Raw genomic sequence first — 56,321 nt, 5'->3', positions numbered from 1 at the left:
CCCACCGCCGCCCCGAGCCGCCGTACCACGCGGGTCCGGCGGCCGCCGGGCTCGGCGCGACCGCGATGTGCGACGTCAGCGACGGACTGATCGCCGACCTCGGGCACATCGCGGAGGCCAGCAAGGTCCGGATCGACATCCGCTCCGGCGCGATCGACATCCCCACCCAGATGAACGACATCGGGCAGGCGGTCGGGGTGGACCCGATCCAGTGGGTGCTGACCGGGGGAGAGGACCACGCGATCGTGGCCACCTTCCCGCCCGACACCAAACTGCCGGCCCGCTGGAAGGTCATCGGCGAGGTCCTCAACCCCTCGGCGCTGCCCCAGGTGACCGTGGACGGGGCGCCCTGGACCGCCACGGGCGGCTGGGACCACTTCGGGGACCCGGAGTGAGGCCCGCCGGGCAGGCGCCGCCGCGCGTCCTCACGGTGGCCGGCTCGGACTCCGGCGGCGGAGCGGGCATCCAGGCCGACCTGAAGACGATGCTGGCGCTGGGCGTGCACGGGATGAGCGTGATCACCGCCGTGACCGCGCAGAACTCCCTCGGCGTGCAGGGCGCCTGGGAACTGCCGGTGGAGGCGGTGCGGGCGCAGTACCGCAGCGTGGTGGACGACATCGGCGTACAGGCCGTGAAGACCGGGATGCTGGCCTCGGCGGAACTGGTCGAGGCGGTCGCGGAGTTGATCTCCGGCACGGACGCGCCCGTGGTGGTGGACCCGGTGGGCGTCTCCAAGCACGGCGACCCCCTGCTCGCCGCCTCCGCCCTGGACTCGGTGCGCACCCGGCTGCTCCCGGTGGCGACCGTGGCCACCCCGAACCTGGACGAAGTGGCCCAACTCACAGGATTCCGGGTCACTTCGGAGGCCGATCTGCGCCCGGCGGCCGAGGCCGTACTGGCCTACGGGCCCGAGTGGGTGCTGATCAAGGGCGGTCATCTCACGGGTGAGGCCGTGGATCTGCTCACGGACGGCGACCGCGAGTTCCGGCTGCGCGCACCGCGCCACGACAACCGGCACACCCACGGCACTGGCTGCACCCTCGCCTCCGCCATCGCCTCGGAGCTGGCGAAGGGTCTCGCCGTACCGGAGGCCGTCACGGCGGCCAAGGAGTACGTCACCGGGGCGATCGCCCACGGCTTCGCACTCGGCGCCGGGATCGGGCCCGTGGACCACGGCTGGCGCTTCTGACGCTCAACGGGCAACGCGAAGAGCCGGCCCACCCGAAGGTGGACCGGCTCTTCACAGCAACCGACAGTGGCCGCGCGCTTAGCTGTGCGTCAGCGCGAGACCTTGCCGGCCTTGATGCACGAGGTGCAAGCGTTCACGCGCTTCGGCGTCCCGCCGACCACGGTACGGACGCGCTGGATGTTCGGGTTCCAGCGACGGGGCGTACGGCGGTGCGAGTGCGAGATGTTGTTGCCGAAGCCCGGCCCCTTGCCGCAGACGTCGCAGTTGGCAGCCACGGGTCACTCCAAAGACTTCAGATGCACTTACGGTGGATCCCGGCATGCCGGGATCCAGATCAGGAGATCTGAGATCTTGAGTGGCGGTGCCAGGGGGAATGGCCCGATCGGGATCGGGCAACCGGAGCAGCATACAACGACTGCTTCGGTACAACGAAACTACCATGGCGGCCCGGCACCCCGTGCCCGGCCCTCCTGCGGTGGACACCGTCCCACGGTCTACGCTGCGTCCCACGTCCAGCCACAGGGAGGCGCAGGTGGCGCAGGTGCCGCAGACATTCCTCGATGCTCTCGCGGTGCGCTCCTGGTGCGGTCTGGCGCTGCGGGCGCTGGGTCTCGCGCGCGAGGAGATCGACGCGATCAACGTCTATCCGGTCGCCGACGGGGACACCGGCACCAACCTCTATCTGACCGTGGAGTCGGCCGCTGCCGCCGTGGAGGCGGTGTTCGCCGGGTACGAGACGGGCGGCGCGGCCGGGGCGGCCCGGGGAGCCCAGGTAGCCCAGGGACCCTCTCTCGCCGACGCCCTGCGCGCGATGGCCCACGGCGCGCTGATCGGCGCCCGCGGCAACTCCGGCACGATCCTCGCCCAGCTGCTGCGCGGCATGGCCCAGGTGCTCGCCGCCCGCGAGACGGGTGACGCGCTTCACACCGACGGCAACGGCCTGCGCCTGGCCCTGCGCCGGGCCGCCGACGCCGCCCGCGAGGCCGTCGCCCACCCCGTCGAGGGCACGGTGCTGACCGTCGCCTCGGCCGCCGCCGACGCGGCCGACGGAGCCGAGGGCGACTGCGGGACGGTCGCGCTGGCCGCCTACGAGGGAGCACGGGCCGCTCTGGCCGCCACCCCGAGGCAGCTGGCCGTGCTCGGCCGCGCCGGAGTCGTGGACGCGGGCGGACGCGGCCTGGTGACGGTGCTGGCGGCACTGGTGGAGGCGCTCACGGGAGAGGCGGTGCCGGAGGAGACCTACGCCGGGTCCGCCGAGACCGACGCCCGCACCTGCGCCGAGACCCCCGAGCACGCCGGGGAGGGCGGCCCCGCCTACGAGGTGATCTACCTGCTGGAGGCCGACGACACGGCCGTGGCCCGGCTCCGGGAACGGCTCGACGCCCTCGGTGACTCCCTCGTCGTGGTGGGCGGCGACGGGCTGTGGAACGTCCATGTGCACGTCGACGACGCCGGAGCCGCCGTGGAGGCGGGCATCGAGGCCGGGCGGCCGTACCGCGTCCGGATCACCCACTTCGCCGCCGATGACGTCCACACGGGCGGGGAACGGCCGCCGCGCGAGCGGGCGCAGCGGGCCGTCGTCGCCGTGGTGCCCGGCGAGGGGCTGGCCGGGCTGTACGCCGAGGCGGGCGCCACCACCGTCCTCGCCCGCCCCGGTGAGCCGCCCGCCAGCGGGGAGCTGGCCCAGGCACTCAGGCGCGCGCACGCCCGCGAGGTCGTCCTGCTACCCAACGACGCCGAACTGCGCCACACGGCAGCGGTGGCCGCCGAGCAGGCCCGCGCCGAGGGCGTCCGGGTCGCGCTGATCCCGACCCGCTCGGCGGTCCAGGGCATCGCCGCTCTCGCCGTGCATGCGCCGGAGCGGCGCTTCGACGAGGACGTGGTCCAGATGACCTCGGCGGCGGGCGCCACCCGGTACGCCGAGGTCCTCGTCGCCGAGCGCCAGTCGTGGACGACGGCCGGGATCTGCCAGGCCGGGGACGTGCTGGGGCTGATCGACGGCGACGTGGCCGTGATCGGCCCGGATCTCACCGGCACCGCCGAGACCGTGCTCGACCGCATGCTCCAGGCGGGCGGCGAACTGGTCACCCTGGTCGTCGGCGACGAGGCCCCCGAGACGGTCGCCGACCGCCTCGAAGCCCGCGTCCGCGAGTCCTACCTCGCCGTCGACACCGTGGTCTACCGGGGCGGCCGACAGGGTTCACTGCTGCTCATCGGCGTGGAGTGAGCGGCCGGACTCAGCCGTCCCCGTCCCCGTTTCCGTCCTCGTCCAGCAGGCGGGCCGCCGCCTCACGCCGGACGCGGACGGTGTCGTCCGAGTCGTCGGCGCCCTCGTAGGCGGCGAGCACGGCACGCGCGCGTGCCCGCGCCTCGGCCGTCCGGCCCAGCCCGCTCTCCAGCGCGGCGGCGGCCAGTTCGGCGCCGGTGCGGCCGTGCAGACCGTCCGCGCCGAGCGTGGCGAACAGCGCGGCCGACCGCTCCATCTCCGCCACCGCCTCCCCGCCGGGCTCCTTTGCCACGGTGGCCAGCAGTTCGCCGAACTGGCGGTGCGTGTGCGCGAGTTCCGTGGTCAGCCGGGCCCGCTCCAGCGGGTCGTCCGCCTCCGCCAGCGCCTCCCCGCACACCTCCACCGCCCGCGCCATCAGCGCCCGCGCGCCCGGCGCCCCCGCCTCCAGCCGGGGTGCCAGCCAGGCGCGGGCCCGCAGCGCGCGCACGGTGAAGTACGGGTTGCCCAGCGCCTCCCACAGCTCGCCCGCCCGCACATAGGCGCGGTCCGCCTCCGCCGGGAGTTCTGCCTCGGCCAGGGACTCGCCGGCCAGGTGCGCCAGCGTCGCGTGGTCCTGCTGCTCCGGCCAGTGCTCGGCGATGCCGGCCGCCAGCAGCCGGTGCTCGGCCGCCGCCCGGTGCTCACCCAGCTCGCTCAGACAGTCCCCGAGCCACCAGCGGGTCTGCACCAGCGCGCCGTCCCCGTGGACCTCGGCCGACAGCTCGGCGAGCGCCGACTCCAGCACCTCGGCCGCCTCCGTCCAGCGCCCCTGGCGCAGCAGCAGCCCGCCCAGCAGATGCCGGGCCCAGGCGCCGAAGGTGCCGCTCTCGCCCGCCTCGTCCGCCCAGTGCGCGGCCTGGAGCGCGTGCCCGGCCGCCTCCTCGGTGCCGCCCCGCGCCCCGATCAGCTCGGCCAGCTGAAGGTGCAGCTGGGCCCGCCCGGCCGGCTCCAGGTACGCCCCGCCGTGCTCCAGCGCCGACCGCAGCGCCCGCTCGGCCTCGGCCGGTTCCCCGAGGTGCTGGGACAGCGCCCCCACGCGCGCCTCGTACTCCACGGCGAACCAGGGCAGCCCCGCGCCCGTGTACTCGGCCGCGGCCCGCCGGAACAGGTCGGCCGCGCGGGACAGGTCCCCGCCCAGTTCGGCCAGCTCGGCCAGCATGGCCCGCGCCTCGGCCCCGCGCGCCACCAGCCGTACGTCGTCCCCGGTACGGCCGCCGACGAACGCCAGCACCTCCCGCGCGGCCCGCTCCGCCTCCTCGGCCGGGGCACCCTCGTGGGCCCGCCGCATGAGCACACGGGCCCGGCTGATCAGTACTCCCGCCGTCTGCCGGGGACCGGTCGCCTCCTCCGCGTACAGCGCGAGCACCTCGTCGTACAGGGCGTCGACCGTCTTCAGTGCCGCGTCCGTCTCGCCGGTCAGGGCGCGTACGTACGCTCCGCGCGCGCGGGCCGCCAGCGCCTCGCCGGGGTCGTCCGCCTCCGCGTACAGGGCGGCCGCCTCCTCGAAGACGGGGATGCCGTCCGGGCCCAGGGACATCGCCTCGTTGTCGGCCAGCTCGGCACGCGCGCGTGCGTCGAGTCCGGCGCCGTCGGCGGCCCGCGCGAGGGCCGCCCACGCCTGCGGGGCGTCCGGCTGGAGTGTCTCCGAGAGCCGCCGCGCCCGCGCCAGCAGCTCGGGCACCCCCGACTCCTCGGGGCCCTCCTCGGCCACAGGGGGCGGTGCCGGGGCCGTCCGCACGCCCAGCGGCAGGCGCTCCACCAGCGGCTCCGCCGCCATGCGGGCGCGGGTCCGGTCACCGATGTACGAGGTGCCGTTGCGCTCGTCGAACCGCGCGGCCAGCTCCAGCGCCTCCGTGCGCGCGTACGCGGCCAGCTCCCGCGCCGTCCACGTCCGCCCGGTCGGACCCGGCACCTGCCGGGCGCCCTGACCGAGCCTGGTCAGCCGGTCCATCAGCAGGGCCACCACGGCCAGGAACTCCAGCAGGCTGCGCGGATGCCCCGTGTCCGTGAAGTACGCGGGCCGCTCCGCCAGCAGCTCCAGACCCCGTGCCTCGTTCCCGGTCAGCGCGCAGAACTCCACATGGTCGGCGTAGGCGTCCCGCATGCTCTCCATCGGCCGCACCAGCCTCAGCCCCCGCAGATGACGGGCGCGCGCCTCCTCCACCCGGCCCAGCCGCAGCAGCGGCGCCAGCGAGCGGGCCAGCACCCCGTGCGGCTCGTGCGCACAGGCGAACTCGCCCTCCACCACCGGCCGCCACAGCTCAAGACCCTCCGCGTCCCGGCCCGACTCCACCTGCCAGCCGCCCTGGCCGTGCAGCTCACAGGCGTGGCAGTCGGCCATGTCGTCACGGTCGGCGGCCAGCCACGCCGTATACGCCCGCTCGGCCCGCGCCCGGTCCCCGATGTGCGAGGCGATACTGAACTCGGCGGCGCGCACGGCCCGTTCGGAGTACCCGGCGACCCGGTAGCGGCGCTCCATCTCGCCGAGCCAGTTCTCCACCGACGCGAGCGGGACGTGCGGCCGGCCCAGCATGCCCGCCGTCATCCACTTGAACGTCCAGTGCAGCGCGTGCGCCTCGTACCCGTCGAAGTCCTCCGGCCGCTCGTCCCACATCCGCAGCAGCCGCGCGAACGGCACGAACACCCGGTCCTTCTCCGAGCTGTAGTTGTAGACCCGCACCTGATGGCCGAGCGCCTCGATCACCGCGAGCGGGATGTCCAGCTTCTCGGCCTCGGTGAGGAGTTCCTCCGCACGCGCGTTGCGCGCCGGACCCTCCGGCCGCTCCGAGTTCTCCGCCAGCGCCCGCCGCAGCGCCTCGAAGTCCGTGATCCCGCTCATCGCCCCTCGCCCTCCCCGAGCGTCGCCCACTGAAGCAGCCCGGCGAACGCCCGGTTCACCAACGCCGAATCGGCCGGCCGCAGCGAGCGGCGCGCCAGCAGCAGCGCCTGCCCGTACAGCGCCTCGGCCGCCGTGCCGGTCAGCTCCGGGTCGGTCAGTGAACCCACCCGCCGCACCAGCGGGTTGAGATGGTTCAGCACCAGCCGGGCGCGCGGGGCGGTACCGCGCAGCGAGCCCAGGATGCCCGCCCACAGCTCGTCCGCCCGCTCCTCCGCGTCCGCCCGAGCCTGCTCGTGCCGCGCCGACCGGTCGTCCAGATGCAGCGCGGGCACCGACACCGGATGGAAGGCCCGCAGCACCACGTCGCAGCCCAGCGGATCGAGCCGGGCGCGCGCGGCCGTCAGGAAGCCGGACAGTGCCAGCTCCGCCGCCGGGTCCACCGCGTCCAGATGCGCCGTCACCGTGTCCGCGTCCAGCTCCGCGACCACCGCGCCCGGCCGCACCGACGGCAGCGCCTCCACCAGCTCGGTGTCGTAGGTGTAACCCCCGTTGACCACCCCGACGCCCTGCGCGGCGGCGATCGGCGCGACCTGCCGGAACTCCTCGACGCTCCGGATGAAGTGCACCACCGGGTGCCGCCGCGCGAACTCCTCCAGCGACAGCTGCCCGTCACTGGTCTCGAACGGCAGCCACGGCAGCATGACCCGCAGCATCTCGCGATCGTGCCGGGCCAGCGCCCGCACCCCGAGATGGTGCACGGCCAGGAACGCCGCCAGCCGCTCCGGGTCGCCCGCCGCGAGCCCCGTCAGCCAGTCCCGCACCCGCTCGCCCAGCGCCTCGCGGACGGCGGCCAGCGTCTCGTCCTCGTACAGCGCCTCGCGCGACGCCGTCGGCCGCAGCGTGTCCGTGTCCAGCACACAGCGCACGAAGAACGCCCAGTCGGGCAGCAGCTGTTCGGCCCGCTCGGTGAGCAGCATGCCCTTCAGATGCACCCGGTGCGTGGCCCGCTGCGCCGGGCTCACCGCCGCGGGGAGTACGTACGCCACCCCGCGCACCCCGGCCAGCGGCACGTCCAGCGTGATCGAGTCCAGCGGGGTGAAGCCGAACAGCTCCCGGCAGTGCGCCTCCAGCGCCGCCCGCCGCTCCGCCGGGCTGGGCCAGGGGCGGTCCCAGGGCGCCGGGAGATCCGTGACCGGCTCGTCGTCCACCCGCACGTCGTACGGCAGCAGCGCGCCGAAGTCCCGCGCCAGCGAGCGCACCCGCGCCGGCGCCAGCCACTCGCCCGCACCCGCCCGCGCCACCAGATGCACGGTCGTGCCCGGCTCCGGCCGCGCCGAATCCGGCAGCGTGCGCACGGTGTACGAGCCGTTGTCGGCGGCCGTCCACTCCACCGGCGGCGCACCGGGTGTACGGGCGCTGCGGCTGACCACGCGGATGCGCTCGGCGACCACGAAGCAGGCCAGCAGGCCGATGCCGAACCGGCCGAGGAACCCGGAGCGGGTCTCCTCAAGGCCCTCCGCCCGCTTGGAGCTGCGGCCGATGGTCGCCAGCAGGCTGTGCACGTCCGACTCGGTGAGCCCGATGCCGCTGTCCTCCACCCGCAGCCCGCCCCGCCCGTCCGGGTACAGCCGCACCCGCGCCGGGGCGCCGGGCTCCTCGGCCCGCCGGGCGGTGACGGCGTCCACGGCGTTCTGGAGCAGCTCGCGCAGGTAGACCTTGGGGCTGGAGTACAGATGCTGGGAGAGCAGGTCCACCAGACCACGCAGGTCGACCTGGAAGGTGTGAGGCGGCTGGGAGGGCTGAGAAGCCGGGGATGACTGGGAGGTCTGGGAGTCCATCGTCACGGCGCCGGTGGGGGGAGCTTCGCGCGGCGCGGGGTCGGGCGGTTCCGTGCCGTGGGGGCGGTGACCGCGGGGGATGGCCGGAGCGCGTCATCCTAGGCCCGAAGGCCCGAGCTGACCAGGGATTTCGGGGATCTGCCCGGGATCGTGCGGAGTCACCTGTACGGCGATGTCGGTGCCGTGGTGTGCAATGGATCTCGTGCCCGCACTGCGAGAACCCCTGAAGAAGGTGCTCGGTCCCGCCACCGCGAAGGTGATGGCCGAGAACCTCGGCCTGCACACCGTCGGCGACCTCCTGCACCACTACCCCCGCAGATACGAGGAGCGTGGCCAGCTCACCCACCTCGCCGACCTCCCCATGGACGAGCACGCCACCGTGGTCGCCCAGGTCGCCGACGCCCGGCTGCACACCTTCGCCTCCTCCCGCGCCCCGCGCGGCAAGGGCCAGCGGCTCGAGGTCACCATCACCGACGGCAGCGGCCGCCTCCAGCTGGTCTTCTTCGGCAACGGCGTGCACAAGCCCCACAAGGAACTGCTGCCGGGCACCCGCGCGATGTTCTCCGGCAAGGTCTCCGTCTTCAACCATCGCCTCCAACTCGCGCACCCGGCGTACGAATTGCTGGACAAGGACGCCGAGGACGGCGACGAGGCCGTGGAGAGCTGGGCGGGCTCCCTCATCCCGATCTACCCCGCCACCGCCAAGCTGGAGTCCTGGAAGATCGGCAAGGCGGTGCAGACCGTACTGCCCAGCGTCCAGGAGGCCGTCGACCCGCTGCCCGAGTCGCTGCGCGAGGGCCGCGGCCTGGTCGAGCTGCCCGAGGCCCTGGTCAAGATCCACCGCCCCGGCACCAAGGCCGACATCGCCGACGCCCGCGCCCGCCTCAAGTGGGACGAGGCGTTCGTCCTCCAAGTGGCGCTGGCCCGCCGCCGCTACGCCGACACCCAGCTCCCCGCCGTCCCCCGCCGTCCCCTCACCGACGGCCTCCTCACCACCTTCGACGCCCGCCTCCCCTTCACCCTCACCGACGGCCAGCGCACGGTCTCCCGCGAAATCTTCGACGACCTCGCCACCGACCACCCGATGCACCGCCTGCTCCAGGGGGAAGTGGGATCGGGCAAGACACTGGTCGCGCTGCGCGCCATGCTCGCCGTCGTCGACGCCGGGGGACAGGCGGCCATGCTCGCGCCGACCGAGGTGCTCGCCCAGCAGCATCACCGGTCGATCACCGAGATGATGGGGGAGCTGGCCGAGGGGGGCATGCTGGGCGGGTCCGAGCACGGGACCAAGGTCGTGCTGCTGACCGGGTCCATGGGGGCCGCCGCCCGCCGGCAGGCCCTGCTCGACATCGTCACCGGTGAGGCGGGGATCGTCATCGGCACCCACGCCCTCATCGAGGACAAGGTCCAGTTCCACGACCTCGGCCTGGTCGTCGTGGACGAACAGCACCGCTTCGGAGTCGAGCAGCGCGACGCCCTGCGCGGCAAGGGCAAACAGCCCCCGCACCTGCTCGTCATGACGGCCACCCCGATCCCGCGCACGGTGGCGATGACGGTCTTCGGCGACCTGGAGACCTCGGTCCTGGACCAGCTCCCGGCCGGCCGCTCCCCGATCGCCACCCATGTCGTCCCGGCCGCCGACAAGCCCCACTTCCTCGCCCGCGCCTGGGAACGCGTCCGAGAGGAGGTCGAGGGCGGCCACCAGGCGTACGTCGTCTGCCCGCGCATCGGCGACGAGGACGAGAGCGCCGCCGAGAAGAAGGCCGCCGAGGGCGACAAACGCCCGCCGCTGGCCGTCCTCGACATCGCCGACCAGCTGAGCCGGGGCCCGCTCCAGGGCCTCAAGGTCGAGGTGCTGCACGGCAGGATGCACCCCGACGACAAGGACGCCGTGATGCGCCGCTTCGCCGCCGGCGAGACGGACGTACTCGTCGCCACCACCGTCATCGAGGTCGGCGTCAACGTCCCCAACGCCACCGCGATGGTCATCATGGACGCCGACCGCTTCGGCGTCTCCCAGCTCCACCAGCTGCGCGGCCGCGTCGGCCGTGGCTCGGCCCCCGGTCTCTGTCTGCTGGTCAGCGAGATGCCCGAGGCGAGCCCCGCCCGCCAGCGCCTGAACGCGGTCGCCTCCACCCTCGACGGCTTCGAGCTCTCCCGCATCGACCTCGAACAGCGCCGCGAGGGCGACGTCCTCGGCCAGGCCCAGTCCGGCGCCCGCACCAGCCTCCGCGTCCTGGAGGTCATCGAGGACGAGGAGATCATCGCCGAGGCGAGAGAGGAAGCGGCAGCGGTGGTGGCAGCGGACCCGGACCTGGAGCACCTACCGGGCCTACGCACAGCCCTGGAAGCCCTCTTGGACGAGGAAAGAGAGCAGTACCTGGAAAAGGGCTGAAGCGTCCTTCCCTGCAGGGGCGCGGGGAACTGCGCGATCAACCACGACGGCCCCGCACCCGCCAACGCACCACAAGCCCCCCACCACCTGCGAAAATAAAAGAACGCACCCGCAGAAGAAGGACCCTCACATGACCCGCGTGATCGCCGGCACGGCAGGCGGACGGCGCCTCTCGGTGCCGCCCGGCACAGGAACCCGGCCAACCTCCGACCGCGCACGCGAAGCCCTCTTCTCCACCTGGCAGTCCCTCCTCGGCACCCCCCTGAACGGCGAACGGGTCCTCGACCTCTACGCGGGCTCCGGCGCCGTCGGCCTGGAGGCCCTGTCCCGGGGCGCGGGCCACGCCCTCCTCGTCGAGGCCGACGCCCGCGCCGCGAGGACCGTCCGCGACAACGTCCGCAGCCTGGGCCTCCCCGGCGCCGAGGTCAGGACGGGCAAAGCGGAGCAAGTCATCCGTACCGCACCCCCCGCCGAGCCCTACGACCTCGTCTTCCTCGACCCCCCGTACGCCGTCTCCGACGACGATCTCCGGGAGATCCTCCTCACACTCCGTGCCGGGGGCTGGCTGACCGGCGAAGCGCTCGTCACCGTGGAGCGCAGCACCAGAGGCGGCGAATTCCACTGGCCGGAGGGGTTCGAGCCGATCCGGTCCCGCCGTTACGGCGAGGGAACGTTTTGGTACGGTCGCGCCGCCTCAACGTGCGAAGACGCACGATGACCGGACCCGAGAGCGAGGGATCTCAAGTGCGCCGCGCCGTCTGTCCTGGATCGTTCGACCCGATCACCAACGGACATCTCGACATCATCGCCCGCGCCTCCCGCCTGTACGACGAGGTGTTCGTCGCGGTGATGATCAACACCTCCAAGAAGGGCCTGTTCGACGTCGACGAGCGGATCGGCCTGATCCGCGAGGTCACCGCCGAGTACGCCAACGTGCGTGTCGAGGCCCACCACGGCCTCCTCGTCGACTTCTGCAAGCAGCGCGACATCCCCGCCATCGTCAAGGGCCTGCGCGCGGTGAGCGACTTCGACTACGAACTCCAGATGGCCCAGATGAACAACGGCCTCACCGGGGTCGAGACGCTGTTCGTGCCCACCAACCCCACCTACAGCTTCCTCTCCTCCTCCCTGGTCAAGGAGGTCGCGGCCTGGGGCGGCGACGTCTCCCATCTGGTGCCGCCGCAGGTGCTCGCGGCGCTCGGCGACCGGCTCCGGAAGGACTGAGCCCCACGGGGAGGTGACAACCCGTCACCCGGTGTCGGGCGGCCGCCCCATGGCCGTACAGTCGTCCCGTCCGTCTCCAACACAGCTGTAGAGAGTGGCGAGCCAGGTGGACGTCCAGAACAAGCTCGACGAGATCGTCTCCGCGGTCTCCGGTGCCCGGTCCATGCCCATGTCGGCCTCCTGCGTGGTCAACCGCGCCGAACTGCTCGCGCTGCTCGAAGAGGTCCGCCAGGCACTGCCCGGCTCCCTCGAACAGGCGCAGGAGCTGATCGGCGGCCGCGAGCAGATGGTCGAGCAGGCCCGCGCCGAGGCCGAGCGGATCATCGAGACCGCGCACGTCGAGCGCGGCAGCCTGATCGCCGGCACCGAGGTCGCCCGCCACTCGCAGGCCGAGGCGGACCGCATCCTCGCCGAGGCCCGCGCCGAGGCCGAGCAGGTCCGCGCCGACGCCGACGACTACGTCGACTCCAAGCTCGCCAACTTCGAGGTCGTCCTCACCAAGACCCTCGGCTCGGTCGGCCGCGGCCGGGAGAAGCTGCTCGGCACCGGCCCCGGCCTGGACGAGCACGGCTACGAGGACGAGGACGCTCCCGAGCGCAGCCAGGACCCGGAGACCCTGCGCCATGACGCGGACGCCTACGTCGACGTCAAGCTCGGTGCCTTCGAGGCGGTGCTCGCCAAGACCCTGGAGGCCGTCCACCGCGGCCGGCAGAAGCTGCACGGCCGGATCGCCACCGACGACCTCAGCGCCCTCGCGGACGACACCACGACCTTCCAGCACTCCAGCGACGCCGACTACCTGGCCGACCTCGCCGCCCTCGCCGACACCCCGCCCGCTCCGGCCCAGCGCGCCCCGGCCCCCGCCCCGGCTCCGGCTCCGGCCCAGGAACCGGTGTACGAGCCACAGGAGGCGTACGGCTATCAGCAGCCCGACGCCTACCCGGCGGCCTACCCCCCGCAGCCCGGCTACGCCCCGCAGGAGGCGTACGGCTACCAGCAGGACCCCTACGCCGCCCCCAACGGCTACGCCCCGCAGGCCGAGGGCGCCTTCCACGGCTACGACCCCCAGCAGCCCGGCTACGACCCGAACCAGGCGCAGGGCCGGCAGCAGCCCCAGCAGCCCCAGCAGGACTACGCCCTGGACGAGGCCAGCCTCTTCGACACCAGCATGATCAGCGCGGAGCAGCTGCGCGCCTACGAGCAGGGCCGCGGGCTGTAGCCGTCGCCGCAGTCGCGCGGGGACCCGATTGGGCCCTGAGCGAAAGGTCCAGTATCCTGGCTGTTCGGTCGCGTGTATCCCCGCGATCACCGCTGCCCGGAACACCAACGGGTGGCGTCCCTTCTAGCCCGGACCGAAAGCAGGAATGGCTTCCAACGCACGACTCGACCATCGCAACCCTCTCGTGATCGACACGCACGAGCTGGGCCGGCGGCCTGGTGCGTTGCAGCGCCTGACCCGTGAGGTCGACGCCCCCCGGGACCTCGGTATCGAGGGCGTCGTGGGAGTGCCGGAAGGCGCCCCGCTGGAGCTGGACCTCCGCCTTGAGTCGGTCATGGAAGGGGTGCTTGTCACAGGCACCGCCCGTGCACAGGCCAAGGGGGAGTGCGTAAGGTGTCTGGAGCCGGTCGGGCTGGAGCTCGAAGCGGCCTTCCAGGAAATGTTCTCGTACCCTGACGCCGACGACCGTGGCCGCGTGAGCGCGGAACCGGGCGACGACGCCGAGGACGACGAGGACAGGCAGTACATCGAGGACGGTCTGATCGACCTCGAACCTCTGCTGCGGGATGCGGTGGTGCTCGCACTGCCGATGCAGCCGGTGTGCCAGGACGACTGTCAGGGACTGTGCTCCGAATGCGGAGCGCGGCTCACGGACGACCCGGACCACCACCACGACGCCGTCGACATCCGTTGGGCGGCATTGCAGGGACTCGCCGACACCATGTCGGACGGCGAGAAGGACGAGATGAGCGGCGACGTGCCTCGATCCGCACGTGCCGACGAGAAGCAGGAGAAGTAGCCGTGGCTGTTCCGAAGCGGAAGATGTCGCGCAGCAACACGCGCCACCGCCGGTCGCAGTGGAAGGCTGCGGTCCCCACCCTGGTTGCGTGCGAGCGCTGCCACGAGCCCAAGCAGCAGCACATTGCGTGCCCGTCTTGCGGCACCTACAACAAGCGCCAGGTCCTCGAAGTCTGAGCGGGCTGGTGAGAGGCGCTGTGTCCACTGCCAAGAAGGCGGAAGACGCCGGAATGAACAGCTCTCGCCGACGTGCGAGTGCCCCGGCGGACAATATGGCCTCGTCCCACACGCTTCTGGAAGGGCGGCTCGGCTACCACGTCGAGTCCGCCCTTCTGGTGCGTGCGCTGACCCACCGTTCCTACGCATACGAGAACGGCGGTCTGCCGACGAACGAGCGGCTGGAGTTCCTCGGGGACTCCGTGCTCGGTCTCGTCGTCACGGACACGCTGTACCGCATCCACCCCGACCTGCCCGAAGGCCAGCTGGCCAAGTTGCGGGCCGCGGTGGTCAACTCGCGTGCGCTGGCGGAGGTCGGCCGTGGCCTCGACCTGGGTTCCTTCATCCGGCTCGGCCGTGGTGAAGAGGGCACGGGCGGCCGGGACAAGGCATCCATCCTCGCCGACACCCTGGAAGCGGTGATCGGCGCGGTCTATCTCGATCAGGGCCTCGACGCGGCGTCCGAGCTGGTTCACCGGCTCTTCGACCCGCTGATCGACAGGTCCTCCAACCTCGGAGCCGGCCTGGACTGGAAGACCAGTCTCCAGGAGCTGACCGCGATCGAGGGGCTCGGCGTGCCCGAGTACCTGGTCACGGAGACCGGTCCTGACCACGAGAAGACTTTCACTGCTGCTGCCCGCGTCGGGGGCGTCTCGTACGGCACCGGCACCGGCCGCAGCAAGAAGGAGGCGGAGCAGCAGGCCGCCGAGTCCGCCTGGCGGGCCATCAAGGCCGCCGCGGACGAGCGGGCCAAGGCGGCCGACGAGGCCGGCGAGGCCGAGGCCGTCAAGGACGACGAACCGTCGTCCGCCACCGCCTGACCGAACATATCGACCGAGCGCCCGCCCCCGTCCGACGGGGGCGGGCGCTCGGCTCTTCCACACGGTTTCCCACAGGGGGTTGTCGATGCCCGAGTTGCCCGAGGTCGAGGTCGTCCGGCGGGGGCTGGAGCGGTGGGTCGGCGGGCGTACCGTCGCCGAGGCCGAGGTGCTGCATCCGCGTGCCGTGCGACGGCACCTGGCGGGGGCCGACGACTTCGCGCACCGGCTGAAGGGACACCGGTTCGGCACGCCCAGCCGACGCGGCAAGTATCTGTGGCTGCCGCTCGAGGACACCGGGCAGTCCGTCCTCGCCCACCTCGGCATGAGTGGCCAGCTGCTCGTGCAGCCGCACGCGGCGCCGGACGAGAAGCATCTGCGGGTCCGGGTCCGGTTCGCCGACGAGCTGGACACCGAGCTGCGCTTCGTGGACCAGCGCACCTTCGGCGGTCTCTCGCTGCACGACAACACCGCCGAGGGCCTGCCCGACGTGATCGCGCACATCGCCCGCGATCCGCTGGACCCGGTCTTCGACGACGAGGTGTTCCACCAGGCGCTGCGGCGCAAGCGGACCACCATCAAGCGCGCCCTGCTGGACCAGTCGCTGATCAGCGGAGTCGGCAACATCTACGCGGACGAGGCGCTGTGGCGCTCCCGCGTCCACTACGAACGCCCCACGGCCACCTTCACCCGCCCGGTCACCGCCGAACTCCTCGGCCACGTAAGGGACGTGATGAACGCGGCCCTCGAAGTCGGCGGCACCAGCTTCGACAGCCTCTACGTCAACGTCAACGGCGAGTCCGGTTACTTCGACCGCTCCCTGGACGCCTACGGCCGCGAGGGCCTGCCGTGCCGCCGCTGCGGTACGCCGATGCTGCGGCGTCCCTGGATGAACAGGTCCAGCTACTTCTGCCCGAAGTGTCAGCGGGCGCCGCGCGTCTCGTCGTAGCGGGCGCGGGCGGCGAGGACCTCGTCCATGGCGCCCTCCACGCAGTCGATGAGCGCGAGCAGCCGCTCGGCGACCTGACGGCCGAGCGGGGTGAGTTCGTAGTCCACGCGGGGCGGGTTGACCGGCTGGGCCTCGCGGTGCAGCAGGCCGTCCCGCTCCAGGGCCTGGAGCGTCTGGGACAGCATCTTCTCGCTCACCCCGTCCACCCGGCGGCGCAGCTCGTTGAACCGCAGCGAGCCCTCGTACAGCGCGCTCAGCGCCAGGCCGCCCCAGCGACCGGTGACATGCTCCAGCGTGCCGCGCGAGGGACAGGCCCTGGCGAACACATCGAAGTCGAACTCCTCGCCCGCCCGCTCCTGAATGCTCCCGCTCATGCCCCCAGCGTAGGCGAGCAGGAAGCTAACCGCCAGGTTGCACTAACCGGGGGTTAGTGCCTATCGGTGCGGGTCAGTAGCCGAAGAAGGGAAGGGCCGGGCTTCTGACCTGCGGCCGTGTAGCCGATCAACGCTGTGACCTGTGACTTGGCTGTCGGTGGTTGTCAGCGTTGGTGGTCGCTGAGCACCCTCCGACGGCCCCGCCACGGCCCGAACGGCGTCAGCTATCGACGAGCGCGCTCGCCGCCATCGTTCCTGTCAGTCCCCGCTGAGTCCCGCAGGAACGGGCGGCTACGCCGGTGGGCTCAACCGCTGTCACCGCTGGCTGGTATCAATGGGCCGCATGAATCTTGAGCAGGCAGATCCTGATGACCTCGCGGTGCTTCGTGCGGCCGTCGCTGTCGACGATGGCGGTCAGTCCGCGCTGGGCTGGGAAGCGGTGCGTGCCTTCGAAGCGGAGCATCGCATAGTTCTGCCGGAGCCATATCGGACCTTCGTTGCGGAGATCACCGACGGCTCGTACTCCGGGCCGCCGGACCACGGGTTGGTGGGCCTGGCAGAGCTGCCCGATGACTGGGGGGATGACCGGCCCGAACGTGACCTGAGCCAGCCCTTCCCCCTTACCTCACAGTGGCTGTGGGAAGAGGACGACTCAGAGCCGTCCGACGAAACTGACATGATCATGGACGGGGTCTTCGATCATGGGTCTATCGTCCTCGGAACGGACGGGTGCGGCATGTACTGGCACCTCGTCGTCACTGGCCCGCATCGTGGACACGTTTGGTTGATCACCGGTGAAGGCGCCACTCCGTTCGGAGCCGAGTTCGGGTTCACCACGGCTGAGCCGGGATTCGCTGGGTGGGTCGAGCACTGGGCTGCCAACAAGCCTTGGTTTGACGCGGCGTGACAGGTGCACAAGAACGTCCGGGCCGAGCTGCCGGATCGCTATCGGGCAATGGTCAACCTGGCTGCCGGGTGCGGCCTGCGACAGGGGGAGATCTTCGGTCTGGCCGGGGAGGACGTCGACTTCCTCGGCGGCGTGCTGCACGTCGTCCGGCAGGTCAAGCTACTGCGGCTGTGCCGACCCGTGTTCGCTCCGCCCAAGGGCGGCAAGGAGCGAGACGTTCCCCTGCCTGAGGCAGTGGCGTTCGCGCTGGCACGTCACCTCAAGAGCCACCACGACCCTGGCTTCACGCTGCGGACGTACACGCACCTCATGCCGTCGAGCGATAGCCGGACTCGGGCCGCCGTGGACCGGATGTTCGCTGACGCGGAACGGGAGGTGACGGCCCGGAGACGGCCCAGGACGGTGCTTAGGTGTCTGACCTGCGGCTTTCTCAGTAGCCGAAGTCCTGGGTCCACCAGGGGCCGCCGGGGGCCAGGTGGACGCCGACGCCGAGGGTCTTGAAGTCGCAGTTGAGGATGTTGGCGCGGTGGCCGGGGCTGTTCATCCAGGCTTCCATCACCGCTGCCGCGTCGGACTGGCCGCGGGCTATGTTCTCGCCGCCGAGACCCGTCACGGCGGCCTTCGCCGCGCGGTCCCACGGGGTGGCGCCGTCGGGGTCGGTGTGGTCGAAGAAGCCACGCGCGGCCATGTCGCCGCTGAACGCCTCGGCCAGCTCCGTGAGCGCCGAATTCGCCGCCACCGGGGTGCAACCGACCTTCGCCCGCTCCACGTTGACCAGCTTCAGCACCTCGGCCTCGGCGGCAGCCTGCGCCGACACGGTGACCGGCGCGGAGGTCTCGGGCGCCTTCGGCGCGGGAGCCGGGGCCTTGGTCTGCGACTCGCTGGGCTTCGGGTCGGGCGCGGGGTCGGCGGCCGGCTCGGACGGGGCCGGCTTCGGGGCCGGGGCCTGGGAGGTCGGGGCCGACGCCGGGGCGGACGGGGCCGGAGCCGCCGGCGTAGTGGTCTTCTGGTTGCCCGCAGACGGGGCACCGGGGGTGCTCGGGGTGTCCGCGCTGCCGGTGGAACCGCCCTGCTCGCTGGCCGCGTTGCCGGGGGCGCCCACCGCCTGCACCGTCTCACCGGGGCCGGAGCTGGTGCCGCCGATCCGGTAGTTCTGGAGGCCGGGCACCGCGCCCGTGGCCACGGCCGCCGTGCCGAGGGCGACGGCGGCGGAGACGCCCAGCAGACCCGTGCGCACCGGGGTGGCGGCCTTCCTGGCGCGCCGGTGGCCGCGCTGCTTCGCACCGACCGTGGCGGCGAAGTCGGCCTCCAGGGCCCTGCGCTCGTCGTCGGTGGCGTACAGATAGTCCGCGCTGCGGGCGGTGGTGGTGGTCCCGGCGTACGCCTGCGGCCGCTGGTACGACGCCGCACCCCTGGGTTCGTACGACTCCGGCCCCGCGCTCCCCGTGCCGGATCGTCGATGGCGTCCCATGCCCTGCCCCATTCCTCGTTCTCGCGATCGGCCGACGCCGGGTTGCGGCGGATACCCCCCGGCCGATCCAACTCACTCGATCGAGTGAGTTTCAGATGAGAGTCATTGGACCGGGACGGTACCGCATGCCACTGGGGCAGGGTGTGCCCCGCGGGACATCCGGCGGTTAGGTTGCAGCCATGAGTGAGGAAGTACGGCTGGTGGCCTGGGTGCGCGGACGGGTCCAGGGAGTGGGTTTCCGCTGGTTCACGCGTGCCAGGGCGCTGGAGATCGGCGGCCTGAGTGGTTTTGCTCTCAATCTGGGCGACGGACGGGTCCAAGTGGTCGCCGAGGGGCCCCGCGAGGGCTGCGAGGGGCTGCTCGACTGGCTCCAGGGCGCCGACACGCCCGGCCGGGTCGACGGTGTCACCGAGATCTGGGACACACCGCGCGGCGGATACGACGGCTTCGCCATCCGCTGATCCGGCATCGCCCAGGACCCCTTTTCGCCCCCGCGCGCGACTGCTCCGCGGGGGTGCCCGGAGCGGAAACAGGCTGGTGGTTGCCAAGAACGGCTCAGCGTGGCAGGCTCCCGAGGTAGAGCTGATCGTCCCGCCCCGAGGGCCCCGCAGGAGCAGCAGCGCCGCCGTCCACCGGCCGCGCGCCGCGGGTGCGCCCCCCAATACGGGGTGTGATCGTGTTGACCGTCAAACTTTTTGGTGAGACGCTGAAAGCTCCGCGCATCTTGGCTGTTTGGCATGGCGAACGGCAGTGCAACACCAGCGTGTGCCAGGCATGCCGGGTGCGAATCCCTCACGACCCAACCGCATCGGTCGGTCACTCAGTGTGGAGGACCATCCATCATGGCAAAGGCGCTTCTCGGTTACGTCGGCGGCTCCGACCCGCGACTCCTCGCCGAGATGCGACGGCTGCAGCAGCGTGTACAGGATCTGGAGTCCGAGCTCACTCGGATCCAGACGGAGAACGACGCGCTGACGGCTGCCGCCTCTCAGGACAGGATCATGGAGAGCATCGACGCACACCAGGCGGAGCCTGCGCTCACCTGATCGCCGCGTCGTCAGTAGTCGCAGCGGTCGGGCCCGCCCGTAACAACCGCTTCAGTGGCAATCGCTTCAAGTAGACCGGACGGCGGAAGCCCGTCCGTCCGAGTCCTCAGGGACGCTTCGGCGTCCCTCAGTTCTTTCCCCCGCGCATCCTTTCAGCCTCTTCAACAAATGGTGTGCCCTCCGTGTACATGGGCGAAACCGTGGGGTTGCGAGTGTTCGTGGAGTGAGATACCACCTGCCCGGTAAAGTCCGGCTGTGTGCATCTCAAGGCCCTGACCCTCCGCGGCTTCAAGTCGTTCGCCTCGGCGACCACGCTCCGCTTCGAGCCGGGCATCACCTGCGTCGTCGGTCCGAACGGCTCCGGCAAGTCCAACGTCGTGGACGCGCTCAGCTGGGTCATGGGCGAGCAGGGCGCCAAGTCGCTGCGCGGCGGCAAGATGGAGGACGTCATCTTCGCCGGCACCACCGGCCGTCCGCCGCTGGGCCGCGCCGAGGTGTCCCTCACCATCGACAACTCCGACCGCGCGCTGCCCATCGAGTACGCCGAGGTCACCATCACGCGGACCATGTTCCGCAACGGCGGCAGCGAGTACCAGATCAACGGCGACACCTGCCGCCTGCTGGACATCCAGGAACTGTTGTCCGACTCCGGCATCGGCCGCGAGATGCACGTCATCGTCGGCCAGGGACAGCTCGATTCCGTGCTGCACGCCGACCCCATGGGCCGCCGCGCCTTCATCGAGGAGGCGGCGGGCGTCCTCAAGCACCGCAAGCGCAAGGAGAAGGCGCTGCGGAAACTCGACGCGATGAAGGCCAACCTCGCGCGCGTGCAGGACCTCACCGACGAACTCCGCCGCCAGCTCAAGCCGCTGGGCCGCCAGGCCGCCGTAGCCCGCCGCGCCGCCGTCATCCAGGCCGACCTGCGCGACGCCCGTCTGCGCCTGCTCGCCGACGACCTCGTACGGCTCCGCGAGGCGCTCGGCGCCGAGATCGCCGACGAGGCCGCCCTGAAGGAACGCAAGGACACGGCCGCGTGCGAACTGCGCCAGGCCCTCCAGCGCGAGGCCCACATCGAGGACGAGGCGCGGCGCCTCGCCCCACGCCTCCAGCGCGCCCAGCAGACCTTCTACGAGCTGTCCCAGCTGGCCGAACGGGTGCGCGGCACCGTCTCGCTGGCCGAGGCCCGCGTCCGCAGCGCCACCTCCGCACCCCCTGAGGAACGGCGCGGCCGTGACCCCGAGGACCTGGAACGCGAGGCCGCCCGCGTCCGGGAACAGGAGGCCGAGCTGGAAGCCGCCCTGGAAGCGGCCCGGCACGCCCTGGACGACACGTTGGCCCACCGCGCCGAACTCGAACGCGCGCTCACCGCCGAGGAACGGCGCCTGAAGGACGTCGCGCGGGCCATCGCCGACCGCCGCGAGGGCCTGGCCCGGCTGTCCGGGAAGGTGGGCGCCGCCCGCTCCCGCGCCGCCTCCGCCCAGGCCGAGATCGACCGGCTGGCCGCCGGCCGCGACGAGGCCCAGGAGCGAGCGGTCCACGCCCAGGAGGAGTACGAGACGCTGAAGGCCGAGGTCGACGGCCTCGACGCGGACGACGCCGATCTCGCCGAACGGCACGAATCGGCCAGGCTGCGGCTCACCGAGGCGGAGGCCGCGCTCGGCGCCGCCCGCGAGGCCGTCACCGGAGCCGAACGCGAACGGGCCGCCCTGCGCGCCCGCCACGACGCCCTCGCCCTGGGCCTGCGCCGCAAGGACGGCACCGGCGCCCTGCTGGCGGCCCGCCACCGCCTCACCGGCGTCCTCGGCCCCGCCGCCGAACTCCTCACCGTCACCCCCGGCCACGAGACCGCCCTCGCCACCGCCTTCGGCACCGCCGCGAACGCCCTGGCCGTCACCACCCCCACAGCGGCGGCCGAAGCGATCCGCCACCTCCACAAGGAGGAGGCGGGGCGGGCGTCGCTGCTGCTGTCGGGAGGACCGGAGGAGGCGGATTCCACCGGAGGTGGGGGAGCGGCGCGTTCCGCGGCCGTTCCGCCCCCCGGAGGGCACCCCTTCGCCGCCGACCTCGTACGCGGGCCCGCCGAGCTGATGCCCGCCGTGCGGCGGTTGCTGCGGGGGATCGTCGTGGTGGGGACGTTGGAGGAGGCGGAGGCGCTGGTCTACGCGCGGCCCGAGCTGGTCGCGGTGACCGGGGAGGGGGATCTGCTCGGGGCGCACTTCGCGGAAGGGGGCTCGGCCGGGGCGCCCAGTCTGCTGGAGGTACGGGCCGCCGTGGACGAGGCCGCCGCCGAGCTGGCGGAGCTGGCCGTGCGGTGCGAGGAGCTGGCGCGGGCGCAGGAGACGGCGGCCGGGGTGCGGGCCGGGGCCGCCGCGCTCGTGGAGGAAGTGGGGGAGCGGTGGCGGGCCGCCGACCGGGAGAAGTCGGCGGTGGCCCAGCAGCTCGGCCGGCTCGCCGGGCAGGCGCGAGGCGCCGCGGGCGAGGCCGAGCGGTCGGCCGCGGCCACGGCCCGCGCCCAGGAGGCGCTGGAGCGGGCCGTGGCCGAGGCGGAGGAGCTGGCCGAGCGGCTGGCCACCGCCGAGGAGATGCCGGCCGAGGAGGAGCCCGACACCTCTGTACGCGACCGGCTCTCCGCCGACGGTGCCAACGCGCGGCAGACCGAGATGGAGGCCCGCCTCCAGGTCCGTACGCACGAGGAACGGGTCAAGGGGCTCGCCGGGCGGGCCGACTCGCTGGACCGGGCCGCCCATGCGGAGCGCGAGGCACGCGCGCGTGCGGAGCGGCGGCGGGCCCGGCTGCGCCACGAGGCGGCCGTCGCCGGGGCGGTCGCGGACGGCGCCCGGCAGCTGCTGGCGCACATCGAGGTGTCCCTCGGCCGCTCCCGGCGGGAGCGCGACGCCGCCGAGACCGCCAAGGCGGCCCGCGAACGGGAGTTGGCCGACGCGCGCGGCACGGGGCGTGAACTCAAGTCGGAACTCGACAAGTTGACGGACTCGGTGCACAAGGGCGAGGTGCTCGGCGCGGAGAAGCGGCTGCGGATCGAGCAGTTGGAGGCCAGGGCGCTGGACGAACTCGGGGTCGAGCCCGAGGGTCTCGTGGCCGAGTACGGCCCGCTCCAGCCGGTGCCGCCCTCGCTCCCGGCGGACGGCGAGGAGCTGCCGGAGGACCCCGATCACCCCCGTAACCAGCCCCGTCCCTTCGACCGGGCCGGGCAGGAGAAGCGGCTGAAGGCGGCCGAGCGTGCCTACCAGCAGCTCGGCAAGGTCAATCCGCTCGCGCTGGAGGAGTTTGCGGCGCTGGAAGAGCGGCACAAGTTCCTCAGTGAGCAACTGGAGGACCTGAAGAAGACGCGGGCCGATCTGCTGAAGGTGGTGAAGGAGGTCGATGAGCGGGTGCAGCAGGTCTTCGCCGAGGCGTTCCGGGACACCGCCCGCGAGTTCGAGGGCGTCTTCGCCCGGCTCTTCCCCGGTGGTGAGGGGCGGCTGGTGCTGACCGACCCGGACGACATGCTGGCCACCGGGGTGGACGTGGAGGCACGTCCGCCGGGGAAGAAGGTGAAGCGGCTGAGCCTGCTGTCCGGCGGCGAGCGGTCGCTGACGGCCGTCGCGCTGCTGGTGTCGATCTTCAAGGCCCGGCCCAGCCCCTTCTACGTCATGGACGAGGTCGAGGCGGCGCTGGACGACACCAACCTCCAGCGGCTGATCGGGATCATGCGGGAGCTCCAGGAGAGCTCGCAGCTGCTCGTGATCACGCACCAGAAGCGCACGATGGAGGTCGCCGACGCGCTGTACGGCGTCTCGATGCAGGGCGACGGTGTGTCGAAGGTCATCTCCCAGCGGCTCCGCTAGCGAGACTTCCAAGATCAAATAGGCATGCGTTTACTTCTTGAACAACTTCCGGGTCTGCGTATCTCTTAAGTCACAGTCGCCTGGGTATTGACTTCGAAACTTGAAGGCATATTCTCTGCAACGTTGCTTTTACCTTCAGGTGTAAGTGGCGCCAAGTTGTGCGCCACTAGAACCTGGAAGGGCTCGCCCCCACCCGGCAGCGTTGCCGTGGCCCGAGGAGTTACACGTGACCAGCACAGCGCAGGCACCCCAGCCAGGAGCCGGGACGGCTCACCCCGAACATCTCGGGCACGTCATCTTCATCGCGGCCGCGGCCGCGATGGGCGGCTTCCTCTTCGGCTACGACAGCTCCGTGATCAACGGCGCCGTCGAGGCCATCCGGGACCGTTACGACGTGGGCTCCGCCGTCCTCGCCCAGGTCATCGCCATCGCGCTGATCGGCTGCGCCATCGGTGCCGCCACCGCCGGCCGCATAGCCGACCGGATCGGCCGTATCCGCTGCATGCAGATCGCCGCCGTGCTGTTCACCATCAGCGCCGTCGGTTCCGCGCTGCCCTTCGCGCTGTGGGACCTCGCCTTCTGGCGCATCATCGGCGGTTTCGCCATCGGCATGGCCTCGGTCATCGGCCCGGCCTACATCGCCGAGGTGTCCCCGCCCGCGTACCGCGGCCGGCTCGGCTCCTTCCAGCAGGCCGCGATCGTCATCGGCATCGCCGTCTCCCAGCTCGTCAACTGGGGCCTGCTCAACGCCGCCGGCGGCGACCAGCGCGGCAAGCTGATGGGCCTCGAGGTCTGGCAGGTCATGCTGGGCGTCATGGTCATCCCGGCCGTCCTCTACGGCCTGCTCTCCTTCGCCATCCCCGAGTCCCCGCGCTTCCTGCTCTCCATCGGCAAGCGTGAGCGCGCCCGCCAGATCCTGGCCGAGGTCGAGGGCAACGGTGTCGACCTCGACGCCCGTGTGAACGAGATCGAGCACGCCATGAAGAGCGAGCACAAGTCCTCGTTCAAGGACCTGCTCGGTGGCAGCTTCTTCTTCAAGCCGATCGTCTGGGTCGGCATCGGCCTCTCGGTCTTCCAGCAGTTCGTCGGCATCAACGTCGCGTTCTACTACTCCTCGACGCTGTGGCAGTCGGTCGGTGTCGACCCGACGGACTCCTTCCTGTACTCCTTCACGACGTCGATCATCAACATCGTCGGCACCGTGATCGCCATGATTTTCGTGGACCGGATCGGCCGTAAGCCGCTGGCCCTCATCGGCTCGGTCGGCATGGTCATCGGCCTCGCGCTGGAAGCCTGGGCGTTCTCGTACCACCTGGTCGACGGCAAGCTGCCCGCCACGCAGGGCTGGGTCGCCCTCGTCGCCGCGCACATCTTCGTCCTCTTCTTCGCGCTCTCCTGGGGCGTGGTGGTCTGGGTCTTCCTCGGCGAGATGTTCCCGAACCGCATCCGCGCCGCCGCCCTCGGTGTGGCCGCCTGCGCGCAGTGGATCGCCAACTGGGCCATCACCGCGAGCTTCCCGTCGCTGGCCGACTGGAACCTCTCCGGCACGTACGTGATCTACACGATCTTCGCCGCGCTCTCCATCCCCTTCGTCCTGAAGTTCGTCAAGGAGACGAAGGGCAAGACGCTGGAAGAGATGGGCTGACCGCCCCTTCGGACCCGAGGAGAAGGGCCAAGTCCCCGCTGCCCCTCTCCTCGCACCTCCACCGCCCCCGCTCCGGCCACTGCCTGGAGCGGGGGCGGTGTTGTTCGTGGTCCGCGGCGGCGCGAGGGAGCGCTTGGACCATGCCGTCCGCCGTACATGTCGGCGCGACCGGTGACAGTGACCGCTGGCTCCGGGGTGACGCCCCGGTCCTCGGGCCGGGCCGCGGACAGCATGAAGACGGCGGTGTCCGGGACGTCACGGACCGCCGGACGTCAGTCGGTGTCGGTCGCGGCCAGCACGGCCAGGTGCCGATGCCCTGGTGCAAGGGCGGCCAGACCGATGTCCCAGGCCACTTGCTCGAACCACTTCGTATCGGCGCCGAAGACGTGCCAGGTGCAGTCCCGCACACGTGCTTCGGCTTCGCCGGCTGTAGCGCCTTCCGGGCTTCCGGCCAGCGCGGCCATGGACTGCCAGGCCGCCAGGCGGCCGTAGGCGCCGTAGGAGCCCGAGTTGTACGCACCTCCCGTGGACGCTGCCGCGAAGAGCACCCGCCATACCTGGGCCGGCGCACGGACAGCGACCGACAGATCCGTCGTCTTTCCTGCTCCGCGCAGACACTCCAGCCCCAGCGCCAGGAGCGCGTTCGGGACCGATCCGGCGTCCAGTGGCGCCGCGAAGTCGAAGAGCCGCGCCTCGATGCGACCGTTGGACTCTTCGGCCCAGTTCGCCACGGCCTTGGCCATCGCCGCGGCGGCGGACCATGTCGTCGTCTCCTCCACCGGCGGAACAGGCGCGTCGGCGATCACTGTCAGTTCGCGGCTCTCCAACGGTCCGTACGGCATCGAGTGACTACTGCCATGGGCGTGGTAGCTCGGCAAGTCCGCACAACTCTCCACGTCGGAGAGGCGCAGTGGCAGCCGGCCCAGAGGGTGATGACTCCAGTGCGGCGACGTCGCCCACTCCGCGATCCCCGGCGTCTCCTCGACGACCACGCCCCTGAGCACCAGCTCGTGGACCAGGCAGGCCCGAAGCTCCTCCGAAGCCCGGCCGGTGAACGCCACGGTCAGGTCCGCCGCCTCATGGCTGGAGGCCAGCAACGAGGCCGTGTAGCGATCCAGTCCTGTGCCCGCGACCTCGGCCGAGCAGACCAGCCGCAGCGCCTGGACGGCATGGTCGGGACCAGGTGTGGTGGCCAGCAGCCGAAGCAGATGATCGAAGACACTTCTGTACTGCCACACCTGCCTCGACGAGCCATACGTCCTGGCGAGAGCGATGCCGAGATCCGCGGGGAAGGCAGCGTCTCCCCGCGCGAGCCGCTCGTCGGCCACCGCCCACACGCCGGTGACGTCCTTCAGGCTCGGCAGTTCCGCCACGATCTTCTCTATCCGCTCAGTCACGACCCGGAGCCTACGCATCCGACGGCCCCGCCTCCTCTCACTTTCGCCCGCGAAAACAAGGCCCACGCCCCGCATGCCGAAGGCCCCCTCCGCTGCAGAGGGGGCCTTCGGATTGGTGATCGGGCTCAGACCGTTGCCGGGATCTGGTCCTCGGCCGGGGTCGGGGCGGGGGTCGGCCGCGGGACCGGGGGCTTGGGGAGGGCCAGATACAGCGCGGCCGAGATGACGATCGCCGCGACCCAGCCCAGGCCGTACTCGCCGATGACGTTGTTCTTCGCCAGCGGGCCGGTGAACCAGTCGGAGGTGGTGAAGAGGAGGCCGGAGATCAGGCCGATGGCCCAGGAGGCGATCGCGGCGGGGGAGAAGCCGGCGCGGTACCAGTAGGCGCTGGTGCGGGTCGTGTCGGTCATGGCGGCGCTGTCGTACTCCTTGCGGCGGAACATGTCCGCGCCGAAGACACCGACCCAGGCTGAGAAGGCCACCGCGAGCAGGGAGAGGAACGCGATGAACGTGCCCAGGAAGCTCGTCGCCACCAGCATCAGCGCTGCGCCCAGGGCGAGGGAGATGACGGCGTTCACCGAGACCGCCCAGTGGCGCGGGACGCGGAAGCCGAGGGTCTGCGCGGTGAAGCCGGCCGAGTACATGGACATCGAGTTGATCAGCAGCATGCCGATCAGCGCGATGAGGAGGTACGGCACCGCGATCCACGTCGGCAGGATCTCGCCGACGAAGGACACCGGGTCGGCGGCGGAGGCCAGGTCCGGCGTGGCGAACGCCATCACCGCGCCCATCAGCACCATCGGCAGCACGACGAGCGTCGCGCCGCTCACCGAGTTGCCCACGATCGCCTTGGAGGAGGCGGTACGCGGCAGGTAGCGGGTGAAGTCGGGCGCGGACGGAATCCAGCTGACACCGCCCGCCGCGATCATGCCGATACCGGTGATCACCGAGGCGGTGGACCCGGCGCCGTGGTGCACGACACGCGACCAGTCGGTGGTCACCGCGAGATACGCCAGCACCAGCACCGAGAACACGCCGAAGAGATACGTCGCGTACTTGTTGCAGCGCTGCACCGCGTTGATGCCGAGCCCGGAGATGGCGAAGGTGGCGATGACGAAGACCAGCAGCGTCACCACGTCCAGCACCGGGTTCGCCTTGAGCCCGAACCCGATGTCCAGGATGGTGAGCATCGCGTACGCGCCGGTCACGGCGTTGATGGTCTCCCAGCCCCAGCGCGCGACCCAGATCAGCGAACCGGGCAGCAGATTCCCCCGCTGGCCGAACACCGCCCGCGACAGCGCCATGCCCGGCGCCCCGCCCCGCTTGCCCGCGATCCCGATCAGGCCGACCAGCCCGTACGCCGTCAGCGGTGCGACCGTGGCGACGACGAGGGCCTGCCAGATGTTGAGGTGGTACGCCACCACCAGGCTCGCGCCCATCGTGAGCAGCAGCACGCTGATGTTGGCCCCCACCCAGGTGGGGAAGAGTCCGCGTGTCCTGGCGGTGCGTTCGTGGTCGGGTACCGGCTCTATGCCACGGGTTTCGAGCGCGCCTTCGCTCGTGGCCGTCTTGCTCATGGAAAGGGCTGTCCTAGCGGTGGGGGACGAGGACGTCGGGCTCTACGCGCGTGGCGAAGCCGGTCTCATCGTAGTTTAATCCGACTCATTTGCCTCAGTGGCCTTTGTCTCTTGGAGGAAGCGACAAGCGGCCGGAAGCGGGTTCCCGTCGGACCCCATGGCTGATACTGGACAGGTTATGGAAACCATCATCCTTGCTGTAGTCATCGCCGTGGTCGTGCTCGGCGCGCTCGGCGGGCTCCTCATCACCAGCAGGCTCAAGAAGCCGCTGCCCCCGCCCCCGCCGTCCCCGCCCGACCTGACCGCGCCCCCGGCCGAACCCCACGTCGGCGACGAGGCCGAGACCCCGCGCGACGAACAACGCCGGACCATCGAGGAGGTGGATCTGCCGGGCGGCGGCGCCCCCACCACCGTCGAGGAGCCCCCCGCCGCCGAGCAGGCTCCCGAGATCGAGATCCCGGAGCCCAGCGCCGGGCGGCTGATCCGGCTGCGTGCCCGCCTCTCCCGCTCCCAGAACGCCCTCGGCAAGGGCCTGCTCACGCTGCTGTCGCGCGAGCACCTGGACGAGGACACCTGGGAGGAGATCGAGGACACCCTCCTCACCGCCGACGTCGGCGTCCAGCCCACCCAGCAACTGGTCGAGCGGCTGCGCGAGCGCGTCAGGGTGCTCGGCACCCGCACCCCCGAGGAACTGCGCGCCCTGCTCCGTGAGGAGCTGCTCAAGCTGGTCGGCACCGACATGGACCGCGAGGTCAAGACCGAGCCCGAGAGCCGCAAGCCCGGCATCGTGATGGTCGTCGGCGTCAACGGCACCGGCAAGACCACCACCACCGGCAAGCTCGCCCGTGTCCTGGTCGCCGACGGCCGCACCGTCGTCCTCGGCGCCGCCGACACCTTCCGCGCCGCCGCCGCCGACCAGCTCCAGACCTGGGGCGAGCGCGTCGGCGCCTACACCGTGCGCGGCCCGGAGGCCGGCGACCCCGCCTCCGTCGCCTTCGACGCGGTGAAGGAGGGCAAGGAGATGGGCGTCGACGTGGTGCTCATCGACACCGCCGGCCGCCTGCACACCAAGACCGGCCTCATGGACGAGCTGGGCAAGGTCAAGCGCGTCGTGGAGAAGCACGCCCCGCTCGACGAGGTGCTGCTCGTCCTGGACGCCACCACCGGCCAGAACGGCCTGGTGCAGGCCCGCGTCTTCTCCGAGGTCGTGGACATCACCGGCATCGTGCTCACCAAGCTCGACGGCACCGCCAAGGGCGGCATCGTCATCGCCGTGCAGAACGAGCTGGGCGTCCCCGTCAAGCTCATCGGCCTCGGTGAGGGCGCCGACGACCTGGCGCCGTTCGACCCGGAGGCGTTCGTCGACGCGCTCCTCGGTGACTGAACCCCGTCACCCCGCCCGCGACCACGCCGAAGCGCCCGCCCCCGCGAGAAACCGGGGGACGGGCGCTTCGGCGTGAAGGGAGCCGCGCCCGCTACGCCGGGGCGGCGGAGCGGTGCGCCACATAGGCCAGCGTGCCCAGCAGCAGCCGGGCCGCCGGCGGGCGCGTCGCCCCGTCCAGCACCGGCGGCCGGAGCCAGCGCACCGGGCCGAGGCCGCCCCGGTCGGAGGGCGGGGCGGTGATGTACGAACCCGGACCGAGGCCGCGCAGATCCAGCGCGGCCGGGTCGTCCCAGCCCATGCGGTACAGCAGGTGGGGCAGCTCGGCGGCGGTGCCGGGGGCGACGAGGAAGTGCGCGCGGCCCTCCGGGGTCGCGGCGACCGGGCCGAGCGGCAGCCCCATCCGCTCCAGCCGCACCAGCGCACGGCGCCCCGCGGCCTCCGCCACCTCGATCACGTCGAACGCCCGGCCCACCGGCAGCATCACCGACGCGCCCGGCACCTCGGCCCACGCCCGGCTCGCCTCGCCCAGCGTGGCCCCGGCCGGCACCCGGGGCGCGAAGTCCAGCGGATGCGCGCCCGGCGCCGGGCAGTCGGCGCGCCCGCACGAGCAGGCGCCGCCCGAGGCCCGCGCCCCCGGCACCACGTCCCAGCCCCACAGCCCGGTGAACTCGGCGGCCGTGGTGCATTCCGACGTGCGGCCGCGCCGACGCGTGCCGGAGCGGATCTCCCGGATGCCGCCGATCGTGAAGCCCATGCCCCCTCCAACGGGTCCAGCGCGCCGGTGGTTACGAAACGGAGCGAGAGGGATGCGGAACGTAACTCTTCGATTCTCGCTTTCCCCCGGCCCTCGCGGGACAAGGCGGCGCATCGCGGCACGACCGGTGGTGTGCGGGGCTCCGCGCGCCCCCGAGTGCTTCGTTCCGCCTACTGCCGGTCGTCCGCTGTCAAGTGAATCGCGCGGCGGTCATCGTGAGTTCATTCGAAGGGGTGGCGAATGGTGGCGTTTCAAGGATCGCCGTGGCTGGAAGGGTGATCGTGGGATTACTGTGAGTGTGCGAGTCCCGGGGGCACATGCACTCATGGGTATGCCGGAGGCAAGCCGTCAGCTCGTTCGAAGGGTGAGAACCACCGGACGGGCGGCCCGGTCCACCGGCATTCTGATAGGGCTTGGCGCATCCGGCGACAGGTGGATTCAGGGAATGGGGGCGTTCCAGTGGGCGGCAACGGCGGTGGCGGGACGAACGCTGACAAGCGCCCCAACGAGCTGCTCGGTTCGTGGTTCGTGCGCAGCGGCTGGTCCAAGGGCGAGCTGGCCCGCCAGGTGAACCGCCGGGCCCGGCAGCTCGGCGCCAACCACATCTCCACCGACACCTCGCGGGTGCGCCGCTGGCTGGACGGGGAGAACCCGCGCGAACCCATCCCGCGCATCCTCTCCGAGCTGTTCTCCGAGCGGTTCGGCTGCGTCGTCTCCATCGAGGACCTCGGCCTGCGCGTCGCCCGCCAGTCGCCCTCCGCGTCCGGCGTCGACCTGCCCTGGACCGGCCCGCAGACGGTCGCGCTGCTGAGCGAGTTCTCGCGCAGCGACCTGATGCTCGCCCGGCGCGGCTTCCTCGGCACCTCCCTCGGCCTGTCGGCGGGCCCCGCGCTCATCGAGCCCATGCAGCGCTGGCTGGTCCCCACCCCCTCCTCGCCCGCCCCGCCCGAGCCCGACCCGCTCCACGAACCCCGCAGGCCCGGCCGCCTCTCCCGCCCGGAGCTGGAGCTGCTGGAAGCCACCACCAAGATGTTCCGCCAGTGGGACGCCCAGTGCGGCGGCGGTCTGCGCCGCAAGGCGGTCGTCGGCCAGCTGCACGAGGTCACCGACCTCCTCCAGGAACCCCAGCCCGAGGCCACCACCCGCAAGCTGTTCAAGGTCGCCGCCGAACTCGCCGAGCTGGCCGGCTGGATGTCGTACGACGTGGGGCTCCAGCCCACCGCGCAGAAATACTTCGTCCTCGCCCTGCACGCGGCCAAGGAGGCCGGGGACAAGCCGCTCGGCTCCTATGTGCTCTCCAGCATGAGCCGCCAGATGATCCACCTCGGCCGCCCCGACGACGCGCTCGAACTGATCCACCTCGCCCAGTACGGCAGCCGGGACTGCGCCAGCCCGCGCGCCCAGTCCATGCTGTATGCGATGGAGGCCCGCGCCTACGCCAACATGGGCCAGCCCGGCAAGTGCAAGCGCGCCGTCCGCATGGCCGAGGACACCTTCGCCGACGCCGACGACTGGGACGAGCCGGACCCCGACTGGATCCGCTTCTTCTCCGAGGCCGAGCTGCACGGCGAGAACTCCCACTCCTTCCGCGACCTCGCCTACGTCGCCGGCCGCAGCCCCACCTACGCCTCGCTCGCCGAGCCGCTGATGGAGCGCGCTGTGGAGCTGTTCGCCAAGGACGACGAACACCAGCGGTCCTACGCGCTCAACCTCATCGGCATGGCCACCGTGCATCTCCTCCAGCGCGAACCCGAGCGGGGCAGCGCCTACGCCTCACGTGCCATGGAGACCGCCCGCAAGGTCCGCTCCGAGCGGGTGAACACCCGTATCCGCAAGACGGTCGGCGCGGCCGTGCGGGACTTCGGCGACCTCTCCGTCGTCGTCGACCTCACCGAACAGCTCGCCGTCGACCTCCCGGAGAGCGCCGACGCGGGCTGAGCGGCCCGCACGACCCACATTCCCCGGCCGCGGCCGGTCCTCCCGAACTGCCCGACTCGGCTCCCCCATGCCAGGTCATCGAGAGGCCGGACGCGGCCGGTTCGCATGTGCGCCCACCCGCCTGTCGCTACGGCCACCCCGGCGCCGGTTGCGCCACGATAACGATCGGTGTGCCCGGCAGCGGGCAGTTCATGGACGCGTAACACGCCAGGTGCCTTCGTCACCCCCGCGAAACAGCCAGGGGCCCCGGTCGAAACCGCGCTGCGTCAGTCTCATGGCGCATAACCGGCCCACCCCTCACTTGACCGGACCGCTCAGGCACCGCCCGCACGGGGCCGTACAACCGATGAGGAGACGCCGATGGCAGCAGCCATCACGCTTGCCGCGGAGGCACCCAAACTGTCTTCCGCGAACACAGGCTTCATGCTGATCTGTTCCGCCCTGGTGCTGCTCATGACGCCGGGTCTGGCCTTCTTCTACGGAGGCATGGTCCGCGTCAAGAGCACCCTCAACATGCTGATGATGAGCTTCATCAGCATCGGCATCGTCACCATCCTCTGGGTGCTCTACGGGTTCTCCCTCGCCTTCGGCTCGGGGTCCGCCTTCATCGGATGGAACGCCGACTGGCTCGGACTGAGCGACATCGGGCTGACGGAACTCTGGCCGGACTACACCATCCCGGTGTTCGTCTTCATGGTCTTCCAGATGATGTTCGCCATCATCACCCCCGCCCTGATCAGCGGAGCCCTCGCCGACCGGGTCAAGTTCTCGGCCTGGGCCCTGTTCGTCGCCCTGTGGGCCACGGTCGTCTACATCCCGGTCGCCCACTGGGTCTGGGCCTCCGACGGCTGGGCCTACAAGCTCGGCGTGATCGACTTCGCGGGCGGCACCGCCGTCCACATCAACGCCGGTGCCGCCGCCCTCGGCGTCATCCTGGTCATCGGCAAGCGCGTCGGCTTCAAGAAGGACCCGATGCGCCCGCACAGCCTCCCGCTCGTCATGCTCGGCGCCGGACTGCTGTGGTTCGGCTGGTTCGGCTTCAACGCCGGCTCCTGGCTCGGCAACGACGACGGCGTGGGCGCGCTGATGTTCGTCAACACCCAGGTCGCCACCGCCGCCGCCATGCTCGCCTGGCTCGCCTACGAGAAGATCCGCCACGGCGCCTTCACCACCCTCGGCGCCGCCTCCGGCGCCGTCGCCGGACTCGTCGCCATCACCCCGTCCGGCGGCGCCGTCTCCCCGCTCGGCGCGATCGCCGTCGGCGCCATCGCCGGAGTCGCCTGCGCCGCCGCCGTCGGGCTGAAGTTCAGGTTCGGCTACGACGACTCCCTCGACGTCGTCGGCGTCCACATGGTCGGCGGCATCGTCGGCTCCCTGCTCATCGGCTTCTTCGCCACCGGCAAGGGCCAGTCCGACGCGGCCGGCGTCTTCTACGGCGACCACACCTTCGACCAGCTGTGGAAGCAGTGCGCCGGCGTCTTCGCCGTACTCGCCTACTCCCTGCTGGCCTCCGCCGTCCTCGCCTTCCTCCTCGACAAGACCATCGGCATGCGGGTCCCCGAGGACGAAGAGGTCTCCGGCGTCGACCAGTCCCAGCACGCCGAGACCGCCTACGACTTCAGCGGCACCGGCGGCGGGGTCGTCGGCAGCACCACGGCCCAGGCACTGGCCGCCAAGAACAAGAAGGTGGACGCATGAGGCTCATCACGGCGGTCGTCAAGCCGCACCGGCTCGACGAGATCAAGGAAGCCCTCCAGGCATTCGGCGTCCACGGCCTCACCGTCACCGAGGCCAGCGGCTACGGCCGCCAGCGCGGGCACACCGAGGTCTACCGCGGCGCCGAGTACACCGTCGACCTCGTCCCCAAGATCCGCATCGAGGTGCTCGCCGAGGACGAGGACGCCGAGCAGCTGATCGACGTCATCGTCAAGGCCGCCCGCACCGGCAAGATCGGGGACGGCAAGGTCTGGTCCCTGCCGGTCGAGACCGCCGTCCGCGTCCGCACCGGCGAGCGCGGCCCGGACGCGCTCTGACACGAAGAAAAGACAGGAGTCGCTGGGTGACCCGCACGGATGACCGCAAAGAAGCCGACGACACGGGACCCAGCGGCTACGCGGCGGCCCGGCTGCACCTCCTCAACCAGGGGGCGCGGTCCGGGCCGCCGCGCCGTACCGCCCTCGCCGGACTCACCGACGACTGGCTGACCGGCCTCTTCGCCGCCGCCGCCCCCGCCGCCAAGGGCGTCTCCCTCGTCGCCGTCGGCGGCTACGGCCGCGGCGAACTCTCCCCCCGCAGCGACCTCGACCTGCTGCTCCTGCACGACGGCAGCGACCCCGCCGCCGTCGCCGCCCTCGCCGACCGGCTCTGGTACCCCGTCTGGGACCTCGGCATCAGCCTCGACCACTCCGTACGCACCCCCGCCGAAGCACGGAGGACCGCCGGCGACGACCTCAAGGTCCAGCTCGGCCTGCTCGACGCCCGCCACCTCGCCGGCGACCTCGGCCTCACCGCCGGACTGCGCACCGCGATCCTCGCCGACTGGCGCAACCAGGCCCCCAAACGCCTCCCCGAACTCCAGGAACTCTGCGCCGAACGCGCCGAACGCCACGGCGAACTCCGCTTCCTCCTCGAACCCGACCTCAAAGAGGCCCGAGGCGGACTGCGCGACGCCACCGCACTGCGCGCCGTCGCCGCCTCCTGGCTCGCCGACGCACCCCGCGAGGGCCTCGCCGACGCCCGCCGCCGCCTCCTCGACGCCCGCGACGCCCTCCACCTCGTCACCGGCCGCGCCACCGACCGCCTCGCCCTCCAGGAACAGGACCAGGTGGCCGCCGAACTCGGCCTCCTCGACGCCGACACCCTCCTCCGCCAGGTCTACGAAGCCGCCCGCGTCATCTCCTACGCCGGCGACGTCACCTGGCGCGAGGTCAACCGCGTCCTGCGCGCCCGCGCCGTACGCCCCCGGCTGCGCGCCATGATCGGCGGCGGCAAGGCAAGCGCCGAACGCACCCCGCTCGCCGAAGGCGTCGTCGAACAGGACGGCGAGGCCGTCCTCGCCCGTACCGCCCGCCCCGAACGCGACCCCGTCCTGCCGCTGCGCGCCGCGGCCGCCGCCGCCCAGGCCGCCCTCCCGCTCTCCCCGCACGCCGTACGGCGCATGGCCGCCACCGCGCGCCCCCTGCCCACCCCCTGGCCCGCCGAGGCCCGCGAACAACTGATCACCCTGCTCGGCTCCGGCCGCCCCACCGTGGACGTATGGGAGGCACTGGAGGCCGAGGGCCTGATCAGCCGCCTGCTGCCGGACTGGGAACGCGTCCGCTGCCGCCCCCAGCGCAACGCCGTCCACCTCTGGACCGTCGACCGGCACCTCATCGAGACCGCCGTCCGCGCCTCCGCCCTCACCCGCCGCGTCAGCCGCCCCGACCTCCTCCTCATCGCCGCCCTCCTGCACGACATCGGCAAGGGCTGGCCCGGCGACCACTCGGTGGCCGGCGAGATCATCGCCCGCGACGTCGCCGCCCGCCTCGGCTTCGACCGCGCCGACGTCACCGTCCTCTCCACCCTCGTCCGGCACCACCTGCTGCTCGTCGACACCGCCACCCGCCGCGACCTCGACGACCCCGCAACCGTCCGCGCCGTCGCCGACGCGGTCGGCAGCCAGAGCACCCTGGAACTGCTGCACGCCCTCACGGAGGCCGACGCCCTCGCCACCGGCCCCGCCGCCTGGTCCACCTGGCGCGGCTCCCTCGTCACCGACCTCGTCCGCCGCGTCGCCGCCCTCCTCGCCGGAGAGCACCCCGACACCGAACCCGAAACCGCCGCCCCCACCGCCGAACAGGAACGCCTCGCCATCGAGGCCCACCGCACCGGCGGCCCCGTCCTCACCCTGCGCGCCCAGGCCGAACCCGCGCCGCCGGACGACGACACCTCCGGCGAGAGCGAGCCACTCGGCGTCGAACTGGTCATCGCCGTACCCGACCAGCCCGGCGTCCTGCCCGCCCTCGCCGGGGTCCTCGCCCTGCACCGGCTCACCGTCCGCACCGGCGGGCTGCGCACGCTGCGGCTGCCGGATGCCGTCGACGCTTCCGACGACGGCTCCGTCCTGCTGCTCGACTGGCGGGTCGCCGCCGAATACGGCTCCCTCCCGCAGGCCACCCGGCTCCGCGCTGACCTCGTCCGCGCCCTCGACGGCTCCCTGGACATCACCGGCCGCCTCGCCGAACGCGACGCCGCCTACCCCCGCCGCCGGGGCCGTGCCGCCCCGCCCCCGCGCGTCACCGTCGCCCCGGCCGCCTCCCGCCACGCCACGGTCATCGAGGTCCGCGCCCAGGACGCCCCGGGCCTGCTGTTCCGCATCGGCACGGCCCTGGACAAGGCGGCGGTACGGGTACGGAGCATGCACGTCAGCACGCTGGGCGCGAACGCTGTGGATGCCTTCTACGTCACCAGCGGCACCGGGGCGCCTCTGCCCCCGGAGGACGCGACGGCGACGGCGCGGGCGCTGGAGGAGACGCTGCGGGCGTGACCAGCGGGCCGTTCTGTTCGTTTATCGGACGTGTCCCCGCCGATGCGGGGGTGATCCGGTCGCGCTGAGCCGGTCGGAGTGCGTATCCAGGTGGTCCCCGCAGACGCGGGGTTTCCCGTTCCTCGCCGCTGTTCGCACCGGCGAGGAACGATTCGCTTGCGGAGCCCGATACTCTGGAGGGCGATCCACCATGCCCCCTACCTGAGGACCGACGAGCGCCGTGTTCGATACCCTCTCCGACCGCTTGGCGAATACCTTCAAGACCCTGCGGGGCAAAGGTCTGCTGACCGAGGCGGACATCGACGCCACGGCACGTGAGATCCGCATCGCCCTCCTCGAAGCGGACGTGGCTCTCCCCGTCGTCCGGTCGTTCATCAAGAACGTCAAGGAGAGGTGCCTCGGCGCCGAGGTCTCCCGGGCCCTGAACCCGGGCCAGCAGGTGCTCAAGGTCGTCAACGACGAGCTCGTGACGATCCTGGGCGGCGAGACCCGCCGTCTCCGCTTCGCCAAGCAGCCCCCCACCGTGATCATGCTGGCCGGTCTCCAGGGTGCCGGTAAGACCACGCTCGCGGGCAAGCTCGGCCTGTGGCTGAAGGGGCAGGGCCACTCCCCGCTCCTGGTCGCCTGTGACCTCCAGCGCCCCAACGCCGTCAACCAGCTCAGCGTCGTCGCCGAGCGCGCCGGTGTCTCGGTGTACGCGCCCGAGCCGGGCAACGGCGTCGGTGACCCGGTCAAGGTCGCCAAGGACTCCATCGAGTTCGCCAAGGCCAAGGTCCACGACATCGTGATCGTGGACACCGCCGGCCGCCTGGGCATCGACCAGGAGATGATGCAGCAGGCCGCGGACATCCGCGACGCGGTCAGCCCCGACGAGATCCTCTTCGTCGTCGACGCCATGATCGGCCAGGACGCGGTCAACACCGCCGAGGCGTTCCGCGACGGCGTCGGCTTCGACGGCGTGGTGCTCTCCAAGCTCGACGGTGACGCCCGCGGTGGTGCCGCCCTGTCGATCCGGCAGATCACCGGCAAGCCGATCATGTTCGCGTCCAACGGCGAGAAGCTGGACGAGTTCGACGCGTTCCACCCCGACCGGATGGCCTCCCGCATCCTCGACATGGGTGACCTGCTCACCCTGATCGAGCAGGCGGAGAAGACGTTCAGTCAGGAAGAGGCCGAGAAAATGGCCTCGAAGCTGGCGTCGAAGAAGGGCCAGGACTTCACCCTGGACGACTTCCTGTCCCAGATGGAGCAGGTCAGGAAGATGGGCAGCATCAGCAAGCTGCTCGGCATGCTCCCGGGCATGGGCCAGATCAAGGACCAGATCAACAACATCGACGAGCGGGACGTGGACCGCACGGCCGCGATCATCAAGTCGATGACCCCGGCCGAGCGCACCGACCCGAACATCATCAACGGCTCCCGCCGTGCCCGTATCGCCAAGGGCTCCGGTGTCGAGGTCAGCGCGGTCAAGGGCCTGGTGGAGCGGTTCTTCGAGGCCCGGAAGATGATGTCCCGCATGGCCCAGGGCGGCGGGATGCCGGGCATGCCGGGGATGCCGGGCATGGGCGGCGGCCCCGGCCGCACCAAGAAGCAGCCCAAGAAGGCCAAGGGCAAGCAGCGTTCGGGCAACCCGATGAAGCGCCAGCAGCAGGAGCTGGAGGAGGCCCAGCGCCGCGAGGCCGCCGCGCAGGGCGGAAACGCGCTCGGACTGCCGCAGCAGGGCAGCCAGGAGTTCGAACTGCCGGACGAGTTCAAGAAGTTCATGGGCTGACCGCCAGGCCCGCCAGTTCCGTACGTGCCGAGGGCGCCCCTTCTTCGTGAGGGGGCGCCCTCGCGCGTAGGGGGAAGTGCCCCTCAGGGCACGCGGGCGACCAGGTAGCGGAAGACGTTGGGCATCCACACCGTCCCGTCCGGGCGCCGGTAGGGGTGCAGGGACTCGGTCAGCTCCTTGCCGACCTGCTTGCGGTCCGTCGCCGCGATCGCCGCGTCGAACAGCCCGGTCGACACCAGTCCGCGTACCGCGCTGTCCGTGTCGGCGTACCCGAACGGGCAGGCCACCCGGCCGGAGCCGTCCGGCTTCAGTCCGGCGCGCCGCGCGACCTCCTCCAGGTCGTCCCGGCGGGCCGGACGCCAGCCGCGCTGCGGCTCGGCGAGCTTGGCGGCCACCCGCAGCACGGTGGAGGTGGCGCACCGCTCGGGCGGGCCCCATCCGGCCAGCACCACGGCGGCCCCGCGCGCGGCCAGGGGCAGCGCGGCGGCGAGGGTGTCACCCGGGCCGTCGGAGTCGTCGAGGGCGCCGACCGTCTCGTAGGCGGTCACCAGCGTGTAGGGGGGTATCTCGGGGTCGGACGCGTCGGCGGGGGAGTCCGCGTGCACCAGCCGGGCGGCCAGGGGGCCGTCCGGGTTCAGGCGTTCGCGGGCCAGGGCGAGGTGTTCGGGGCGGGAGTCGACGCCGGTGACGGCCGCGCCCCTGGAGGCCGCCAGCAGCAGGGCGAGCCCGGAGCCGCAGCCGAGGCCCAGCAGGCGGGTGCCCGGTCCCACTTCGAGGCGCTCGTGGACGGTCTCGTGGAGCGGGAGAAGCATCCGCTCCTGGATCTCCGACCAGTCGCGCGCGCGTTTGCGGGGGTTCACGCGGGGTGGTGCGGAACCCGCGTGGGCCAGGTGCTCCCGCACGAGCGTAGGTGTCATAGGTAGCGCCCCAATCCGCCGGCTGTCCGTCGCTGTGCCCGGTGTGTGGCCCCCGTGTGCCGTGCGTGCGCACTTTCCACGTATGCCAGGTAACTCCCGGCTCGCCGAGTCGTCCAGTGGTCGTGGGGCCCGGCTTGCCGCCGGATGGCGCGTGTGGCTCGAATTCACGCCCCCGCAATCCGGAGCGCACCACCGGGTGCGAGGGCGCTCGGGTGCACCCGGTAACGTGCGACTGCGGCGGTGGCAGTAGCCCCGCCGACGCCGGGAACCGTACGTATGGCTACGCACCGGCTTGGGGGGAGCTGCGAGGCTTCTCCGTGAAACGGCGGACCCGCCCTCGTCAGGACGCATCGGCGACAACTGACGGGTAGGTGCAAATTATTTGAGATGCCCCGGAATAGGAACACAGCGGCACCCCCGCTCGTTGTCATTACGTGAGCACGACACAGACACCACCTGTTCTCGCCGCGGAGCTGGCGCAGGCGTGGGCCGACATTCAGCGGTACCACGCCGAGCTGCCCGACCTCGCCGCACCGGAATCCCTGATCGGGGAGTCGTCGTCCGCGTGCGGACACGAGCTCTCCTTCGAGCGGCTGCTGCACGAGGCGGTGCACGGCATCGCCGCGTCCCGAGGGGTGCGCGACACCTCCCGGGCCGGCCGCTACCACAACCGCCGTTTCCTCGCCATCGCCGAGGAGCTGGGCCTGGACCACCCCGATGAGCCGCATCCGAGCAGCGGCTTCTCTCTGGTCACGCTCAACCCCGAGGCCAAGCGGCGCTACCGCCCGACCATCGACCGCCTCCAGCGCGCGCTGAAGGCGCACACGGTGGCCACCTCCGCCGACACCTCGCGCACCTTCCGGGGCCCGGCCGCCCGGCACGGCTCCTCCGGGGGCGGGGTCCGGGTGAAGGCGGTCTGCGACTGCGGCCGCAATGTCCGGGTGGTCCCCTCGGTCCTGGCGCAGGCGCCGATCATGTGCGGCGGCTGCGGCAAGCCGTTCCGCATCCCGGAGGCGGTGGCCGCGGCGAGCTAGTGGCGCGGCTGCTCGTGGCAGCCGTACCACCGCGCGCACGGCCACAAGGCTCCGCGGTGCCGGGCAGCACCCGACGCGCCGGACCCCGGCGCCGGGTGCCCCGCCGTCATGCCCGGGTGCGGGCCCCGGCCCCTGGCCGGGAGCGACCCGCCGGGTGTGGCACAATGGCAAGCTGTACTCGACAGTCGCACAGGACCCCTCTCTCCTCCGGCTGACGCGTCCATCGGGCACTCGGGTACCGCAACCCCACGCGGCAACTCCGCCGTGCCCAACACACGTCAAAACCAGGAGAACTCACTCCCGTGGCAGTCAAGATCAAGCTGAAGCGTCTGGGCAAGATCCGTTCGCCTCACTACCGCATCGTCGTCGCCGACTCCCGTACCCGCCGTGACGGCCGGGCCATCGAGGAGATCGGCAAGTACCACCCGACCTACAACCCGTCGGTCATCGAGGTGGACGCCGACCGCGCCGCCTACTGGCTGAGCGTCGGCGCGCAGCCGACCGAGCCGGTGCTCGCCATTCTGAAGAAGACCGGCGACTGGCAGAAGTTCAAGGGCGAGCCGGCCCCCGCGCCGCTGCTCGTCGCCGCGCCGAAGCCCGCGCGTCCGTCGTTCGAGGCCCTGGGCTCCGACGACGACAACAAGGGTGAGGCCATCACTCAGAAGAAGAAGGCTGAGAAGAAGGACGAGGCGGCCGCTGAGACCGCCGAGTCGACCGAGGCCTGAGCAGCATGCTCGAAGAGGCGCTTGAGCACCTCGTGAAGGGCATCGTCGACAACCCCGACGATGTGCAGGTCGCCTCGCGTGACCTGCGCCGCGGGCGCGTGCTGGAGGTCCGGGTACACCCCGACGACCTCGGTAAGGTGATCGGCCGTAACGGCCGCACCGCGCGTGCTCTGCGTACCGTCGTGGGCGCCATCGGCGGCCGCGGTGTCCGTGTCGACCTCGTCGACGTGGACCACGTCCGCTGACGCTTCATAGCAACCGGCTCGGGCCGGGGAGGGCCACTGGGCCGTCCCCGGCCCGCAGTCGTATGACAGGAGATCTGTACTCGTGCAGCTGGTAGTCGCACGGATCGGCCGTGCTCATGGCATCAAGGGCGAGGTCACCGTAGAGGTGCGTACCGACGAGCCGGAGTCGCGGCTCGCGCCGGGCGCCGTCCTGGCCACGGACCCGGCGTCCGTCGGGCCGCTCACCATCGCCACCGGCCGCGTCCACAGCGGCCGTCTCCTCCTGCGCTTCGAGGGCTTCGGTGACCGCACCGCCGCCGAAACGCTGCGCAACACGCTGCTGATCGCCGACGTCGACCCGGAGGAGATGCCGGACGACGAGGACGAGTACTACGACCATCAGCTGATGGACCTCGACGTGGTCACCGCGGACGGCACGGAGGTCGGCCGGATCACCGAGATCTCCCACCTGCCCTCCCAGGACCTCTTCATCGTCGAGCGCCCGGACGGCAGCGAGGTGCTGATCCCGTTCGTGGAGGAGATCGTCAGCGAGATCGACCTGGCGGAGCAGAAGGCGGTCATCACCCCGCCGCCCGGCCTGATCGACGACCGCGCCGAGATCGCTTCGGCACGGGACGAGGACCAGGGCGAGGACCAGGGCCAGGGCGAGGACGAGGGCGCATGAGGCTCGACGTCGTCACGATCTTCCCGGAGTACCTGGAACCGCTGAACGTCTCCCTCGTCGGCAAGGCCCGCGCGCGCGGCCGGCTCGACGTGAACGTCCACGACCTGCGCTCCTGGACCTACGACCGGCACAACACGGTCGACGACACCCCCTACGGCGGCGGCCCCGGCATGGTCATGAAGACCGAGCCCTGGGGCGACGCCCTGGACACGGTCCTGGCCGACGGCTACGAGTCGGGCGCGCACAGCCCCGCCCTGATCGTGCCGACCCCCAGCGGCCGCCCCTTCACCCAGGAACTCGCCGTCGAGCTGTCGACGCGCCCCTGGCTGATCTTCACCCCCGCCCGCTACGAGGGCATCGACCGCCGGGTCATGGACGAGTACGCGACCCGGATGCCGGTCTACGAGGTGTCCATCGGGGACTACGTCCTCGCGGGCGGCGAGGCGGCCGTCCTGGTCGTCACCGAGGCCGTCGCCCGGCTGCTGCCCGGCGTCCTCGGCAACGCCGAGTCCCACCGGGACGACTCCTTCGCCCCCGGCGCGATGGCCAACCTCCTGGAAGGCCCCATCTACACCAAGCCGCCCGAGTGGCGCGGCCGGGACATCCCGGACGTGCTGCTCAGCGGCCACCACGGGAAGATCGCGCGCTGGCGGCGGGACGAGGCGATGCGCCGGACCACCGCCAACCGGCCCGACCTGATCGAGCGCTGCGACCCCGCGACCCTCGACAAGAAGGACCGGGAGATGCTCTCCATCCTGGGCTGGGCCCCGGACCCGGAGGGCCACCCGTTCGGGCGATTTTGGCGCAGGACCGACGGCGTGGAACAATAGGCCCCTGTTGTGCGTCCGTCCGGCGTGCGCCCCTGCCGCAGGGGGACACGACGCCCGTTCCGACCCGCACGGCAGACCTCTTCGAACATCTAGTTCCGTTGATGACCTGTGGCATCAGCGAAGAAAGCAGACGAAATGTCCCACCTGCTCGACACCGTCGACTCCGCGTCGCTGCGCACCGACATCCCGGCCTTCCGCCCGGGTGACACCGTCAACGTGCACGTCCGCGTCATCGAGGGCAACCGCTCGCGTGTGCAGCAGTTCAAGGGCGTCGTGATCCGCCGCCAGGGTTCGGGCGTCCGCGAGACCTTCTCGGTCCGCAAGGTCTCGTTCTCCGTCGGCGTCGAGCGCACCTTCCCGGTGCACACCCCGATCGTCGAGAAGATCGAGCTCGTCACCCGTGGTGACGTGCGCCGCGCCAAGCTGTACTACCTCCGTGAGCTGCGCGGCAAGGCCGCGAAGATCAAGGAGAAGCGCGACAACTGAGCGCCTTCCCGGAGTCATGGCGGGGCCGGATAGCATCTGGCCCCGATGGACACCGAAGCTCAGCCGACGGAACGCGACCGCTCCCGCCCACCCGGAACACCGGGTGCGCGGGACCGGTCGCGTTTCGCGTTGGTGGCCCGGCTCGCCCAGTGGGTGCCGGGCGGCCGGTTCACCCTGGTCCTCTTCACCTGCCTCGCCTTCCTGCTCTTCCTGAGCACCTTCGTGGTGCGGCCGTTCGAGATTCCGAGCGGTTCCATGGAGCGCGGATTGAGGATCGGGGACCGCGTACTCGTAAACAAGTTGGCGTACCGTTTCGGTGCCCGGCCGGACCGCGGTGACGTGGTGGTGTTCGACGGGACCGGCCACTTCGGGCACGCCGACTACGTCAAGCGCGTTGTAGGGGTGGGAGGCGACCATGTGGTCTGCTGCGACAGGCAGGGGAGGATCGAGGTGAACGGCCGCCCGGTCGACGAGACGGCGTTCCTCCATCCGGGGAACAGCGCGTCCGCCGTGCCCTTCGACGTGGTGGTGCCACAGGGCCGTCTCTTCCTGCTCGGCGATCACCGCGCCCGCTCCAGCGACTCCCGTGACCATCTCGGCTCGCCCGGCGGCGGCATGGTCCCGGTCACCGACGTGGTGGGCCGCGCCGACTGGATCGTCTGGCCGTACGGCCACTGGACGCGCATCGAGCGCCCCGGCGCCTACGCGTATGTACCTGCCGCGGAGGCCGCGCATGGGTAACCGGGCAAGGCCGCGCGGGGTGTCCGGCGCGGCCGCCGATAATCTGCTGCCCACCGGCGCCCGCCGGACCGGCAGGCCGAGCGCCGGCCGCTCGCGTGCGGAGCGGCGCAAGCTCCAGCGCAGGGTGAAGCGCAAGCGCAGACGGTCGGCGGTGCGGGAGATCCCGCTGCTGCTGGGTGTCGCCGTGCTGATCGCGCTGGTGCTGAAGACCTTCCTGGTCCAGGCGTTCGTGATCCCGTCCGGCTCGATGGAGCAGACGATCCGGATCGGGGACCGGGTGCTGGTCGACAAGTTCACCCCGTGGTTCGGTTCCAGGCCGGCCCGTGGTGACGTGGTCGTCTTCCACGATCCGGGCGGCTGGCTGACCGGCGAGGAGACGCCGAAGAAGAACGACCCCGTAGGTGTCAAGCAGGTGAAGGAGGGGCTGACCTTCATCGGCCTGCTGCCCTCCGACAACGAGAAGGACCTGATCAAGCGGGTCATCGGGGTGGGCGGCGACCATGTGAAGTGCTGTGACGCCGAGGGCCGGGTCACGGTCAACGGCGCCCCGCTGACCGAGGGCGCCTACATCTATCCGGGGAACGCGCCCTCGGCCACCTCCTTCGACATCACGGTCCCCAAGGGGCGCCTGTGGGTGATGGGTGACCACCGGGGCAACTCCGCCGACTCCCGCTTCCACCAGAACACGTCGTACGGCGGGACGGTCGCCGAGGAGTCGGTCGTCGGCCGGGCCATGTTCATCGGCTGGCCCTTCGCGCACTGGACGCGCCTGGAGGAACCTAAAACCTTCGCAAGCGTCACCGACGCGGCGTCCGGGGCGAGTGCGGTCCCCGCGCTGTCGCATAGGGTTGCCTCCGACGACCCGAACGGACTGACCCAGCTCCCGACCCCTGCGGAACTCCCGCTCGTTATGGGAGTGGTGGGCCTGCACCGTGTATGGGGCAGGCGGCGGCACAGAGTAAGGAGTTGGCGTGGGGGATGTGGCGGTTGGCGCACGGTCGGGGCACGACGGCGAGGAGCACCGCGGGCACCCCGTGGGGTCCGACGCCTCGGCCCCGGACGGCGCCGTGAACTCCGGGAACGGCTTCGCGGCGGCCGGTGACGGCACGCCGCCCGGCCGCCCCCCGCGGACCGAGGAAGGAAGCGGCGGCGGCAACGGCGGCGCGGCGCGCCGGCCGGAGAAGCAGCGTTCCTTCTGGAAGGAACTGCCGATCCTGGTCGGTATCGCGCTGGTGCTGGCCCTGCTGATCAAGACGTTCCTGGTGCAGGCGTTCTCGATCCCCTCCGACTCGATGCAGAACACCCTCCAGCAGGGTGACCGCGTCCTGGTGGACAAGCTCACCCCCTGGTTCGGCTCCAAGCCCGAGCGCGGCGAGGTCGTCGTCTTCCACGACCCCGCCCAGTGGCTGGCGGGCGAGCCGACGCCGGAGCAGAACGCGGTGCAGAAGGGTCTGAGCTGGATCGGTCTGATGCCGTCCGCCGAGGAGAAGGACCTCATCAAGCGCGTGATCGGGGTCGGCGGCGACACGGTCGAGTGCGAGGGCAGCGGCCCGCTGAAGGTCAACGGCAAGGCGCTGGACGAGCCGTACGTCTACCCCGGCAACACGCCGTGCAGCGTGGACGACCAGGGCGGCCAGTTCAAGGTGAAGGTGCCCAAGGGCTACATCTGGGTGATGGGCGACCACCGCCAGAACTCGCGGGACTCGCGGTACAACCAGACCGACGAGAACCACGGCATGGTGCCGGTCAAGGACGTGGTCGGCCGGGCGATCGTGAAGGCGTGGCCCATCAACCGCTGGGGCACCCTGCCGATCCCGGACACCTTCGACCAGCCGAATCTGGACAAGCAGAGCTCCGCCGCCGCGTCGCTGCCGTACGCGCCCGGTGCGGCCGCCGTCGCGGGTGTGCTGCCGGTGGCCGTGTGGCGCCGCCGCAAGGCCACCGCGGGGGCCGCGCGCGAGGTGGGAGCCAGGGGCACTTCGGTGTGACCCACGGACACCGCCGAGGGCGGTGTTTCCCGGAGACCCGGTGAAGAACCGGTCACCGGGGGACACCGCCCTCGCGGCTTTCCGGCCCGGTGTGCTACCAAGAGCGGATCGATCGTGGCAGGCCGGGCGAGCCCGGCGGAGGGGACCGGGAGACGACATGGGAAGTGCCGCAGGCGAGGGGTCCAAGGGCGGCCTCGGCGGAGTGCTGTCTGGCGTGGCGGTGGCCGCGGGCCTGTTGCTCTTCCTGGCCGGCTTCGGCTGGGCGGCGGTGACCTACCGGCCGTACACCGTGCCCACCAGCTCGATGGCCCCGACCATCGACGCCGGGGACCGGGTGCTGGCCCAGCGGGTCGACGGCGTGGAGGTGCGCCGGGGTGATGTGGTCGTGTTCAGCGACAAGACCTGGGTGACCGGTGCCGAGGTGGTCAAGCGGGTGGTCGCGGTCGGCGGGGACACCGTCGCCTGCTGCACCGACGGCAAGCTCACGGTCAACGGCAAGCCGGTCGACGAGCCCTACCTGCCCAAGGGCACCCCGGCCGAGATCAAGGGCTTTCCGGCGGTGACCGTGCCCAGGGGCAGGCTCTTCCTTCTCGGTGACGAGCGCCAGGGTTCGCTGGACTCCACCGCCCACCTCACCGACGCCGCCGAGGGCACGGTGGGCCGGAGTGCGGTGGCCGCCCGCGTGGATTCCGTCGTCTGGCCGATGCGGGGCATGCTCGCCCGGCCGACCGGGTTCGAGGCGCTGGGCACGCTGTCGCGGCCGGGGCCGCTGCCCCTCATCGAGGTGATGATCGTCGTCGGTGCGGTGCTGGTCCTTGGTGGCGCCGCCTATGGGCCCGTCGCGGCGCGCGTGGGCCGTTCCCGCGCCCGGACCGGCGCGGAGCCCGTTCATGCCGGCTGACGCCCCGGACACCTACGCGGGCGGGCTGCGCAAGGTCGCCCGTGTGGTGCTGCTGGACCCCGAGGACCGCATCCTGCTGCTGCACGGCCATGAGCCGGACGACCCGGCCGACGACTGGTGGTTCACCCCCGGCGGCGGTGTGGAGGGTGCCGAGACGCGCGAGCAGGCCGCGCTCAGGGAACTGGCCGAGGAGACCGGCATCACCGAGGTCGAGCTGGGTCCGGTGCTGTGGCGCCGCAGGTGCTCCTTCCCGTTCGCCGGGCGCCGCTGGGACCAGGACGAGTGGTACTACCTGGCGCGTACGACGCAGACGGCGACCGCGGCGCTGGGGCTGACCGAGCTGGAGCGGCGCAGTGTGTCGGGAGCGCGCTGGTGGACCTGTCGGGAACTCGAGCGGGCGCATGAGACGGTGTATCCGACCAGACTCGCCGGGCTGCTGCGCACGCTGCTCGACGAGGGTCCCCCGGCCGGACCCGTGACCCTCGACACGGAAATCGTCTGAGGGTTCGCCGGACTGGCGCACAATGGGGGGATCGCACGGCTGAAGGGGAACATGCCATGAGCGCCGAGGACCTCGAGAAGTACGAGACCGAGATGGAGCTGAAGCTCTACCGGGAGTACCGAGATGTCGTCGGTCTGTTCAAATACGTGATCGAGACGGAACGGCGCTTCTACCTCACCAATGACTACGAGATGCAGGTGCACTCGGTTCAGGGCGAGGTGTTCTTCGAGGTGACGATGGCTGACGCCTGGGTGTGGGACATGTACCGCCCGGCGCGGTTCGTCAAGCAGGTCCGGGTGTTGACGTTCAAGGACGTGAACATCGAGGAGCTGAACAAGAGCGATCTGGAGTTGCCGAGCGGCTGAGTTGTCCAGCGGCTGAGTTCACCCGCACGGGTGGCGGAGTTGTCCACAAGCACGGCTCCGTCCACCAAGATCCACTTCTTTCGGCCTGCCCCGTCACGGTGGGTGCCGGAGGTGGTGCCGACATGAACAAGGCACGTAGTGGACTGGGCAGGTACGGCGAGGATCTGGCCGCGCGGCGGCTGACCGAGGCCGGGATGAGCATCCTGGAGCGCAACTGGCGCTGCGGACGCTCCGGCGAGATCGACATCGTGGCGCGGGACGGCGGCACGCTGGTCGTCTGCGAGGTGAAGACCCGCCGGGGCGGCGGCTTCCAGCACCCGATGGCCGCCGTCACGCCCGAGAAGGTGCGACGGCTGCTGGACCTGGCCGAGCGATGGGTTCACACACACGGCGGGGCACCGCCCGGCGGGGTCCGGGTCGATCTGGTCGGGGTGCTGCTGCCCCGGCGTGGCGCGCCCGCCGTGGAGCACGCGCGGGGGGTGGCCTGAATGGGATTCGCCCGCACCTGCTCGGTGGCCCTGGTCGGTGTCGAGGGGGTCCTCGTCGAGGTCCAGGCCGACCTGGAGCCCGGAGTGGCCGCCTTCACCCTGGTCGGGCTGCCGGACAAGAGCCTGACGGAGAGCCGGGACCGGGTCCGCGCCGCCGTGGTGAACTCCGGCGGCGAGTGGCCGCAGAAGAAACTCACCGTGGGACTCAGCCCGGCCTCGGTGCCCAAGGCCGGCTCGGGGTTCGATCTCGCAGTTGCCAGCGCCGTGCTCGGCGCCGCCGAGCGCATCGACCCCAGGGTGCTCGCCGACATCGTCATGATCGGCGAGCTCGGTCTTGACGGCCGGGTCCGGCCGGTCCGGGGCATCCTGCCCGCCGTACTGGCCGCCGCCGACGCCGGGTACCAACAGGTGGTCGTGCCGGAGTGTGCCGCGGCCGAGGCCGCACTCGTGCCCGGAGTGTCCGTGCTCGGCGTGCGCAGTCTGCGCCAGCTGATCGCCATCCTCGCCGACGAACCGGTGCCCGAGGAGGAGCCGGACACCCCGGGGCGCCCCGATCCGCTCCTCGCCGGCCTCCGGATGCCCGGCACGGGCTCGGCCACCGGCATGCACAGCGCCGGCGCCGCCCAGCACGACCAGGGCCACGACCTGGCCGACGTGGTGGGCCAGACCTCGGCGCGCACCGCCGTGGAAGTGGCCGCGGCCGGCGGCCACCATCTCTTCCTCGAAGGGCCGCCGGGCGCGGGCAAGACGATGCTCGCCGAACGGCTCCCCGCCGTACTGCCCCCGCTCACCCGGCAGGACTCGCTCGAGGTCACCGCCGTGCACTCGGTGGCCGGACTGCTCCCGCCGGGCAAGCCGCTCGTCGACGTGGCGCCCTACTGCGCCCCGCACCACTCGGCCACCATGCAGTCGCTGGTCGGCGGCGGCCCCGGCATCGCCCGGCCCGGCGCCGTCTCCCTGGCCCACCGGGGAGTCCTGTTCCTCGACGAGGCGCCAGAGTTCCACAGCCAGACGCTGGACGCCCTGCGACAGCCGCTGGAGTCCGGGCACGTGGTGATCGCACGCAGCGCGGGCGTGGTGCGGTTCCCGGCGCGGTTCCTGATGGTCCTCGCGGCCAACCCCTGCCCCTGCGGGCGCTTCTCGCAGCGTGACTCCCTGTGCGACTGCCCGCCCTCGGCGATCCGCCGGTACCAGTCCCGCCTCTCCGGCCCGCTGCTGGACCGGGTGGACCTGCGGGTCGAGGTCGACCCGGTGACCCGCGCCCAGCTGACCGACCCCGGCGCGCGCGGCGAGTCCACCGCGACCGTGGCCGGCCGGGTGCGGGAGGCCCGGCAGCGGGCGGCGGCCCGGCTGGCCGGGACCCCGTGGGGCACCAACAGCGAGGTGCCGGGGCGGGAGCTGCGCAGCCGCTTCCACGCCGTCGCGGGCGCGATGGACGACGCCGAGCGCAATCTGGAGCGGGGCGTGCTCACCGCGCGCGGTATCGACCGGGTGCTGCGGGTGGCGTGGACCGTCGCCGACCTCGTCGGACACGACCGCCCGGACGCCACCGACGTGGCCCTCGCCCTGCAACTGCGCACGGGCGTCCCCCGCGGCGTCCCCATGGCCATCGGAGCCCTGGCATGACCGCGGGGGAGGACCGCCCCGTCGGGGAGCGGACCGGGCGAGTGTTCCTCACCCGTGTCCTCGAACCGGGCGACGACATCGGGGGCCGGTGGCTGCGGAGGTTCGGGACGCTGGAGGTGACGCGGCGGCTGCGGGAGGGCGGCGAGCCCCTGCCCGGGGTGAGCGGCACCCGCTGGCGCGGTCTGCTGGCGCGAGCGGCGTGCGCCGACCCGGAAGCGGACCTGGCGGCCGCGCGGGAGGCCGGGGCACGGTTCGTGTGTCCGGGGGACGCCGAGTGGCCCGCCCAGCTCGACGACCTGGGCGACGGCCGCCCGGTGGGCCTGTGGGTGCGCGGGCGGCCCGGACTGCGGATGTGGGCGCTGCGCTCGGTGGCCGTCGTGGGGGCCCGGGCCTGCACCGAGTACGGCGCCCATGTGGCCGCCACCCTCGCCGCAGGGCTGGCCGAGCGGGGCTGGGTGGTCGTATCCGGCGGGGCGTACGGGGTCGACGGTGCCGCGCACCGGGGGGCCCTCGCGGCGGACGGTGCCACCGTCGCCGTGCTGGCCTGCGGGGTGGACCGGCCCTACCCGCGCGGGCACACCGCGCTGATCGACCGGATCGCCCAACAGGGTCTGGTGATCGGGGAGTTGCCGCCGGGGGACCATCCGACACCGAACCGGTTCGTCGTCCGCAACCGTGTGATCGCCGCGCTCACCCGGGGCACGGTCGTCGTGGAGGCCGCCTGCCGCAGCGGTTCCCTGGTCACGGCCCGCGCCGCCCAGCGGCTCGGCAGACACACCATGGGGGTGCCTGGCCCCGTCACCAGCGCGCTCTCCGCCGGGGTGCACGAGCTGCTGCGCGGGGAGGCGGTGCTCGTCACCGACGCGGCGGACGTCGTCGAACTCGTGGGCGAGATCGGCGAGCTGGCCCCGCCCCGGCGCGGCCCGGTGCTCCCGCGCGACCTGCTTGCCCCCGAGGCGGCGACCGTCCTCGCCGCGCTGCCCGCCGCCCGACAGGCCGGACCCGAGGAGATCGCCCGCGAGGCGCGCACCACCCGCGAGGAGGCGGTCGCCCGGCTGTACGAGCTTCGAGCGCTTGGCTATGTCGAACGACACGACGACGGCTGGAAGTTGACACGCCAGGCGCTCCTCCCGGTCCGGAAAGACCCGCACCCGCCCTGACCGACGGTGTTCGGCCGTCCGGGGGAATCCCCTACGCCCTTGGGATTCACCGGAGTTGACGCCCATGAGCGGTCACGCTGAGCGAACCGGGTGAAGCGGGGGAGCGGCCTCGTGCGGGGGTGTGCGCACGGGTGGGGCCCCACTGTTCGCACACCGCGACTCCCCAGTCACGCTACGCTCACGAAAGCTCGGGTGCGGACGGGCCGGCCCGACCCCGCACCCGACCCACGCGGCCCACTGCGGCCCGCGCCCCACCGAAGACCCGGCGTCCAGCCCCTACCCCGCTTCCCCCACCCACGGCACGGCAGTTCACGGCACTTCACGGCAGAACGGCACTAGGCGACGAATGCCCCAGCACACCTCCGGCTCCGACCGGGCGGCGGCCCCCCCAGCCGCCCGCGACGGCGGCAGCGTGCGGCCGCCCGCTCCCTCGACGCTCGACGAGCTGTGGCGGTCGTACAAGGCGACGGGGGACGAACGCCTCCGGGAGCAGCTGATCCTGCACTACTCGCCGCTGGTCAAGTACGTGGCGGGCCGGGTGAGCGTCGGGCTGCCGCCCAATGTGGAGCAGGCCGACTTCGTCTCCTCCGGAGTGTTCGGACTCATCGACGCGATCGAGAAGTTCGACATCGAGCGCGAGATCAAGTTCGAGACGTACGCGATCACCCGGATTCGCGGCGCCATGATCGACGAGCTGCGGGCGCTGGACTGGATTCCCCGCTCGGTCCGGCAGAAGGCGCGCAACTACGAGCGGGCCTACGCCACGCTGGAGGCGAAGCTGCGGCGCACTCCGAGCGAGCAGGAGGTCGCCGCCGAGCTGGGTGTGGAGGTCGAGGAGCTGCACGCCGTCTTCAGCCAGCTGTCCCTGGCCAACGTCGTCGCGCTGGAGGAGCTGCTGCATGTCGGCAGCGAGGGCGGGAACCGGCTCAGCCTCATGGACACCCTGGAGGACACCGCCGCCGACAACCCGGTCGAGGTGGCCGAGGACCGGGAGCTGCGCCGCTTCCTGGCGCGGGCCATCAACACCCTGCCCGACCGCGAGAAGACCGTGGTCACGCTGTACTACTACGAGGGCCTCACCCTCGCCGAGATCGGCAACGTCCTCGGCGTCACCGAGAGCCGGGTCAGCCAGATCCACACCAAATCCGTGCTCCAGCTGAGAGCCAAGCTGGCGAGCTTCGGACGCTGACCTCCTGCCGTGTCCGGCGGCCGGTCCGTAAAGTGGGGGCGTGCCAAGGATTCGAGCGGCCTCCGTGGCCGAGCACCGGTCGATGCAGCGAGCCGCCCTGCTGGACGCGGCCCGGACCCTGCTGTCCGAGGGCGGGACGGAGGCGCTGACCTTCCCCGCGCTGGCGGAGCGCACGGGGCTGGCCAGGTCTTCGGTGTACGAGTACTTCCGGTCGCGGGCAGCCGTGGTCGAGGAGCTGTGCGAGGTCGACTTCCCCGTCTGGGCGGCGGAGGTCGAGACCGCGATGGCCCAGGAGCCCTCCGCCGAGGGCAAGGTCGAGGCGTATGTGCGCCGGCAGCTGGCCCTGGTGGGGGACCGGCGGCACCGGGCCGTCGTGGCGATCTCCGCGAGCGAACTGGACGCCGGGGCGCGGGAGAAGATCCGCGCCGCGCACGGCGGGCTCGTGGCGATGATCGTCGAGGCGCTGGCCGGCCTCGGGCACGAGCAGCCCCGGCTCGCCGCGATGCTGCTCCAGGGCGTCGTGGACGCGGCCGTGCGCCGTATCGAACTCGGCGCGGCCGAGCGTCCCGAGGCGATCACCGAGGCGGCGGTCGCCATGGCCCTGCGGGGTGTCCGGGGCTGACGCCGCTCAGTCGGGCGGCACCGGAACACCCAGCACCGGCAGCAGCCGGGACGGACCACGGCCGAGCAGCCACGGCGACAGCAGGGCCAGCGGATTCAGGTAGGTCTCGCCGTCCAGCAGGCCCCAGTGCACGCATGTCCCGGGGCAGTGCGACCCGGTGCCCTCCACCGTCCCCACCACCTCCCCGGCCCGCACCTCCGCGCCCTCCGTCACCCCGGCGCGCACCGGCTCGTACGTCGTCCGCAGCGAGGTGCCCGCCAGCCGCACCGCGACCACGCCCCGTCCCGCCACCCGCCCCGCGAACGACACCCGGCCCGCCGCCACCGCCCGCACCGGGGCGCCCGGCGCCGCCGCCAGGTCCACGCCCCGGTGCCCGGCGGCGTACACGGTGGCGGGTGGCTCCCAGCCCCGCAGCACCGCCGGACGCGACCCCACCGGCCAGACGCGGGCCAGCGCGGGCACCCGCTCACCAGGCGGTTTCTCCGGGGCCGGCGGGTCCGCCCACGCCAGGGGCGTCAGCACGGCACAGGTCAACAGCAGTGGCAGGACTGGCAGGGCTGTCCAGTTCATTACGTATCGCACCAGTCGTCGCATGCGAGAACCCTGCCGTTCGCCGACCGGTCCTGGCGGGATCTGTGGACAACCCGTCGGTTGTGGACAGCGGCGTCACCCGGTGCCCTGGCCGTCACGTACACTTCTTCTGGCGATCCGGGTCACCGGGTCGACTTCGCACGCCCCGGTACGAAGCCCGTCACAGGGTTCGTACAAGCGCCCCTCGGTCCTTCGCGGCACGGCGCGCCGCGGGCGTCAGGCGCGACCGCCGTCCGGCGGACGCGGCACAACCGAGAAACTCAAGGAGATGGCCATGGCCGTCGTCACGATGCGGGAGCTGCTGGAGAGCGGCGTCCACTTCGGTCACCAGACCCGTCGCTGGAACCCGAAGATGAAGCGCTTCATCTTCACCGAGCGCAACGGCATCTACATCATCGACCTGCTCCAGTCGCTGTCGTACATCGACCGCGCCTACGAGTTCGTCAAGGAGACCGTCGCCCACGGCGGCACGGTCATGTTCGTCGGCACGAAGAAGCAGGCGCAGGAGGCCATCGCCGAGCAGGCCACCCGCGTCGGCATGCCCTACGTCAACCAGCGCTGGCTGGGCGGCATGCTCACCAACTTCTCGACCGTCTACAAGCGTCTGCAGCGCCTCAAGGAGCTTGAGCAGATCGACTTCGAGGACGTCGCCGCCTCCGGTCTGACCAAGAAGGAGCTGCTGGTCCTCTCCCGCGAGAAGGCCAAGCTCGAGAAGACCCTCGGTGGTATCCGCGAGATGTCCAAGGTGCCCAGCGCCGTCTGGATCGTGGACACCAAGAAGGAGCACATCGCGGTCGGCGAGGCCCGGAAGCTCAACATCCCGGTCGTCGCCATCCTCGACACCAACTGCGACCCCGACGAGGTCGACTACAAGATCCCGGGCAACGACGACGCGATCCGCTCCGTCACCCTGCTCACCCGCGTGATCGCCGACGCCGTCGCCGAGGGCCTCATCTCCCGCTCGCGCGTCGCCACCGGTGACAAGGGCGAGAAGGCCGCGGCCGAGCCGCTGGCCGAGTGGGAGCGCGACCTGCTCGAGGGCGAGAAGAAGGCCGACGAGGCTGCCGAGGCCGTCGAGATCGCCGCCGAGTCGCCGGCCCCCGACGCCCCGGTCTCCGAGGCCGTCGAGGAGGCTGCCGCCGAGGTCGAGGCCCCCGCGGCTGCCGTCGAGGTTGAGGCCCCCGAGGCCGAGCAGGCCTGACACCGGCGCTGACGGTGGGGGCGGCATGAACCCCGCCCCCGCCCGTCACCCGTAGGCCGACATGACGCCCGCGATCCGGCCGCAAGCCGGTCGCGGGCCCGTGCGGATCTCCGTTCTCCCAAGACTTCCAGAAAGACTCACAGACTCATGGCGAACTACACCGCCGCCGACGTCAAGAAGCTCCGTGAGCTCACCGGCGCCGGCATGATGGACTGCAAGAAGGCGCTGGACGAGGCCGAGGGCAACGTCGACAAGGCCGTCGAGGCGCTGCGCATCAAGGGCCAGAAGGGCGTCGCCAAGCGCGAGGGCCGCTCCGCCGAGAACGGCGCCGTGGTCTCCATCATCGCCGACGACAACTCCGAGGGTGTCCTCGTCGAGCTGAAGTGCGAGACGGACTTCGTCGCCAAGGGTGACAAGTTCCAGGCCGTGGCCAACGCCATCGCCGAGCACGTCGCCAAGACCTCCCCGGCCGACATCGAGGCGCTCCTCGCCTCCGAGATCGAGCCCGGCAAGACCGTCCAGGCGTTCGTGGACGAGGCCAACGCCAACCTCGGCGAGAAGATCGTCCTGGACCGCTTCGCGCAGTTCACCGACGGCTACGTCAGCGCGTACATGCACCGCACGATGCCCGACCTGCCCCCGCAGATCGGTGTTCTCGTCGAGCTGGACAAGCCCAACGCCGAGGTCGCCAAGGGCATCGCCCAGCACATCGCCGCCTTCGCGCCGAAGTACCTCTCCAAGGAGGACGTGCCGGCCGACGTCGTCGAGTCCGAGCGTCGCATCGCCGAGGAGACCACCCGCGCCGAGGGCAAGCCCGAGGCCGCGATCGCCAAGATCGTCGAGGGTCGCCTCAACGGCTTCTTCAAGGACGCCACGGTGCTCGGCCAGCCGTACGCCCTGGACAACAAGAAGTCGGTCCAGAAGGTGCTGGACGAGGCCGGTGTCACCCTGACGCGCTTCTCGCGCATCAAGGTCGGCATCTGAGTCCGTACCGCGATCGACGCGCGACCCCGATAGGGTCGACAGCAGTCGTCCGCGCAGACCGCCGTCCGTGAGCCAAGCGGCGGACGGCAGCAGATCTGACGAGGAGGCCATTGCCGCGCATGGGAGCGATAACCGACCCCACCGGCAATGGCCTTCTTCGTATGTGCGACACGTGAAAGAGGCGGGATCCCCATGACCACCAAGGCCCAGAAGAGCGACGACGGCAAAGTGCACGGCCGGTTTCTGCTGAAGCTGTCCGGAGAGGCATTCTCCGGCGGCGGGGGCCTCGGCGTCGACCCGGACGTGGTGCACAAGATCGCCCGCGAGATCGCCGCCGTCGTGCGTGACGGCGCCGAGATCGCGGTCGTGATCGGCGGCGGCAACTTCTTCCGCGGCGCCGAGCTCCAGCAGCGCGGCATGGACCGCGCCCGCTCCGACTACATGGGCATGCTCGGCACCGTGATGAACTGCCTCGCCCTCCAGGACTTCCTGGAGAAGGAGGGCATCGACAGCCGCGTGCAGACCGCCATCACCATGGGCCAGGTCGCCGAGCCGTACATCCCGCTGCGCGCCGTGCGCCACCTGGAGAAGGGCCGCGTGGTCATCTTCGGCGCCGGCATGGGCATGCCCTACTTCTCCACCGACACCACCGCCGCCCAGCGCGCCCTGGAGATCGA

Annotated in this window: 51 protein-coding genes and 2 pseudogenes (2 of these 53 cut by a window edge); 43 read left to right on the top strand and 10 right to left on the bottom strand. The window is 71.7% G+C overall.

What is annotated here, in order from left to right:
• Together ACIGA3_RS24965 and thiD are read left to right on the top strand one after the other, a co-directional pair.
• Positions 1-395 carry the 3' portion of a thiamine-phosphate kinase gene (locus ACIGA3_RS24965; RefSeq protein ID WP_399719654.1) on the top strand. It extends 568 nt beyond the left edge of the window, so the window shows 395 of its 963 coding nt (coding positions 569-963); the start codon falls outside the window, past its left edge; its stop codon occupies positions 393-395.
• Positions 392-1,189: a bifunctional hydroxymethylpyrimidine kinase/phosphomethylpyrimidine kinase gene (gene thiD / locus ACIGA3_RS24960; protein WP_399719652.1), complete on the top strand. Its 798-nt coding sequence runs from the start codon at positions 392-394 to the stop codon at positions 1,187-1,189. Before ACIGA3_RS24965 ends, thiD begins: the two co-directional genes overlap by 4 nt.
• 89 nt (positions 1,190-1,278) lie before the next feature.
• Here the strand turns inward: thiD and rpmB are convergent, their stop codons facing one another.
• Complete coding sequence (gene rpmB / locus ACIGA3_RS24955) at positions 1,279-1,464, bottom strand: 50S ribosomal protein L28 (RefSeq protein WP_004924906.1); 186 nt, start codon at positions 1,462-1,464, stop codon at positions 1,279-1,281.
• A 257-nt stretch (positions 1,465-1,721) separates the two neighbouring features.
• On the opposite strand from rpmB, the gene ACIGA3_RS24950 reads away from it, so the two are divergent.
• On the top strand, positions 1,722-3,416 hold the full coding sequence (locus ACIGA3_RS24950; protein WP_399719649.1) for a DAK2 domain-containing protein: 1,695 nt from the start codon (positions 1,722-1,724) through the stop codon (positions 3,414-3,416).
• Between the two features lie 10 nt (positions 3,417-3,426).
• On the opposite strand, the gene ACIGA3_RS24945 is transcribed toward ACIGA3_RS24950, so the two are convergent.
• Both ACIGA3_RS24945 and ACIGA3_RS24940 read right to left on the bottom strand, forming a co-directional pair.
• On the bottom strand, positions 3,427-6,294 hold the full coding sequence (locus ACIGA3_RS24945) for a tetratricopeptide repeat protein (protein WP_399719646.1): 2,868 nt from the start codon (positions 6,292-6,294) through the stop codon (positions 3,427-3,429).
• A complete protein-coding gene (locus ACIGA3_RS24940; RefSeq protein ID WP_399719912.1) occupies positions 6,291-8,132 on the bottom strand; it encodes an HSP90 family protein in 1,842 nt (613 codons plus the stop codon). The genes ACIGA3_RS24945 and ACIGA3_RS24940 overlap by 4 nt, the downstream gene beginning before the upstream one ends.
• 193 nt (positions 8,133-8,325) lie before the next feature.
• Here ACIGA3_RS24940 and recG point away from each other — a divergent pair, with 193 nt between their 5' ends.
• The 8 genes and pseudogenes from recG (at position 8,326) to mutM (ending at position 15,751) form a co-directional block, all read left to right on the top strand.
• Positions 8,326-10,527, top strand: a complete 2,202-nt coding sequence (recG, locus tag ACIGA3_RS24935) for an ATP-dependent DNA helicase RecG (protein WP_399719643.1) — start codon at positions 8,326-8,328, stop codon at positions 10,525-10,527.
• Positions 10,528-10,651: 124 nt separating this feature from the next.
• Positions 10,652-11,245, top strand: a pseudogene (gene rsmD, locus ACIGA3_RS24930) (16S rRNA (guanine(966)-N(2))-methyltransferase RsmD); the annotation flags it as partial.
• Positions 11,246-11,271: 26 nt separating this feature from the next.
• Positions 11,272-11,751: a pantetheine-phosphate adenylyltransferase gene (gene coaD / locus ACIGA3_RS24925; RefSeq protein WP_399719910.1), complete on the top strand. Its 480-nt coding sequence runs from the start codon at positions 11,272-11,274 to the stop codon at positions 11,749-11,751.
• 106 nt (positions 11,752-11,857) lie between these two features.
• The gene (locus ACIGA3_RS24920; protein WP_399719907.1) at positions 11,858-12,970 is read left to right on the top strand and encodes a cell division initiation protein; all 1,113 of its coding nucleotides are present in this window, start codon (positions 11,858-11,860) and stop codon (positions 12,968-12,970) included.
• A 145-nt stretch (positions 12,971-13,115) separates the two neighbouring features.
• Positions 13,116-13,769, top strand: a complete 654-nt coding sequence (locus ACIGA3_RS24915) for a YceD family protein (RefSeq protein WP_399719640.1) — start codon at positions 13,116-13,118, stop codon at positions 13,767-13,769.
• A gap of 2 nt (positions 13,770-13,771) precedes the next feature.
• The gene (rpmF, locus tag ACIGA3_RS24910) at positions 13,772-13,945 is read left to right on the top strand and encodes a 50S ribosomal protein L32 (protein WP_003951102.1); all 174 of its coding nucleotides are present in this window, start codon (positions 13,772-13,774) and stop codon (positions 13,943-13,945) included.
• A gap of 8 nt (positions 13,946-13,953) precedes the next feature.
• On the top strand, positions 13,954-14,805 hold the full coding sequence (rnc, locus tag ACIGA3_RS24905; RefSeq protein ID WP_399719638.1) for a ribonuclease III: 852 nt from the start codon (positions 13,954-13,956) through the stop codon (positions 14,803-14,805).
• An 85-nt stretch (positions 14,806-14,890) separates the two neighbouring features.
• Positions 14,891-15,751: a bifunctional DNA-formamidopyrimidine glycosylase/DNA-(apurinic or apyrimidinic site) lyase gene (gene mutM, locus ACIGA3_RS24900; protein ID WP_399719636.1), complete on the top strand. Its 861-nt coding sequence runs from the start codon at positions 14,891-14,893 to the stop codon at positions 15,749-15,751.
• On the opposite strand, the gene ACIGA3_RS24895 is transcribed toward mutM, so the two are convergent.
• On the bottom strand, positions 15,724-16,125 hold the full coding sequence (locus ACIGA3_RS24895; protein WP_399719633.1) for a winged helix-turn-helix transcriptional regulator: 402 nt from the start codon (positions 16,123-16,125) through the stop codon (positions 15,724-15,726). The two genes, mutM and ACIGA3_RS24895, sit on opposite strands and share 28 nt — an antisense overlap.
• Positions 16,126-16,468: 343 nt before the next feature.
• Between ACIGA3_RS24895 and ACIGA3_RS24890 the strand changes: the two genes are divergently transcribed.
• Positions 16,469-17,032 (top strand): SMI1/KNR4 family protein, encoded by a 564-nt coding sequence (locus ACIGA3_RS24890; protein WP_399719631.1) that lies wholly within the window; start codon positions 16,469-16,471, stop codon positions 17,030-17,032.
• Between the two features lie 9 nt (positions 17,033-17,041).
• Positions 17,042-17,442 (top strand): annotated as a pseudogene (locus tag ACIGA3_RS24885) (tyrosine-type recombinase/integrase); the annotation flags it as partial.
• Between the two features lie 20 nt (positions 17,443-17,462).
• Here ACIGA3_RS24885 and ACIGA3_RS24880 read toward each other — a convergent pair.
• Entirely contained in the window at positions 17,463-18,503 is a 1,041-nt protein-coding gene (locus ACIGA3_RS24880) for a CAP domain-containing protein (protein WP_399719628.1), read from the bottom strand.
• Positions 18,504-18,682: 179 nt separating this feature from the next.
• On the opposite strand from ACIGA3_RS24880, the gene ACIGA3_RS24875 reads away from it, so the two are divergent.
• The 4 genes from ACIGA3_RS24875 (at position 18,683) to ACIGA3_RS24860 (ending at position 25,039) form a co-directional block, all read left to right on the top strand.
• Entirely contained in the window at positions 18,683-18,964 is a 282-nt protein-coding gene (locus tag ACIGA3_RS24875) for an acylphosphatase (RefSeq protein WP_399719625.1), read from the top strand.
• A gap of 381 nt (positions 18,965-19,345) precedes the next feature.
• Positions 19,346-19,549 carry a hypothetical protein gene (locus tag ACIGA3_RS24870; protein ID WP_388994898.1) on the top strand — a complete coding sequence of 68 codons (204 nt, stop codon included), beginning with the start codon at positions 19,346-19,348 and terminating at the stop codon, positions 19,547-19,549.
• Between the two features lie 257 nt (positions 19,550-19,806).
• Positions 19,807-23,394, top strand: coding sequence for a chromosome segregation protein SMC (smc, locus tag ACIGA3_RS24865; RefSeq protein ID WP_399719622.1), 3,588 nt, complete (start codon positions 19,807-19,809; stop codon positions 23,392-23,394).
• Between the two features lie 226 nt (positions 23,395-23,620).
• Positions 23,621-25,039, top strand: coding sequence for a sugar porter family MFS transporter (locus ACIGA3_RS24860; RefSeq protein ID WP_399719619.1), 1,419 nt, complete (start codon positions 23,621-23,623; stop codon positions 25,037-25,039).
• A gap of 272 nt (positions 25,040-25,311) precedes the next feature.
• Here ACIGA3_RS24860 and ACIGA3_RS24855 read toward each other — a convergent pair whose 3' ends face one another.
• Together ACIGA3_RS24855 and ACIGA3_RS24850 are read right to left on the bottom strand one after the other, a co-directional pair.
• Complete coding sequence (locus tag ACIGA3_RS24855) at positions 25,312-26,436, bottom strand: DUF6183 family protein (RefSeq protein WP_399719616.1); 1,125 nt, start codon at positions 26,434-26,436, stop codon at positions 25,312-25,314.
• A gap of 125 nt (positions 26,437-26,561) precedes the next feature.
• Positions 26,562-28,013 carry a cytosine permease gene (locus ACIGA3_RS24850; protein WP_399719613.1) on the bottom strand — a complete coding sequence of 484 codons (1,452 nt, stop codon included), beginning with the start codon at positions 28,011-28,013 and terminating at the stop codon, positions 26,562-26,564.
• 178 nt (positions 28,014-28,191) lie between these two features.
• Between ACIGA3_RS24850 and ftsY the strand changes: the two genes are divergently transcribed.
• Entirely contained in the window at positions 28,192-29,397 is a 1,206-nt protein-coding gene (gene ftsY / locus ACIGA3_RS24845; RefSeq protein WP_399719610.1) for a signal recognition particle-docking protein FtsY, read from the top strand.
• Positions 29,398-29,488: 91 nt separating this feature from the next.
• Here ftsY and ACIGA3_RS24840 read toward each other — a convergent pair whose 3' ends face one another.
• On the bottom strand, positions 29,489-30,151 hold the full coding sequence (locus tag ACIGA3_RS24840; protein WP_399719607.1) for a bifunctional DNA primase/polymerase: 663 nt from the start codon (positions 30,149-30,151) through the stop codon (positions 29,489-29,491).
• A 459-nt stretch (positions 30,152-30,610) separates the two neighbouring features.
• On the opposite strand from ACIGA3_RS24840, the gene ACIGA3_RS24835 reads away from it, so the two are divergent.
• The 5 genes from ACIGA3_RS24835 to ffh all read left to right on the top strand — a co-directional run bounded on the left by ACIGA3_RS24835 (position 30,611) and on the right by ffh (position 38,385).
• Positions 30,611-32,089 carry a hypothetical protein gene (locus ACIGA3_RS24835; protein WP_399719605.1) on the top strand — a complete coding sequence of 493 codons (1,479 nt, stop codon included), beginning with the start codon at positions 30,611-30,613 and terminating at the stop codon, positions 32,087-32,089.
• Between the two features lie 360 nt (positions 32,090-32,449).
• The gene (locus ACIGA3_RS24830) at positions 32,450-33,787 is read left to right on the top strand and encodes an ammonium transporter (RefSeq protein ID WP_399719602.1); all 1,338 of its coding nucleotides are present in this window, start codon (positions 32,450-32,452) and stop codon (positions 33,785-33,787) included.
• On the top strand, positions 33,784-34,122 hold the full coding sequence (locus ACIGA3_RS24825; protein WP_031181810.1) for a P-II family nitrogen regulator: 339 nt from the start codon (positions 33,784-33,786) through the stop codon (positions 34,120-34,122). Before ACIGA3_RS24830 ends, ACIGA3_RS24825 begins: the two co-directional genes overlap by 4 nt.
• A gap of 26 nt (positions 34,123-34,148) precedes the next feature.
• Positions 34,149-36,614, top strand: coding sequence for a [protein-PII] uridylyltransferase (locus ACIGA3_RS24820; protein WP_399719599.1), 2,466 nt, complete (start codon positions 34,149-34,151; stop codon positions 36,612-36,614).
• A 220-nt stretch (positions 36,615-36,834) separates the two neighbouring features.
• A complete protein-coding gene (ffh, locus tag ACIGA3_RS24815; protein ID WP_399719597.1) occupies positions 36,835-38,385 on the top strand; it encodes a signal recognition particle protein in 1,551 nt (516 codons plus the stop codon).
• Between the two features lie 83 nt (positions 38,386-38,468).
• Here the strand turns inward: ffh and ACIGA3_RS24810 are convergent, their stop codons facing one another.
• Positions 38,469-39,302, bottom strand: a complete 834-nt coding sequence (locus ACIGA3_RS24810) for a class I SAM-dependent methyltransferase (protein ID WP_399719594.1) — start codon at positions 39,300-39,302, stop codon at positions 38,469-38,471.
• A gap of 434 nt (positions 39,303-39,736) precedes the next feature.
• On the opposite strand from ACIGA3_RS24810, the gene ACIGA3_RS24805 reads away from it, so the two are divergent.
• The 17 genes from ACIGA3_RS24805 to ACIGA3_RS24725 all read left to right on the top strand — a co-directional run bounded on the left by ACIGA3_RS24805 (position 39,737) and on the right by ACIGA3_RS24725 (position 52,868).
• Entirely contained in the window at positions 39,737-40,336 is a 600-nt protein-coding gene (locus ACIGA3_RS24805; RefSeq protein WP_399719592.1) for a hypothetical protein, read from the top strand.
• 302 nt (positions 40,337-40,638) lie between these two features.
• Complete coding sequence (gene rpsP, locus ACIGA3_RS24800) at positions 40,639-41,061, top strand: 30S ribosomal protein S16 (RefSeq protein ID WP_399719591.1); 423 nt, start codon at positions 40,639-40,641, stop codon at positions 41,059-41,061.
• Positions 41,062-41,066: 5 nt separating this feature from the next.
• Positions 41,067-41,306: an RNA-binding protein gene (locus ACIGA3_RS24795; RefSeq protein ID WP_005479813.1), complete on the top strand. Its 240-nt coding sequence runs from the start codon at positions 41,067-41,069 to the stop codon at positions 41,304-41,306.
• Between the two features lie 82 nt (positions 41,307-41,388).
• Complete coding sequence (rimM, locus tag ACIGA3_RS24790; protein ID WP_399719588.1) at positions 41,389-41,970, top strand: ribosome maturation factor RimM; 582 nt, start codon at positions 41,389-41,391, stop codon at positions 41,968-41,970.
• Positions 41,967-42,800, top strand: a complete 834-nt coding sequence (trmD, locus tag ACIGA3_RS24785; protein ID WP_399719586.1) for a tRNA (guanosine(37)-N1)-methyltransferase TrmD — start codon at positions 41,967-41,969, stop codon at positions 42,798-42,800. The genes rimM and trmD overlap by 4 nt, the downstream gene beginning before the upstream one ends.
• 135 nt (positions 42,801-42,935) lie before the next feature.
• Positions 42,936-43,286, top strand: coding sequence for a 50S ribosomal protein L19 (gene rplS / locus ACIGA3_RS24780; protein WP_384366787.1), 351 nt, complete (start codon positions 42,936-42,938; stop codon positions 43,284-43,286).
• Between the two features lie 45 nt (positions 43,287-43,331).
• The gene (gene lepB, locus ACIGA3_RS24775) at positions 43,332-44,027 is read left to right on the top strand and encodes a signal peptidase I (RefSeq protein ID WP_399719582.1); all 696 of its coding nucleotides are present in this window, start codon (positions 43,332-43,334) and stop codon (positions 44,025-44,027) included.
• Complete coding sequence (gene lepB / locus ACIGA3_RS24770) at positions 44,020-45,129, top strand: signal peptidase I (RefSeq protein WP_399719580.1); 1,110 nt, start codon at positions 44,020-44,022, stop codon at positions 45,127-45,129. The genes lepB (ACIGA3_RS24775) and lepB (ACIGA3_RS24770) overlap by 8 nt, the downstream gene beginning before the upstream one ends.
• On the top strand, positions 45,095-46,015 hold the full coding sequence (gene lepB, locus ACIGA3_RS24765) for a signal peptidase I (protein WP_399719577.1): 921 nt from the start codon (positions 45,095-45,097) through the stop codon (positions 46,013-46,015). Before lepB (ACIGA3_RS24770) ends, lepB (ACIGA3_RS24765) begins: the two co-directional genes overlap by 35 nt.
• 157 nt (positions 46,016-46,172) lie before the next feature.
• A complete protein-coding gene (gene lepB, locus ACIGA3_RS24760; RefSeq protein WP_399719574.1) occupies positions 46,173-46,916 on the top strand; it encodes a signal peptidase I in 744 nt (247 codons plus the stop codon).
• Positions 46,906-47,418: an NUDIX hydrolase gene (locus tag ACIGA3_RS24755; RefSeq protein WP_399719571.1), complete on the top strand. Its 513-nt coding sequence runs from the start codon at positions 46,906-46,908 to the stop codon at positions 47,416-47,418. Before lepB (ACIGA3_RS24760) ends, ACIGA3_RS24755 begins: the two co-directional genes overlap by 11 nt.
• 56 nt (positions 47,419-47,474) lie before the next feature.
• Positions 47,475-47,783, top strand: a complete 309-nt coding sequence (locus ACIGA3_RS24750) for a DUF2469 domain-containing protein (protein ID WP_018544766.1) — start codon at positions 47,475-47,477, stop codon at positions 47,781-47,783.
• Positions 47,784-47,905: 122 nt separating this feature from the next.
• Positions 47,906-48,271: a YraN family protein gene (locus ACIGA3_RS24745; protein ID WP_399719567.1), complete on the top strand. Its 366-nt coding sequence runs from the start codon at positions 47,906-47,908 to the stop codon at positions 48,269-48,271.
• A complete protein-coding gene (locus ACIGA3_RS24740) occupies positions 48,272-49,897 on the top strand; it encodes a YifB family Mg chelatase-like AAA ATPase (protein ID WP_399719565.1) in 1,626 nt (541 codons plus the stop codon). It abuts the gene before it with no gap.
• The gene (dprA, locus tag ACIGA3_RS24735) at positions 49,894-51,057 is read left to right on the top strand and encodes a DNA-processing protein DprA (RefSeq protein ID WP_399719562.1); all 1,164 of its coding nucleotides are present in this window, start codon (positions 49,894-49,896) and stop codon (positions 51,055-51,057) included. The genes ACIGA3_RS24740 and dprA overlap by 4 nt, the downstream gene beginning before the upstream one ends.
• A gap of 346 nt (positions 51,058-51,403) precedes the next feature.
• Positions 51,404-52,246 (top strand): RNA polymerase sigma factor WhiG, encoded by an 843-nt coding sequence (gene whiG, locus ACIGA3_RS24730; protein WP_399719559.1) that lies wholly within the window; start codon positions 51,404-51,406, stop codon positions 52,244-52,246.
• A 64-nt stretch (positions 52,247-52,310) separates the two neighbouring features.
• Complete coding sequence (locus ACIGA3_RS24725; RefSeq protein WP_399719906.1) at positions 52,311-52,868, top strand: TetR/AcrR family transcriptional regulator; 558 nt, start codon at positions 52,311-52,313, stop codon at positions 52,866-52,868.
• A 6-nt stretch (positions 52,869-52,874) separates the two neighbouring features.
• Here the strand turns inward: ACIGA3_RS24725 and ACIGA3_RS24720 are convergent, their stop codons facing one another.
• The gene (locus tag ACIGA3_RS24720) at positions 52,875-53,438 is read right to left on the bottom strand and encodes a murein hydrolase activator EnvC family protein (protein WP_399719556.1); all 564 of its coding nucleotides are present in this window, start codon (positions 53,436-53,438) and stop codon (positions 52,875-52,877) included.
• A 295-nt stretch (positions 53,439-53,733) separates the two neighbouring features.
• Between ACIGA3_RS24720 and rpsB the strand changes: the two genes are divergently transcribed.
• From rpsB to pyrH, 3 genes are all read left to right on the top strand, one after another.
• Positions 53,734-54,660 (top strand): 30S ribosomal protein S2, encoded by a 927-nt coding sequence (gene rpsB, locus ACIGA3_RS24715; protein ID WP_399719553.1) that lies wholly within the window; start codon positions 53,734-53,736, stop codon positions 54,658-54,660.
• Between the two features lie 147 nt (positions 54,661-54,807).
• Positions 54,808-55,644 carry a translation elongation factor Ts gene (gene tsf, locus ACIGA3_RS24710; RefSeq protein ID WP_399719550.1) on the top strand — a complete coding sequence of 279 codons (837 nt, stop codon included), beginning with the start codon at positions 54,808-54,810 and terminating at the stop codon, positions 55,642-55,644.
• Between the two features lie 192 nt (positions 55,645-55,836).
• Positions 55,837-56,321, top strand: partial view of a UMP kinase gene (gene pyrH / locus ACIGA3_RS24705; protein WP_399719547.1) — the 5' portion only. Its footprint extends 274 nt past the window's final position; only the first 485 of its 759 coding nucleotides appear in the window; its start codon is at positions 55,837-55,839; its stop codon lies off the right edge, out of view.

The sequence above is a fragment of the Streptomyces sp. NPDC085596 genome, assembly GCF_044541565.1.
GTDB lineage: Bacteria > Actinomycetota > Actinomycetes > Streptomycetales > Streptomycetaceae > Streptomyces.
This window is presented reverse-complemented; position numbering and strand designations above follow the sequence as displayed.

What these genes read in the sequence shown, in the direction of transcription:
- ACIGA3_RS24945 (WP_399719646.1), bottom strand. Translation starts at nt 6,294, where the DNA reads ATGAGCGGGATCACGGACTTCGAGGCGCTGCGGCGGGCGCTGGCGGAG.
- ACIGA3_RS24940 (WP_399719912.1), bottom strand. Translation starts at nt 8,132, where the DNA reads ATGGACTCCCAGACCTCCCAGTCATCCCCGGCTTCTCAGCCCTCCCAG.
- recG (WP_399719643.1), top strand. Translation starts at nt 8,326, where the DNA reads ATGGATCTCGTGCCCGCACTGCGAGAACCCCTGAAGAAGGTGCTCGGT.
- ACIGA3_RS24915 (WP_399719640.1), top strand. Translation starts at nt 13,116, where the DNA reads ATGGCTTCCAACGCACGACTCGACCATCGCAACCCTCTCGTGATCGAC.
- mutM (WP_399719636.1), top strand. Translation starts at nt 14,891, where the DNA reads ATGCCCGAGTTGCCCGAGGTCGAGGTCGTCCGGCGGGGGCTGGAGCGG.
- ACIGA3_RS24895 (WP_399719633.1), bottom strand. Translation starts at nt 16,125, where the DNA reads ATGAGCGGGAGCATTCAGGAGCGGGCGGGCGAGGAGTTCGACTTCGAT.
- ACIGA3_RS24890 (WP_399719631.1), top strand. Translation starts at nt 16,469, where the DNA reads ATGAATCTTGAGCAGGCAGATCCTGATGACCTCGCGGTGCTTCGTGCG.
- ACIGA3_RS24880 (WP_399719628.1), bottom strand. Translation starts at nt 18,503, where the DNA reads ATGGGACGCCATCGACGATCCGGCACGGGGAGCGCGGGGCCGGAGTCG.
- ACIGA3_RS24875 (WP_399719625.1), top strand. Translation starts at nt 18,683, where the DNA reads ATGAGTGAGGAAGTACGGCTGGTGGCCTGGGTGCGCGGACGGGTCCAG.
- ACIGA3_RS24870 (WP_388994898.1), top strand. Translation starts at nt 19,346, where the DNA reads ATGGCAAAGGCGCTTCTCGGTTACGTCGGCGGCTCCGACCCGCGACTC.
- ACIGA3_RS24850 (WP_399719613.1), bottom strand. Translation starts at nt 28,013, where the DNA reads ATGAGCAAGACGGCCACGAGCGAAGGCGCGCTCGAAACCCGTGGCATA.
- ftsY (WP_399719610.1), top strand. Translation starts at nt 28,192, where the DNA reads ATGGAAACCATCATCCTTGCTGTAGTCATCGCCGTGGTCGTGCTCGGC.
- ACIGA3_RS24840 (WP_399719607.1), bottom strand. Translation starts at nt 30,151, where the DNA reads ATGGGCTTCACGATCGGCGGCATCCGGGAGATCCGCTCCGGCACGCGT.
- ACIGA3_RS24830 (WP_399719602.1), top strand. Translation starts at nt 32,450, where the DNA reads ATGGCAGCAGCCATCACGCTTGCCGCGGAGGCACCCAAACTGTCTTCC.
- ACIGA3_RS24825 (WP_031181810.1), top strand. Translation starts at nt 33,784, where the DNA reads ATGAGGCTCATCACGGCGGTCGTCAAGCCGCACCGGCTCGACGAGATC.
- ACIGA3_RS24810 (WP_399719594.1), bottom strand. Translation starts at nt 39,302, where the DNA reads ATGACACCTACGCTCGTGCGGGAGCACCTGGCCCACGCGGGTTCCGCA.
- ACIGA3_RS24795 (WP_005479813.1), top strand. Translation starts at nt 41,067, where the DNA reads ATGCTCGAAGAGGCGCTTGAGCACCTCGTGAAGGGCATCGTCGACAAC.
- trmD (WP_399719586.1), top strand. Translation starts at nt 41,967, where the DNA reads ATGAGGCTCGACGTCGTCACGATCTTCCCGGAGTACCTGGAACCGCTG.
- rplS (WP_384366787.1), top strand. Translation starts at nt 42,936, where the DNA reads ATGTCCCACCTGCTCGACACCGTCGACTCCGCGTCGCTGCGCACCGAC.
- lepB (WP_399719582.1), top strand. Translation starts at nt 43,332, where the DNA reads ATGGACACCGAAGCTCAGCCGACGGAACGCGACCGCTCCCGCCCACCC.
- lepB (WP_399719580.1), top strand. Translation starts at nt 44,020, where the DNA reads ATGGGTAACCGGGCAAGGCCGCGCGGGGTGTCCGGCGCGGCCGCCGAT.
- lepB (WP_399719574.1), top strand. Translation starts at nt 46,173, where the DNA reads ATGGGAAGTGCCGCAGGCGAGGGGTCCAAGGGCGGCCTCGGCGGAGTG.
- ACIGA3_RS24755 (WP_399719571.1), top strand. Translation starts at nt 46,906, where the DNA reads ATGCCGGCTGACGCCCCGGACACCTACGCGGGCGGGCTGCGCAAGGTC.
- ACIGA3_RS24750 (WP_018544766.1), top strand. Translation starts at nt 47,475, where the DNA reads ATGAGCGCCGAGGACCTCGAGAAGTACGAGACCGAGATGGAGCTGAAG.
- ACIGA3_RS24745 (WP_399719567.1), top strand. Translation starts at nt 47,906, where the DNA reads ATGAACAAGGCACGTAGTGGACTGGGCAGGTACGGCGAGGATCTGGCC.
- ACIGA3_RS24740 (WP_399719565.1), top strand. Translation starts at nt 48,272, where the DNA reads ATGGGATTCGCCCGCACCTGCTCGGTGGCCCTGGTCGGTGTCGAGGGG.
- dprA (WP_399719562.1), top strand. Translation starts at nt 49,894, where the DNA reads ATGACCGCGGGGGAGGACCGCCCCGTCGGGGAGCGGACCGGGCGAGTG.
- whiG (WP_399719559.1), top strand. Translation starts at nt 51,404, where the DNA reads ATGCCCCAGCACACCTCCGGCTCCGACCGGGCGGCGGCCCCCCCAGCC.
- ACIGA3_RS24720 (WP_399719556.1), bottom strand. Translation starts at nt 53,438, where the DNA reads ATGAACTGGACAGCCCTGCCAGTCCTGCCACTGCTGTTGACCTGTGCC.
- rpsB (WP_399719553.1), top strand. Translation starts at nt 53,734, where the DNA reads ATGGCCGTCGTCACGATGCGGGAGCTGCTGGAGAGCGGCGTCCACTTC.
- tsf (WP_399719550.1), top strand. Translation starts at nt 54,808, where the DNA reads ATGGCGAACTACACCGCCGCCGACGTCAAGAAGCTCCGTGAGCTCACC.